At 42.0% G+C, this 57,671-nt stretch carries 60 protein-coding genes (2 of these 60 only partly in view); 40 read left to right on the forward strand and 20 right to left on the reverse strand.

The genetic code is table 11. The annotated features are described in order from the left end of the window. The 3 genes from BMW98_RS14810 to BMW98_RS14820 form a co-directional block, all read left to right on the forward strand. Nucleotides 1-536: the 3' portion of an MFS transporter gene (locus BMW98_RS14810; RefSeq protein WP_090259355.1), read on the forward strand. It extends 646 nt beyond the left edge of the window; 536 of the gene's 1,182 nt are visible here — the last part of the coding sequence; its start codon lies off the left edge, out of view; its stop codon occupies nt 534-536. A 4-nt stretch (nt 537-540) separates the two neighbouring features. After that, nucleotides 541-1,629: an aminotransferase class V-fold PLP-dependent enzyme gene (locus BMW98_RS14815; protein WP_090259356.1), complete on the forward strand. Its 1,089-nt coding sequence runs from the start codon at nt 541-543 to the stop codon at nt 1,627-1,629. A 100-nt stretch (nt 1,630-1,729) separates the two neighbouring features. Next, entirely contained in the window at nt 1,730-2,635 is a 906-nt protein-coding gene (locus BMW98_RS14820; protein ID WP_262501607.1) for a universal stress protein, read from the forward strand. A 45-nt stretch (nt 2,636-2,680) separates the two neighbouring features. Here the strand turns inward: BMW98_RS14820 and BMW98_RS14825 are convergent, their stop codons facing one another. The 3 genes from BMW98_RS14825 to BMW98_RS14835 all read right to left on the reverse strand — a co-directional run bounded on the left by BMW98_RS14825 (nt 2,681) and on the right by BMW98_RS14835 (nt 5,304). After that, a complete protein-coding gene (locus BMW98_RS14825; RefSeq protein WP_090259358.1) occupies nt 2,681-3,079 on the reverse strand; it encodes a heme-binding domain-containing protein in 399 nt (132 codons plus the stop codon). A gap of 46 nt (nt 3,080-3,125) precedes the next feature. Then, nucleotides 3,126-4,358, reverse strand: a complete 1,233-nt coding sequence (locus BMW98_RS14830) for an MFS transporter (protein WP_090259359.1) — start codon at nt 4,356-4,358, stop codon at nt 3,126-3,128. A 238-nt stretch (nt 4,359-4,596) separates the two neighbouring features. Further along, entirely contained in the window at nt 4,597-5,304 is a 708-nt protein-coding gene (locus BMW98_RS14835; protein ID WP_090259360.1) for a LolA-like protein, read from the reverse strand. 175 nt (nt 5,305-5,479) lie between these two features. On the opposite strand from BMW98_RS14835, the gene BMW98_RS14840 reads away from it, so the two are divergent. Next, the gene (locus BMW98_RS14840) at nt 5,480-6,559 is read left to right on the forward strand and encodes a DmpA family aminopeptidase (protein ID WP_245733605.1); all 1,080 of its coding nucleotides are present in this window, start codon (nt 5,480-5,482) and stop codon (nt 6,557-6,559) included. Here the strand turns inward: BMW98_RS14840 and BMW98_RS14845 are convergent. Continuing rightward, a complete protein-coding gene (locus BMW98_RS14845; RefSeq protein WP_090259362.1) occupies nt 6,552-7,010 on the reverse strand; it encodes a MarR family winged helix-turn-helix transcriptional regulator in 459 nt (152 codons plus the stop codon). The two genes, BMW98_RS14840 and BMW98_RS14845, sit on opposite strands and share 8 nt — an antisense overlap. Nucleotides 7,011-7,160: 150 nt before the next feature. On the opposite strand from BMW98_RS14845, the gene BMW98_RS14850 reads away from it, so the two are divergent. From BMW98_RS14850 to dapA, 8 genes are all read left to right on the forward strand, one after another. Continuing rightward, the gene (locus tag BMW98_RS14850; RefSeq protein ID WP_090259363.1) at nt 7,161-7,700 is read left to right on the forward strand and encodes an RNA polymerase sigma factor; all 540 of its coding nucleotides are present in this window, start codon (nt 7,161-7,163) and stop codon (nt 7,698-7,700) included. A 31-nt stretch (nt 7,701-7,731) separates the two neighbouring features. Then, the gene (locus tag BMW98_RS14855; RefSeq protein WP_090259364.1) at nt 7,732-8,268 is read left to right on the forward strand and encodes a hypothetical protein; all 537 of its coding nucleotides are present in this window, start codon (nt 7,732-7,734) and stop codon (nt 8,266-8,268) included. 3 nt (nt 8,269-8,271) lie between these two features. Then, entirely contained in the window at nt 8,272-8,772 is a 501-nt protein-coding gene (locus BMW98_RS14860) for a hypothetical protein (protein WP_090259365.1), read from the forward strand. Nucleotides 8,773-8,844: 72 nt separating this feature from the next. Beyond that, nucleotides 8,845-10,083 (forward strand): exodeoxyribonuclease VII large subunit, encoded by a 1,239-nt coding sequence (gene xseA / locus BMW98_RS14865; RefSeq protein ID WP_090259366.1) that lies wholly within the window; start codon nt 8,845-8,847, stop codon nt 10,081-10,083. Further along, nucleotides 10,076-10,270 carry an exodeoxyribonuclease VII small subunit gene (gene xseB, locus BMW98_RS14870; protein ID WP_090259367.1) on the forward strand — a complete coding sequence of 65 codons (195 nt, stop codon included), beginning with the start codon at nt 10,076-10,078 and terminating at the stop codon, nt 10,268-10,270. The genes xseA and xseB overlap by 8 nt, the downstream gene beginning before the upstream one ends. 2 nt (nt 10,271-10,272) lie before the next feature. Next, nucleotides 10,273-12,321 carry an NAD-dependent DNA ligase LigA gene (gene ligA, locus BMW98_RS14875; protein WP_090259368.1) on the forward strand — a complete coding sequence of 683 codons (2,049 nt, stop codon included), beginning with the start codon at nt 10,273-10,275 and terminating at the stop codon, nt 12,319-12,321. Further along, nucleotides 12,321-12,833, forward strand: coding sequence for a DUF6913 domain-containing protein (locus BMW98_RS14880; RefSeq protein WP_090259369.1), 513 nt, complete (start codon nt 12,321-12,323; stop codon nt 12,831-12,833). The genes ligA and BMW98_RS14880 overlap by 1 nt, the downstream gene beginning before the upstream one ends. Next, on the forward strand, nt 12,833-13,696 hold the full coding sequence (gene dapA, locus BMW98_RS14885) for a 4-hydroxy-tetrahydrodipicolinate synthase (protein WP_090259370.1): 864 nt from the start codon (nt 12,833-12,835) through the stop codon (nt 13,694-13,696). Before BMW98_RS14880 ends, dapA begins: the two co-directional genes overlap by 1 nt. A gap of 78 nt (nt 13,697-13,774) precedes the next feature. Here the strand turns inward: dapA and BMW98_RS14890 are convergent, their stop codons facing one another. Together BMW98_RS14890 and BMW98_RS14895 are read right to left on the reverse strand one after the other, a co-directional pair. Next, entirely contained in the window at nt 13,775-13,948 is a 174-nt protein-coding gene (locus BMW98_RS14890) for a histone H1 (protein ID WP_090259371.1), read from the reverse strand. A 98-nt stretch (nt 13,949-14,046) separates the two neighbouring features. Continuing rightward, the gene (locus tag BMW98_RS14895) at nt 14,047-15,297 is read right to left on the reverse strand and encodes an aminotransferase class I/II-fold pyridoxal phosphate-dependent enzyme (protein WP_090259372.1); all 1,251 of its coding nucleotides are present in this window, start codon (nt 15,295-15,297) and stop codon (nt 14,047-14,049) included. A gap of 158 nt (nt 15,298-15,455) precedes the next feature. On the opposite strand from BMW98_RS14895, the gene accC reads away from it, so the two are divergent. From accC to BMW98_RS14910, 3 genes are read left to right on the forward strand one after another with little or no spacing between them, the layout of a single operon-like run. After that, nucleotides 15,456-16,952 carry an acetyl-CoA carboxylase biotin carboxylase subunit gene (accC, locus tag BMW98_RS14900; RefSeq protein ID WP_090259373.1) on the forward strand — a complete coding sequence of 499 codons (1,497 nt, stop codon included), beginning with the start codon at nt 15,456-15,458 and terminating at the stop codon, nt 16,950-16,952. Nucleotide 16,953: 1 nt separating this feature from the next. After that, nucleotides 16,954-18,243: a DUF1015 domain-containing protein gene (locus BMW98_RS14905; protein ID WP_090259374.1), complete on the forward strand. Its 1,290-nt coding sequence runs from the start codon at nt 16,954-16,956 to the stop codon at nt 18,241-18,243. Continuing rightward, nucleotides 18,227-18,796: a Maf family nucleotide pyrophosphatase gene (locus tag BMW98_RS14910; protein ID WP_090259375.1), complete on the forward strand. Its 570-nt coding sequence runs from the start codon at nt 18,227-18,229 to the stop codon at nt 18,794-18,796. Before BMW98_RS14905 ends, BMW98_RS14910 begins: the two co-directional genes overlap by 17 nt. A gap of 115 nt (nt 18,797-18,911) precedes the next feature. Here the strand turns inward: BMW98_RS14910 and BMW98_RS14915 are convergent, their stop codons facing one another. The 3 genes from BMW98_RS14915 to sdaAB are packed head-to-tail and all read right to left on the reverse strand — an operon-like array spanning nt 18,912 to nt 22,425. Further along, nucleotides 18,912-20,273, reverse strand: a complete 1,362-nt coding sequence (locus tag BMW98_RS14915; protein ID WP_090259376.1) for an efflux RND transporter periplasmic adaptor subunit — start codon at nt 20,271-20,273, stop codon at nt 18,912-18,914. Between the two features lie 4 nt (nt 20,274-20,277). Continuing rightward, entirely contained in the window at nt 20,278-21,738 is a 1,461-nt protein-coding gene (locus BMW98_RS14920; RefSeq protein WP_090259377.1) for a TolC family protein, read from the reverse strand. A 9-nt stretch (nt 21,739-21,747) separates the two neighbouring features. Then, on the reverse strand, nt 21,748-22,425 hold the full coding sequence (sdaAB, locus tag BMW98_RS14925) for an L-serine ammonia-lyase, iron-sulfur-dependent subunit beta (RefSeq protein ID WP_090259378.1): 678 nt from the start codon (nt 22,423-22,425) through the stop codon (nt 21,748-21,750). An 83-nt stretch (nt 22,426-22,508) separates the two neighbouring features. Here sdaAB and BMW98_RS14930 point away from each other — a divergent pair, with 83 nt between their 5' ends. Further along, a complete protein-coding gene (locus tag BMW98_RS14930; protein WP_162844715.1) occupies nt 22,509-23,330 on the forward strand; it encodes an aminotransferase class IV in 822 nt (273 codons plus the stop codon). Here BMW98_RS14930 and BMW98_RS14935 read toward each other — a convergent pair. Then, the gene (locus BMW98_RS14935) at nt 23,308-24,102 is read right to left on the reverse strand and encodes a thymidylate synthase (RefSeq protein WP_090259380.1); all 795 of its coding nucleotides are present in this window, start codon (nt 24,100-24,102) and stop codon (nt 23,308-23,310) included. The genes BMW98_RS14930 and BMW98_RS14935 overlap by 23 nt on opposite strands. Nucleotides 24,103-24,132: 30 nt before the next feature. Here BMW98_RS14935 and BMW98_RS14940 point away from each other — a divergent pair, with 30 nt between their 5' ends. Continuing rightward, nucleotides 24,133-26,439 (forward strand): efflux RND transporter permease subunit, encoded by a 2,307-nt coding sequence (locus BMW98_RS14940; protein ID WP_090259381.1) that lies wholly within the window; start codon nt 24,133-24,135, stop codon nt 26,437-26,439. Here BMW98_RS14940 and BMW98_RS14945 read toward each other — a convergent pair. The 6 genes from BMW98_RS14945 to BMW98_RS14970 all read right to left on the reverse strand — a co-directional run bounded on the left by BMW98_RS14945 (nt 26,436) and on the right by BMW98_RS14970 (nt 34,395). Beyond that, the gene (locus tag BMW98_RS14945; protein ID WP_090259382.1) at nt 26,436-27,806 is read right to left on the reverse strand and encodes a DUF5723 family protein; all 1,371 of its coding nucleotides are present in this window, start codon (nt 27,804-27,806) and stop codon (nt 26,436-26,438) included. The genes BMW98_RS14940 and BMW98_RS14945 overlap by 4 nt on opposite strands. Before the next feature lies 1 nt (nt 27,807). Continuing rightward, nucleotides 27,808-29,430 (reverse strand): hypothetical protein, encoded by a 1,623-nt coding sequence (locus BMW98_RS14950; RefSeq protein ID WP_121505248.1) that lies wholly within the window; start codon nt 29,428-29,430, stop codon nt 27,808-27,810. A 10-nt stretch (nt 29,431-29,440) separates the two neighbouring features. Continuing rightward, nucleotides 29,441-29,632 (reverse strand): PspC domain-containing protein, encoded by a 192-nt coding sequence (locus BMW98_RS14955; RefSeq protein WP_090259384.1) that lies wholly within the window; start codon nt 29,630-29,632, stop codon nt 29,441-29,443. Between the two features lie 30 nt (nt 29,633-29,662). Beyond that, complete coding sequence (locus tag BMW98_RS14960) at nt 29,663-30,667, reverse strand: endonuclease/exonuclease/phosphatase family protein (RefSeq protein WP_090259385.1); 1,005 nt, start codon at nt 30,665-30,667, stop codon at nt 29,663-29,665. 124 nt (nt 30,668-30,791) lie between these two features. Then, a complete protein-coding gene (locus tag BMW98_RS14965) occupies nt 30,792-33,209 on the reverse strand; it encodes an ABC transporter permease (RefSeq protein ID WP_090259386.1) in 2,418 nt (805 codons plus the stop codon). 79 nt (nt 33,210-33,288) lie between these two features. Then, a complete protein-coding gene (locus BMW98_RS14970) occupies nt 33,289-34,395 on the reverse strand; it encodes an alanine racemase (RefSeq protein WP_162844714.1) in 1,107 nt (368 codons plus the stop codon). Between the two features lie 129 nt (nt 34,396-34,524). Between BMW98_RS14970 and BMW98_RS14975 the strand changes: the two genes are divergently transcribed. The 11 genes from BMW98_RS14975 to BMW98_RS15020 all read left to right on the forward strand — a co-directional run bounded on the left by BMW98_RS14975 (nt 34,525) and on the right by BMW98_RS15020 (nt 41,155). After that, nucleotides 34,525-35,376, forward strand: a complete 852-nt coding sequence (locus BMW98_RS14975) for an SPFH domain-containing protein (RefSeq protein WP_090259388.1) — start codon at nt 34,525-34,527, stop codon at nt 35,374-35,376. 3 nt (nt 35,377-35,379) lie between these two features. Beyond that, nucleotides 35,380-35,523: a hypothetical protein gene (locus tag BMW98_RS20505; RefSeq protein ID WP_162844713.1), complete on the forward strand. Its 144-nt coding sequence runs from the start codon at nt 35,380-35,382 to the stop codon at nt 35,521-35,523. 2 nt (nt 35,524-35,525) lie between these two features. After that, nucleotides 35,526-35,690, forward strand: coding sequence for a type II toxin-antitoxin system antitoxin (locus BMW98_RS14980; protein WP_090259389.1), 165 nt, complete (start codon nt 35,526-35,528; stop codon nt 35,688-35,690). Nucleotide 35,691: 1 nt separating this feature from the next. After that, nucleotides 35,692-35,904: a zinc ribbon domain-containing protein gene (locus BMW98_RS14985; RefSeq protein ID WP_090259390.1), complete on the forward strand. Its 213-nt coding sequence runs from the start codon at nt 35,692-35,694 to the stop codon at nt 35,902-35,904. Further along, complete coding sequence (locus BMW98_RS14990; protein WP_090259391.1) at nt 35,904-36,281, forward strand: SdpI family protein; 378 nt, start codon at nt 35,904-35,906, stop codon at nt 36,279-36,281. The genes BMW98_RS14985 and BMW98_RS14990 overlap by 1 nt, the downstream gene beginning before the upstream one ends. Nucleotides 36,282-36,395: 114 nt before the next feature. Continuing rightward, entirely contained in the window at nt 36,396-37,031 is a 636-nt protein-coding gene (locus BMW98_RS14995) for a peroxiredoxin (RefSeq protein WP_090259392.1), read from the forward strand. A gap of 237 nt (nt 37,032-37,268) precedes the next feature. Beyond that, nucleotides 37,269-37,649 (forward strand): hypothetical protein, encoded by a 381-nt coding sequence (locus BMW98_RS15000; protein ID WP_090259393.1) that lies wholly within the window; start codon nt 37,269-37,271, stop codon nt 37,647-37,649. After that, entirely contained in the window at nt 37,649-39,289 is a 1,641-nt protein-coding gene (locus BMW98_RS15005; protein ID WP_090259394.1) for a hypothetical protein, read from the forward strand. The genes BMW98_RS15000 and BMW98_RS15005 overlap by 1 nt, the downstream gene beginning before the upstream one ends. Nucleotides 39,290-39,300: 11 nt before the next feature. Next, complete coding sequence (locus BMW98_RS15010; protein WP_090259395.1) at nt 39,301-39,729, forward strand: hypothetical protein; 429 nt, start codon at nt 39,301-39,303, stop codon at nt 39,727-39,729. A gap of 9 nt (nt 39,730-39,738) precedes the next feature. Further along, nucleotides 39,739-40,635: a hypothetical protein gene (locus tag BMW98_RS15015; RefSeq protein ID WP_090259396.1), complete on the forward strand. Its 897-nt coding sequence runs from the start codon at nt 39,739-39,741 to the stop codon at nt 40,633-40,635. Beyond that, nucleotides 40,586-41,155 carry a hypothetical protein gene (locus tag BMW98_RS15020; RefSeq protein ID WP_090259397.1) on the forward strand — a complete coding sequence of 190 codons (570 nt, stop codon included), beginning with the start codon at nt 40,586-40,588 and terminating at the stop codon, nt 41,153-41,155. Before BMW98_RS15015 ends, BMW98_RS15020 begins: the two co-directional genes overlap by 50 nt. On the opposite strand, the gene BMW98_RS15025 is transcribed toward BMW98_RS15020, so the two are convergent. Continuing rightward, entirely contained in the window at nt 41,148-41,852 is a 705-nt protein-coding gene (locus BMW98_RS15025; RefSeq protein WP_090259398.1) for a DUF4197 domain-containing protein, read from the reverse strand. The genes BMW98_RS15020 and BMW98_RS15025 overlap by 8 nt on opposite strands. A 126-nt stretch (nt 41,853-41,978) precedes the next feature. Here BMW98_RS15025 and BMW98_RS15030 point away from each other — a divergent pair, with 126 nt between their 5' ends. Together BMW98_RS15030 and BMW98_RS15035 are read left to right on the forward strand one after the other, a co-directional pair. Continuing rightward, nucleotides 41,979-42,641: an outer membrane beta-barrel protein gene (locus tag BMW98_RS15030; protein ID WP_090259399.1), complete on the forward strand. Its 663-nt coding sequence runs from the start codon at nt 41,979-41,981 to the stop codon at nt 42,639-42,641. Nucleotides 42,642-42,753: 112 nt separating this feature from the next. After that, complete coding sequence (locus BMW98_RS15035) at nt 42,754-43,293, forward strand: hypothetical protein (RefSeq protein WP_090259400.1); 540 nt, start codon at nt 42,754-42,756, stop codon at nt 43,291-43,293. A gap of 14 nt (nt 43,294-43,307) precedes the next feature. On the opposite strand, the gene BMW98_RS15040 is transcribed toward BMW98_RS15035, so the two are convergent. After that, nucleotides 43,308-43,565 (reverse strand): hypothetical protein, encoded by a 258-nt coding sequence (locus BMW98_RS15040; RefSeq protein WP_090259401.1) that lies wholly within the window; start codon nt 43,563-43,565, stop codon nt 43,308-43,310. A gap of 294 nt (nt 43,566-43,859) precedes the next feature. On the opposite strand from BMW98_RS15040, the gene leuS reads away from it, so the two are divergent. The 10 genes from leuS (at nt 43,860) to BMW98_RS15090 (ending at nt 53,692) form a co-directional block, all read left to right on the forward strand. Continuing rightward, on the forward strand, nt 43,860-46,643 hold the full coding sequence (leuS, locus tag BMW98_RS15045) for a leucine--tRNA ligase (protein ID WP_090259402.1): 2,784 nt from the start codon (nt 43,860-43,862) through the stop codon (nt 46,641-46,643). Nucleotides 46,644-46,862: 219 nt separating this feature from the next. Further along, the gene (locus BMW98_RS15050) at nt 46,863-47,621 is read left to right on the forward strand and encodes a DUF6090 family protein (RefSeq protein WP_090259403.1); all 759 of its coding nucleotides are present in this window, start codon (nt 46,863-46,865) and stop codon (nt 47,619-47,621) included. A 30-nt stretch (nt 47,622-47,651) separates the two neighbouring features. Continuing rightward, a complete protein-coding gene (locus tag BMW98_RS15055) occupies nt 47,652-48,077 on the forward strand; it encodes a putative quinol monooxygenase (protein ID WP_090259404.1) in 426 nt (141 codons plus the stop codon). A gap of 200 nt (nt 48,078-48,277) precedes the next feature. Next, the gene (locus tag BMW98_RS15060; protein WP_170836520.1) at nt 48,278-48,706 is read left to right on the forward strand and encodes a MarR family winged helix-turn-helix transcriptional regulator; all 429 of its coding nucleotides are present in this window, start codon (nt 48,278-48,280) and stop codon (nt 48,704-48,706) included. A gap of 2 nt (nt 48,707-48,708) precedes the next feature. Then, a complete protein-coding gene (locus BMW98_RS15065; RefSeq protein ID WP_090259406.1) occupies nt 48,709-49,131 on the forward strand; it encodes an organic hydroperoxide resistance protein in 423 nt (140 codons plus the stop codon). A 12-nt stretch (nt 49,132-49,143) separates the two neighbouring features. Beyond that, the gene (locus BMW98_RS15070; protein ID WP_090259407.1) at nt 49,144-49,779 is read left to right on the forward strand and encodes a nitroreductase family protein; all 636 of its coding nucleotides are present in this window, start codon (nt 49,144-49,146) and stop codon (nt 49,777-49,779) included. A gap of 127 nt (nt 49,780-49,906) precedes the next feature. Continuing rightward, on the forward strand, nt 49,907-50,827 hold the full coding sequence (locus tag BMW98_RS15075; protein WP_090259408.1) for a sugar phosphate isomerase/epimerase family protein: 921 nt from the start codon (nt 49,907-49,909) through the stop codon (nt 50,825-50,827). A 103-nt stretch (nt 50,828-50,930) separates the two neighbouring features. Beyond that, a complete protein-coding gene (locus tag BMW98_RS15080) occupies nt 50,931-51,692 on the forward strand; it encodes an SDR family oxidoreductase (protein WP_090259409.1) in 762 nt (253 codons plus the stop codon). A gap of 136 nt (nt 51,693-51,828) precedes the next feature. Continuing rightward, a complete protein-coding gene (locus tag BMW98_RS15085; protein WP_090259410.1) occupies nt 51,829-52,755 on the forward strand; it encodes a helix-turn-helix domain-containing protein in 927 nt (308 codons plus the stop codon). Between the two features lie 70 nt (nt 52,756-52,825). After that, complete coding sequence (locus BMW98_RS15090; protein WP_090259411.1) at nt 52,826-53,692, forward strand: hypothetical protein; 867 nt, start codon at nt 52,826-52,828, stop codon at nt 53,690-53,692. Between the two features lie 83 nt (nt 53,693-53,775). Here the strand turns inward: BMW98_RS15090 and BMW98_RS15095 are convergent, their stop codons facing one another. Next, a complete protein-coding gene (locus tag BMW98_RS15095; protein ID WP_090259487.1) occupies nt 53,776-55,209 on the reverse strand; it encodes a TolC family protein in 1,434 nt (477 codons plus the stop codon). Then, on the reverse strand, nt 55,202-57,671 hold the 3' portion of the coding sequence (locus tag BMW98_RS15100) for an efflux RND transporter permease subunit (RefSeq protein ID WP_090259412.1). It continues 698 nt past the right edge of the window; 2,470 of the gene's 3,168 nt are visible here — the last part of the coding sequence; the start codon falls outside the window, past its right edge — the gene reads right to left on this strand; its stop codon occupies nt 55,202-55,204. Before BMW98_RS15100 ends, BMW98_RS15095 begins: the two co-directional genes overlap by 8 nt.

Here is a 57,671-nt window from a genome sequence, read left to right on the forward strand (position 1 = left end):
TCACAGGGGCGTTCCCTTATGCCGCAATTATTTCCTTTATCAGGATTTACAGCGATGAGCTAGGTATTAAGCAAGGCGCCCTATTCTTTATTTTCATGGCCATTGGCGTTGCAATTGTGCGCTTGGTTGTTGGCAAAATAATGGACAAAAAAGGACCTTCAGGGCTTGTTTTTGCTGGTTTGGCTGTAACGGTAATTGGCCTAATTTGGCTGAGCTACATCGATAGTTTTTGGCCATTAATGGCTATTGGCGTACTAGTGGGCATGGGCAACGGCATTATTATGCCAACTGTACAAACCATGGCACTCAACATGGTACCTATTGAGCGTAGAGGTGCAGCAAACGCCACCTTCTTTTCGGCAGTAGACTTAGGTATTGGTGCCGGCTCCATTGCATTAGGTTATGTGGCAGAATATTATGGCATCGACCGCATGTTTTTTATCTGCGGAATCATACTTTTGTTCCCGTTAGCGTTCTATTTCATGTTTGTGAGAAATCACTACCTGAAGCACGCAGCGATGTTGAACAAAGGTTAAAATTATGCCAAAGAAAATATTCTTTACCCCAGGCCCATCTGCACTATATTTCACAGTAGAAGAGCACTTAAAAAAAGCGCTCAAAGATCAGGTAATGGAAATAAACCACCGCAGCAAACAGGCTGAGGGTTATTTTCATGAGACAGTGCAAAACCTAAAAGCACTGATGAATATTCCAGAAGACTACGGCATATTCTTTCTTAGTTCGGCTACGGAAATTTGGGAGCGCCAAATTCAAAACCTGGTTACAGAAAAGTCTTTCCATTACTGCTATGGAGCTTTTTCAAATCGCTTTTACGATTTCGCCAAAAAGTGGGGCATCAATGCGCAGCAGGCTGCTTCAGAATTTGGGCAATTGCCCGACACTAACCCTGCAATTATACCTGCAGGTATGGAGCTAATTACCATGGCCATTAACGAAACCAGCACTGGTGTATCGTTTCCAGTAGAAGATATTTACGCCATTAGAAAGGCGCACCCAGATGCTTTAATAGCGGTGGATGGTGTTTCAGGTTTCCCTATAACCGACTTGGACTTCACACAAATAGACAGCGCATATTTCTCGGTTCAAAAATGCTTTGGCTTGCCGGCTGGACTCGGTGTTTGGATCGTAAGTCCGCGGGCTATCGAAAAAGCTAAGGCAAAAGCTGCACAAGGCCTACCTATTGGCACTTATAATTCCATTCCTAACCTTTTGAAGAACGCGGAGAAAGGTCAGACCACCTTCACCGCCAACGTGCTCAATATTTTCCTCTTGAGCAAAGTAACGGACGACATGCTTGAAAAAGGAATTGATGTAATTCGTAGAGAAGCTAATTACAAGGCCGCTTTGCTTCAACACATGGTAGAAGAGCACCCGCTGCTCGATCACTTTGTGGAAAACAAAGCGCACCGATCTAAAACTGTGGTTGTTGCCAACACCAGTGTAGACTCTACGGCAATCATCAATAAAATGGCAGAAAAAGGGCTGGTAATTGGCAATGGATACAGCGCTTACAAGGGCAAGCAAATACGCATTGCAACCTTCCCTACACATTCAAAAGAGCAAATAGAGCTTTTGGTGGACATGCTAAATGATGTACGGTCGGTCTAAATTAATTTTCGCATAGTATATTACCATATGCTTCGCGATTTATAGCGGAACCACTAATTTTGCACCGAATTTTGAGCATATGCCTACTAGAGAAAAAATAATGGTCCTAATGGATACTTCAGACGCAGACAAAACTTTGCTGAAGTATCTACAAAAGATTGCTACATCGAGCGAAACTAAGGAAATCCACCTATTCAACAGCATTAGTGAAATGCGCATTCCTGAAGAGGTTTTGAAGGATTTCCCTGAGATAAAAGAGCGTTCAATAGAAGACAGAAAAAACCAAATATGGACCTTGGTTCGAGAGGAGCTTTCTGAAGCTATTGTAAATGCTTGCCACGTTCATGTTAAAGAAGGAGCCCCTTCAAAAGCCATCCTGAAATTTGTTGAAAAGAACAACATAGACCTAATTATGATGGGTCGCCACAAACACTTTATTGGTGGTGGTATTCTTTCCAACCGACTGGCTAGAAGAGCTGCTTGTTCTCTATTTATAATTCCAGAGCAGGCGGAGCTTTCCATGAACATGCTCCACGTACCATGCGACTTCTCTCCTCACTCTAAAATTGCAATGGAAGAAGCCATTAAGGTGGCCAGAAAATACCCTGAAAGCAATGTTAAAATTGTTTGTCAGAATGTTTTCACTGTACCTGGCGGTTATCATTATTCGGGCAAAACCTACGATGAGTTTGCCGAGGTAATGAGGAATAATGCTCAAAAAGACTTTGAGCGTTTTATGGCAGACATTGACCATGAAGGCATCAATATAGAAGTGGTTTATTCACTGGACACCAATGACAATCCGGTTACGGACATTATGGACTTTGCTCGCGAGCACAACCCAAGCGCCATATTTATTGGGGTAAAAGGCAGAACAGCTACAACTGCACTATTTATTGGTAGCCGTGCAGAACAGCTTATTCAATACAACAGCGATATTCCTATGATGGTGGTTCGACCTAAAGGTAGAAATGCCGGTATAATGGACTTTATAAAAGAGCTTTAAACTTAAAAAGGCGGTTAATAGCCGCCTTTTTAATTATCAAGAGCGCTACTCTCCTTTCAGTCTTTTCTCTTCTTTTTCAAGCCAAGCAATAAAAGCTGCATTCTCTTCGGCAGTAAGCTTCATTTCTGGCCTACGCTCTACGGTTCTTTCTGGTGGCATTTCACCCTCTTCAATCACCTCAAACATTTCAGCGACAAAATCCTCTTGTTCTTCAAGGTTCATTTCGGGCACCTTAACCCATTGTAGCTTTTCGCGTGCCTTTTCATTCCTTGCATCAGGCTTATGGCAGCCCATACACTTAGCCTCGACAATGGCTTTAATATTATCAGGCAGCTCAATTTTATCATTGCTCCCCACACTATTTGTTGCAACTGGTTTTGGTGCAAAAGCCAGCGAAAGGCCAGAAACAGCAATAGCTCCGGCAATCAATTTAAATCGGTTCATTATACAAGTTGATGTTTACACTAAGACAAAAGATACGAAAAGTAGTTTAAGATGCTTTAGCAGCTTTTGCTTGAGCGGTAAGTCGTTTTAGAAAAAACAGCGCAACCAATAACAAAACCATTGGCACCACGGTATAGCTGAAGGCCGATTCAGCCCCTACATTTTTAAATAAGAGGCCGATAATACGAGAACCCAATGTACCGCCCAATGCAGAAAAAATAATGATTAAACCAGACATTGGAGAGTGTAGCTTTTTCGGTAAAGCACTGAGCACTGCGGAATTTAGCAATGGATAAATTGGCGCAATAAACAACCCCACAATTGGGAAAGCATAACCTATAAATGGTATATCTGCAATACTTTCTACCTCACCAATATTGGCAGTTACAGCCTTTGGCAAAACGAAGATCACAATGGCCATGGCACCAAAAATGCATACTACAAGTACCGATACCCAGGAGTATTTTTTGGCTAAATATCCTGCTCCTATTCTCCCTACACCAAGGCTAATTGCCAAAATACTCGACATGATAATGGCCAAGTTTTCAGGCAAATTGAGTACCCGGTTATTAAATGTTGGTAACCAGGTCATAATCCCTTGTTCCATCATCACAAATAGAAAGGCTGCAATCACAAAAACGATTACCAACAGTTTAGCCAATAGCTTGAACATTGCCTCAAAATCCTCCCCCACATTTGATCCAGGTACTTCTTCACCCTCATTAAATTGAGCCCTAGAAAGTAAGAGCAAGGCCAACAGCGAAAGTGCCGAAAGCAGCCAATAAACGTTTAACCAAGCATCGGGCTGACCTTCCAGATTAAATGCAGGAAACAGAAAATAAGCCAGTGCTATGCCGAACATAAAAATACCCTCAATATTACTCATTAGGCTATTATGTTGGCTCTCATTTTCAGTAACCAAACCAATAACAGAGTAAACAGAAACTTTAATTAAAGCGAAACTTACCCCAACAGCTGCAAATAGGATTTTGGCCGAAAGAAAGGAGTTGCCAAAATACATTGCGATACAGGCAGCAGCAACAATTCCTAAGCCGATCATCATGGCTTTTTTGTAGCCAATGCGCGGTAAAAAAGAAGCTATGACAAAAGAAACGATGGCTATGGGCATGTCTTTAAATAGCTCCAGCGTACTGGCAGCTACTTCATCTACCCCATAAACGTTTTGAGATTTTAGGATCACAATTCCGACACTATTGAGCAGAATTGCAAACACGAAGTAATTGATATAAAGCGAAAGCTTTATGGCCTTGTTATTCATAAGCGTGAGTTTCGGTTGAAACGGAAGATAGCTAAAAAGCTCAACATGAATAACATAGATTTTAACTGGGCATAAAAAAGAGGCTGTCTCAAAAGCAAAACGTCATTCCCGACACCGATCGGGAATCTCTTTAAACCAGGTGTAAAGCCTGAATGAGATTCCCAGTCAAGCTGAGAATGACGAAAATAGTTGGCTTCTGAGACAACCTCTTCTATCTTCTCCAGCGTCTGGCAATAGCCTAATTCTCTGGCATAGAAAAAATGCTTGGATCAATATCCACGCCATGTTCTACTTTAGTAAAAGTCAATTCTTGCACAGTCATTCCTCCGGTTTTAACCACCAAATGCGTTGGGTATTTAATGCCCTCAAACGCTTTATAATCAGAATAGAAGGTAGTGGACATTTGACCGTTGGCACCAGGCGTTTTCATAAAAGCAATCAGTTTGGTTTCCTTATCAAAGTAATACTCCTCAGTTGTTCCCGATTTCTTGGTCACATCCACATGCCAATAAGTTTTGCCATCGGCTTCTTCCTCTCCCTTATATTCAAGTTTTATCCCTCTAGATTCAGAATCGATAAACTCACCCAAAAACTCATACTCCTTAGCTGATTCAGCTTGTGGACCTGTCATTGCAGTGGGCTGTGTAATACCTTGAGGCGGGCTAACCACCCAAGCCACTTCACCATCAAATGCCTGAATGATTTGGACACCTTGTACGTTGATTTCGAGGCGTTGCTTGTTCCCTTTCGCTTCGTACATTACCGCAGGAAACTCAAAACCTTGCATTTTCATGCCCATTGTAATCCTTCTGTTCTGCAACGATTTCCATTGCTCCTTACCTCCAGTAGCTTTCAGATAATCGTCCGCAATTTGTCTTGCGCTTTGGCCATTCAGTGATATTCCTGACAGGAAAACTATAATTAGTAAAAACAGTGTCTTTTTCATCTTATCGGTGTTTTTCTCAACCTAATTCAAAATGAGGGCAATACATAATTATCGGATTGATTTATCGGCAGTAGCCACTCAAACATTCATTCATTTTGATTCCGAGTTCATTTAGTATTTTAGAAAAATGAAAAGCCTGCTGTCAATTACACTTCTTGCTTTAAACATAATTTCAATGCAAGCACAAAACCAACGCCCAAGAGATTTAGGAATCAAAATCGGTGTTTTACCGGTTGGTCAGTTCAATGCGATAACCGATGTTCCTGGCGTTACGGTAGGTCACACAACGCTGATCAATGGAGACCATGTGCGCACGGGCGTTACAGCCATTCTTCCACATCAGGGCAATATTTTTCAGCAGAAAACACCTGCCGCTATTTACATTGGCAATGGCTTTGGCAAACTAGCTGGTATTAGCCAGGTGCAAGAGCTTGGCAACTTAGAAACTCCAATTATTCTTACCAATACGCTTAGCGTTCCAATGGGTATTCAGGCTACGGTTCGCTATACTTTGGCACAAAGTGGAAACGAAGATGTACGATCGGTAAATGCTGTAGTTGGCGAGACTAACGATGGCTATTTGAATGATATACGCGGCATGCATGTTTCAGAAAACGATGTAGTCGCTGCAATCAACAATGCTTCTAATGGAAAGGTAGCTGAAGGCAATGTGGGTGCAGGCACAGGCACCATAGCTTTTGGTTACAAAGGCGGCATAGGCACCTCATCCAGAAAGTTGCCCGAAAGTTTGGGTGGTTATACGGTAGGTGTTTTGGTGCAAACCAACTTTGGAGGCGTACTCACCATTGCAGGAGCGCCCATCGGTCAAGACTTGGAACAATATCCATTTAAGTCGGCTATTGAAAAAAGTGATGGATCTTGTATGATTGTAGTGCTAACCGATGCGCCTTTAGACGCTCGGCAGTTAGAACGTGTGGCCAAACGCGCCATGATGGGCCTAGCACGAACAGGCGGCATTGCGTCAAACGGTAGTGGCGATTATGTAGTAGCGGCATCTACTGCCGAAAGCATGCGAATCCCTTACAATACGAAGGCAAAAACTGACAATGGAGATGTATTGAGAAATGATGAAATGTCTCCGCTATTTATGGCTACTATCGAAGCTACCGAAGAAGCCATTATTAATTCGCTATTTGCAGCAGAAGACATGGAGGGCCGCGATGGCCACCAAATAAAAGCGCTCCCAAAAGAGCGCGTATTGTCATTATTAAAGCAAAGGGGGTTACTTAAATAGCACTGCGGATTTCGTCTAAAAACTCATTGCAAGCGGCTACCTTTTCTTTATCAACCCCAGCAAACTGCTTAAACCAAAGCGCCATTTCTTCATCAATCGACTCAAGAACTTGAAGGCCCTTTTCGGTTATTACCACATCCTTCGCCCTTCTGTCAGAACGGCAAACCTTGCGCTCAACCAGCTCCTTGGCCTCTAGCCTATCAACTATTCGCGATGCATTCGACATTCTGTCTAGCATCCTGTCGATCAAAGTATTTATTGTACAAGGCTCGGGAAAAGCCCCGCGTAATATGCGCAAAACGTTGTACTGTGGAGTAGTTATTCCGTGGGGCTTAAAAAGAGCCGATTGCTTTTCAACCAACCAGCTATTGGTAAACATTATATTCACCAGTAGCTTTTCATAATCATTGGTAAATTTCTTACCCTGTTTTATATCTTCCTCTAAACCCATAAGATTCAATTCTAACCCTCGAATTTAACAAAATGCACCATATTTAGTTCACCCAAAATCATAAAGCATGTCACAACATATGCTTAACTTTATTCAAGGTAGATTAAACCTTGGAGGCAGGGCCACATCTAACCCCTGAAACCTTAGCAATTGGAAGACAAGGACATACTCATAGCATTTAAAGATCCAGACACTCGGCACATTGCGTTTAGAGAGTTGGTGGACAAATACAAAGAACGTGTGTATTGGCATGCGCGAAAGATTGTGATTGACCACGAGGATGCTGATGATGTTGCACAAGAGGCCTTCATTAAAGTCTACAAAAACCTTGAAGGATTTAGAGAAGCCTCTCAGCTGTTTACATGGATTTACCGCATTACAACTAATGAAGCTTTGAATCTTTTGAAAAAGAAACAGAAGAAACAAGGCATTTCGATAGACGAGGTAGCCCATGAACTTGAGCACTCCTTAACCAGTAGCAATTTGTTAAGTGGGGAAGAAATTCAGCTGAAGTTGCAAAAAGCACTTTTGCAGCTGCCGGAAAAGCAAAGACTGGTTTTTAACATGAAGTACTTTGACGATTTGAAGTACGATGAAATTTCAGAAATAACCGGAACAAGTGTGGGCGGCCTAAAGGCCAGCTATCACTTGGCAGTAAAGAAAATAGAAACCTATTTAACTGAAGGTTAAACCTTTAGAAACCAAATAAATCTAAAGAACGATGAAAAAGGACAAAGCAAATAAAGAAGGAATGGAAGGCGCCAAAAAGCAGCCCAGCTCCGACTACTTTAGCTCATTTACCGATAAGGTAATGAACAGAGTGGCGGCAGAAGAGGCTTCTTTCCTTAAAAACGATTTGCTTAGAGAGCTTCCTTTTACGGTACCTGAGGGATATTTTGAACAGTTTGGAAGTAACTTAGAGGCGAGCGGAAAGCTAAAGCAAGAGGCGAAAGTGATACAGCTCTTCCAACAAAACTGGTTGAAATACGCGGCAAGTATTGCCATTATTTTCACCTTAGGGTTTCTTTTAATTCAAAGCAACAGCACAGCCAACGATGCTTTTTTGAGCGATGTTTCTGATGAAAGCATTCTAGGCTACCTGAGCGAAGAGGGCACCTCTGTAGAAGAATTGATTATTCTAGACGAATCGATGCAGACCGTTTTAGACGATATGCTAGCAGATGTAGCCAGTAACTACGAAGATGTGATTGACTACGATCGTATTGACGTAACAGAGTTAGACTATTTAGAATATTAAATAATGAAAAGAGTAATATTTATCGCATTGTTTTTCACTACTGTTGGGCTTTTTGCACAAGACAGACGAGGCCCCAGCCCAGAAGAGATGGAACGTATAAAAGCTGCTAAAGTAGCTTTTGTAACTGAAAGGCTCGAACTGGACAGTAAAACAGCTCAAAAATTCTGGCCAATCTTCAATGAATATGAAGAGGCTAAAGAAAAGTTAGGCAAAGAATTCTTTGAGAAAATGGTCGATGATTTTGGAATTCACAGCCTGAGCAGAGAAGCGGAAAAGCTGAATGACGAGCAATCTGAAAAGCTTTTGGCACTGTTGCTCGATAAGCAAGAGCAGCAACTATCGCTTGAGAAAGACTACATGGCCAAGTTTGCCAAGGTACTTAGCCCAAAACAGGTGCTATTGGTACACAGGTTCGATTCGGACTTTAGAAGAAAGCTAATGAACCGCTTTTGGGACGACAAAGGCCGAGACAATAGAGGCAACCCGCGTGGCGGAGGCCAATAAAGAACAACCTGCTTCGGCAGGTTTTTTTATGCCCTTTGTTGGCAGCTTGCGCCCCTTCACCTAATTTGCGACATGGCTCATTTGTCGCTCTTTGCGTTTAACCAACTTATAAAAGATACCCTTACCGAAACCCTTGCTCCAAACTACTGGATAATAGCGGAAATTGGTGAAATGCGACTCAATCAGAAAGGCCATTGCTATATGGAGTTGGTGGAAAAAGAGGGCAACTTTATTCAGGCTAAAATACGAGCCAACATTTGGGCATATACCTATCGCAATTTATCTAGCGAGTTTTTGCGGGCAACAGGTACCCCCTTAAAACCGGGCATTAAGGTACTCCTCAATGTAGCGATCAATTTTCACGAAGTGTACGGCATGAGCCTAACTGTCAATAATATTGACCCGAACTTTACCCTTGGTGAAAGGTCACGACTGCGCGAAGAAACACTTCAAAAACTAAAAGCAGAAGGAGCACTTGAAACTAACAAGGAATTCAGGCTTCCGCTAGCTCCTCAAAAGCTGGCAGTAATCAGTTCTGAAACTGCTGCTGGGTATCAGGATTTTACCGAGCAACTAAAAGCGAACCCGCGAGGTTTTGACATTGATGTCACCCTTTTTCCAGCCCTAATGCAGGGCAACGATGCACCAGCATCAATTCAGCAGGCGCTCAATGCCATTGGCACCAAACCAGAGCACTTTGACCTAATAGTGCTGATAAGAGGCGGTGGTGCACAAACCGACTTAGATTGCTTTGACACCTACGAACTGGGCAAAGCAATAAGCCAAGCTCCCCTACCCTTACTTACTGGCATAGGCCACGAACGCGATCAAACAATAGCCGATTTGGTAGCACATACAGCGCTTAAAACCCCTACAGCTGTTGCCGAATTCATATTAAACGGACTTTATCTGTTTGACGACCAACTGAACGACCTGGCCTACAGAATGGAACGCCAGCTGCATCAGCGAATTCAACAAGAACACTTTCAGCTCAGCCAGTACCAAAAGCAACTGAGCAGCCAAGTTAACTACCTGCTCAACCGACATACCGAAAAGGTTGAGCGCCTAGGTAAAAACCTAAAGCACGAAACTGAATATGCATTGAAAATGCATCGTGTTCGCTTGGAAAATTTTGAGAAAGAAATCAACCTTAGCGACCCTATTCAAATACTAAAAAAAGGTTATTCCATAACCCTGAAAAACGGGCACCCAATTCAAACAGAAAACGTAATTTCAGGAGACGAAATAGAAACGCGCACACACAACAAAACCATTGTAAGTAAAGTAATCAAATCGACTGACGATGTCTGAAGCAAAAAGCTACAAAGAGGCGCTAGAGCGCATTGAATCCATAGTATCGACTATTGAAAACGATCAACCCGGTGTTGATGAACTCACCAAGTTAGTGCAGGAAGCAACCGATTTGATTTTGGCTTGCAAAGAAAAGCTTAGCAATGCAGAAACCAACCTTTCGGCAACCTTAGAAAAACTGAATTAAGCATGACATCGGAAGAAGCATTAAAGGAAATAAAAAGGCTTTCAGAAGTAATAGATCACCACAATTACCTTTATTACCAAGAAAGCAAATCGGAAATAAGCGATTATGAGTTCGACCAACTTTTACAGCAACTCATTGCGCTAGAAGCAGACTTTCCAGAGCATAAATCGGAAGACTCTCCGAGCCAACGTGTAGGCGGCACTATTACCAAAAACTTCGATACGGTTGTTCACACCTACCCCATGCTTTCTTTGGGTAACACCTATTCCAAAGAAGAGTTAATGGAATGGGATGAGCGTGTAAAAAAAGGCCTTGGCACAGATGATTACAGCTACTTCTGTGAGATGAAATTCGATGGTGTGGCACTTAGCTTAACTTACGAAAACGGACTACTTAAACGCGCTGTAACACGTGGAGATGGCACGCAAGGCGATGATGTTACTGCCAATGCAAAAACCATTAGAAGTATTCCGCTAAGATTGAAAAAGGAAGTACCTGAAAAGTTTGAAGTACGTGGCGAGGTGTTTTTCCCAAAACATGAGTTCGAAAGAGTGAATGCTGAACGAGAGGACCTTGGAGAAGAGCGATTGGCTAACCCTAGAAATGCAGCTTCGGGAACCCTGAAAATGCAAAACTCAAGCATTGTCGCTTCGCGTAAACTCGATTGCTACTTGTATTATTTATTGGGCGAAAACTTGAATGTTTCTTCACACTCTGAGTCCATTCACAGGCTTGAAGATTGGGGCTTTCACATTTCTCAAACTTATAAGAAATGCAGCTCCATTGAAGCAGTTTTAGAATACATTAACTACTGGGAAACCAAGCGCCATGAGTTGCCTTCTGAAACCGATGGCGTAGTTATAAAAGTAGATAGCATCCATCAGCAAAACGAGCTCGGTTTTACGGCCAAAAACCCTCGCTGGGCTATCTCTTACAAGTACAAAGCAGAAAGTGCATCAACCGTGCTTGAAAGCGTGAGTTACCAGGTGGGAAGAACCGGCTCGGTAACCCCCGTTGCCAATCTTAAACCAGTGCTTTTGGCGGGCACTACCGTTAAGCGCGCCTCATTACACAATGCCAATGAAATTGCCCGCTTAGATCTACATTTGGGCGATACAGTTTTTGTAGAAAAAGGTGGAGAAATTATCCCTAAAATCACTGGGGTAGACACCGCACAAAGGCTTGCAGTTAGCGCTCCCATTGAATACATAAACCATTGCCCCGAATGCGGCACAGAGCTAGTGAGAAAGGAAGGCGAAGCCAATCACTACTGCCCAAACACAGACGGCTGTCCACCGCAAATTCAAGGGAAAATTGAGCACTTTATTCAGCGCAAAGCAATGGATATTGATAGCCTAGGCTCCGAAACAATTCGAGGGCTTTTGGATCATGGCTTAATCCATAACTATGCTGATATATATGATCTTAGCTTCGAGCAACTGAATGGACTGGAGTTCAAAACCTTTAGTGAAAAGAAAGGCGACTTTTCAGTAAGAAGCATCCGAGAAAAGTCGGCAAATAACATCATCAAGGCCATCGAAATTTCAAAAGAAACCCCATTCGAAAGAGTGCTTTTCGCCCTTGGAATAAGATATGTCGGCCAAACTGTGGCAGAAAAGCTCGCACAGCACTTCGGCAATATTGAAGCACTTGCCTCAGCCGATTTTGAAGCACTGATAGCCGTTCCCGAAATAGGTGAGCGAATTGCGCAAAGTGTGTTGGCGTTTTTCGAAGACAGTAGAAATAGAGCGATAATTGATAAGCTAAACAGGGCTGGGCTTCGTTTCGAAGTTGAGCAAATAGCAGAAGCTGCCTCAGATGTGTTGACAGACAAAACCTTTGTAATTAGCGGGGTATTCACCGAGTATTCTCGCGATGATTTGAAGGAAGCTATAAAAGCTAATGGCGGCAAAGTGGTTTCGTCTATTAGCGCAAAGCTAGACTACCTTGTAGCTGGCGATAAAATGGGGCCAGCCAAACTAGAAAAAGCCAATAAGCTTGGCATTAATATTATTTCCGAAGCGGAATTCATCCAAATGATAAACGGCTAATGTCAATTATTGGAAAAAAATTTTTAAACCTATTCAACAAACCTGCAAAGCGCAAGGTTAAAGGCAAAGCAGCCAAACCATTTGATGAAGCCGCTCATATTGGCATTTTCTACACTTGGGAAGACAAAGCCAAAGAAGAGGCAGTTGAAAAAATGGCCGACTTTTTCAGGCAAACCAAGCAAACAGAACTGCTGTGCTTCAACCCTAGCAAAGAACCTGTTGAAACTGAGCATGAGACCGTTAGCTACAACGAACTTTCTAGCTTGGGCAAATTCAACTCAGATGCACTAAATGCATTTTTAAAGAAACCATTCGATTACTTTTTCGTGTTTGACTTTGACTTGAATGAAGTATCGCGATATACATTAATTCATACGGCAGCCAATTTTAGAGTTGGCATTCACTCCGAAGCAGAAATGGAGTATTTTGAATTGATGATCGGTATTCATAAAAGTGCAGGCTTTCATAACTTTGCAGAGCAAACGGTTAAATACATAAAGGAAATAAGATAATGAAGGAATTACATGGAACTGGTGTTGCTTTAGTCACCCCATTTTCAACCTCAGGTGCAGTGGATTACGAAGGGTTAAAAAATCTTTTAGACTTTACAGCTAAGCATGTCGATTATTGGGTAGTAATGGGCACAACAGGCGAAACCGCCACTTGCACAGCAGAAGAAAAAGCACAGATTCTTAGCTTCTGCAAAGAAAACAACCCTAGCAATTTACCAATAGTTTACGGTATTGGTGGCAACAACACACAGGGCGTTATCGACACCATTAAGCATACTGATTTAGAAGGTGTTGAGGCAATTCTTTCGGTAAGCCCTTATTACAACAAACCGAGCCAGGCAGGTATTATTGCTCACTTTACGACCATTGCCGATGCCTCACCGGTTCCGGTAATTTTGTACAACGTACCAGGGCGAACAGGCTCAAATATGCTAGCCTCCACCACCTTAACACTTGCCAAACACCCAAACATAATTGGCATTAAAGAAGCTGTTGGAGAAATTGCCCAGTGCGAAGCAATTGCCAAAGACAAACCAGCCAACTTTATGTTGATCTCTGGTGAAGATCCACTTACACCAGCCATGATTAAACTAGGCGCGGTAGGTGCTATTTCTGTATTGGCGAACGGATTTCCTGCAGAGTTTTGTCAAAGCATTAATGAAGGCTTGGCTGGAAACCACGAAGAAAGCCAAAGGCTGATGGATGCTTTTGAAAAAATAAACCCACTGATGTATGCAGAAAGCAATCCGGTTGGGGTAAAAGAAGTACTACGACTGAAGGACGTTTGCGGCAACCAGGTAAGGCTTCCGCTTTTGCCAGCTTCCGCTAAACTTTCAGAAGCTATTGAGGCTGAAATGCTCTAAATCAGCATTTTAAAAAGTATTGAACACAAAAAAAGCCAATCTTACGATTGGCTTTTTTATATAACTTGAGTATATCTCTTAGCTATTTTTGATGTTTTGAACATCAAGACGGATTTCTTGAGCCAAGTTCTTAAGCTCTTGCATACCTTTTCTTACTCTGGTACCAGCAGCTTGGTTACCTTTATCATAGAACTTTTCGAAATCTCCTTCTAAAGAATCTACCAATTCTTTTACTCTGCTAAATTGACTCATATTTACTGTTTTTTAAGGTTGTTGAAAATGTACTTAACCTGAGCAAGATAAATCAAAATGTTGTATTATCAACAGGAAACGCACTTTTTTTTAACTTTTTACTCTCCGAAAGCCATCGCAAGTTCGCCCTCTCTGTATTCACCAGATTCAAGCTTCCCTTTTATAGCTTCAAACGCTGCAATCGTTTCACTTACGTCTTCCAGAGAATGCGCAGCAGTAGGTATCAACCTCAAAATAATCGTTCCTTTAGGAACAACAGGATAGATTACTACCGAACAGAAGATATTGAAGTTCTCTCTAAGATCTTTGCTCAATGCCGCAGCTTCACCTACTGTTCCGTTCAGAACTACCGGAGTTACAGGAGATTGAGTAGTTCCAATATCGAAACCTTTATCTCTCAAACCGTTTTGTAAAGCATTAACAATTGTCCAAAGCTTTTCTTTATGCTCAGGGTTGTCTCTTAACATTTGCAGTCTTTTCAATGCACCAATAGTAATTGGCATTGGTAGCGACTTAGCAAAGATCTGAGACCTCATATTGTATTTCAAAAACTTGATGATATCCTTATTACCTGCAACAAAAGCACCAATTGCTGCCATAGATTTTGCGAAGGTAGAGAAGTAAATATCAATTTCGTTTTGGCAACCTAGCGCCTCACCAGCGCCTGCACCAGTTGGGCCAACAGTACCAAAACCATGAGCATCATCAACCAATAAGCGGAAGTTGAACTTCTTTTTTAGCTCAGCAATTTCTTTTAGCGCACCTAGGTTACCCGACATTCCGAATACACCTTCAGTAATTACCAAAATACCACCGCCAGTTTCGTTTGTAAGCTTAGTAGCACGCTCAAGCTGCTTTTCTAAGTTTTCAATGTCGTTGTGAGGGAAAACAAAACGCTTACCCATGTGCAACCTCACACCATCAATAATACATGCATGAGATTCCGCATCGTAAACGATTACGTCTTTTCTATCAACTACCGCATCGATAATTGAAAGCACACCTTGGTATCCGAAGTTTAATAGAAGACCAGCTTCTTTATGAACAAAAGCAGCTAATTCTTGTTCTAACTGCTCATGATATTTAGTGTTCCCAGACATCATGCGGGCACCCATTGGGTAGGCAAGCCCCCACTCTGCCGCAGCATCGGCATCTGCTTTTCTTACTTCAGGGTGGTTACCCAAACCCAAGTAGTTGTTCAAGCTCCATGTCAAAACTTCTTTGCCCATGAACTTCATTCTAGGGGCAATTTCTCCTTCTAACTTAGGGAACATGAAATAACCTTCAGATACATCTGAGTGCTTTCCTAAAGGCCCCTGATTACTCAATAATTTTTCAAATAGATCCAACTGCGTTATGATTTAATGTCGTCAATCTGCACAAAATGAAGTGGCAAAGGTAACATTATAATTGCCATTTATCAAAAATTGCCAAGCCTTATAAGTATAGCGAATCGTTCACATTTTTAATTTAATTAATTAGCATTGCAAGACGAAAACAATAACCTATGACTGAAAAATCTATCCAAAAAATCCTTGTGGCCAACCGGGGAGAAATTGCCGTTAGGGTAATGCGAACGGCCAAAGCAATGGGCATTAAGACAGTGGCAGTGTATAGCGAAGCCGACAGTGGTTCACCACATGTAATGATGGCCGATGAAGCCGTAAATATTGGCCCTGCACCTTCTGCACAGTCTTATTTAAAAATGGATAAGATTATAGAAGTATGTAAAGATTTAGGCGTTGATGCCATCCATCCGGGCTATGGTTTCCTTTCGGAAAATGCAGCATTCGCCAAAAAAGTAGCCGAAAACGGCATCATTTTCATTGGTCCTTCGGAGCACGCCATAGAGGTAATGGGCGACAAACTTGCTGCTAAAAACACGGTGGCAAAATACGATGTACCTATGGTACCCGGGGTAGATCATGCCGTGGAAGATGTAGAAGAAGCAAAGAAAATCGCCAAAGAAATTGGCTACCCAGTGCTAATCAAGGCAAGCGCTGGTGGTGGCGGAAAAGGTATGCGCGTGGTTGATCGCGAAGAAGACCTGGGCGAACAAATGCAGCGTGCTATGAGTGAGGCTGCTTCCGCTTTTGGTAATCCGGCAGTGTTCGTGGAGAAATTCATTACCTCTCCCCGACATATCGAAATTCAGGTAATTGGCGACCAACATGGTAATTTGGTCTACCTTTTTGAGCGCGAGTGTTCTATTCAAAGAAGGCATCAAAAAGTAATTGAAGAGGCGCCTTCGGCCATTCTTACACCTGAAAAGAGAAAGGCAATGGGCGAAGCAGCCATAGGTGTGGCCAAATCATGTGGCTATTATGGCGCTGGTACAGTAGAATTTATTGTTGACGAGCAACTCAACTTCTACTTTTTAGAAATGAACACCAGGCTTCAAGTAGAGCACCCTGTAACGGAAGAAATTACGGGAATAGATTTGGTAAAAGAGCAAATAAGGGTGGCTGAAGGTAAAAAGCTTTCTTTTACCCAAGACCAACTTAAAATTAACGGACACTCACTAGAAGTACGTGTTTATGCAGAAAATCCAAGGGAAAACTTTTTGCCCGATACAGGAATGCTAAACACCTATAGAATACCAAAAGGAGAAGGTGTAAGAGTGGACGATGGTTTTACAGAAGGCATGGACATCCCTATCTATTACGACCCTATGATCGCCAAATTGGTAACGCATGGAAAAGATAGAGAAGAGGCTATTCAGCGTATGCTAAAAGCGATTGACGATTACCATATCTCTGGCATTAACACCACCCTGGATTTCTGTCATTTTGTATTGGAGCACGAAGCTTTCGTATCGGGAAAATTCAACACCAAGTTTGTGGAAGAGCACTACAAACCAGAAATGCTAGATAAGTACGATGCAGAGCATGAAAAAATGGCTATTGCGCTAGCCGTTTTAGTAGCTACCGAAGAAGATAGAAAAGCCAACAATGCCAATGCAAATAAAGAAGAAAGCAAGTGGCAATTAAGAGCACGGGACTAATATGGCCAACATACGACCATTTAAAGCATGGCGATACAATAACAAGCTTGGGCAGCAAATTGGGGAGTTAACCTCTCCCCTTTTCGATGTAATTAATGAGCGGCAGCGCGATGAACTTTATCAAAACGAGATAAACAGCATTCATTTAAGTGTGCCGCTACAGGCCGACACGCCCGAAAAAGCTAATGAGACCATTGCCAAATGGAAGGCTGAGGGAATTATAAAGCAAGATCCGCTGCCTGCTATTTATGTCTACTATCAGCACTTTACACTGCCTGGTAGCACAAAACCGCTTACCCGCAAGGGCTTTATCTGCATGATAGAAGCCACTGATTGGGGCAAGCCAGACTCTGACATTTTAAGGCACGAAAATACCATTCCCCACTCTGTTAAAGACCGTGTAGATGTACTGCGGGCTACAGAATTGAATGTGAGCCCTACGCATGGGCTTTACAGAGATGAGGATTTTGAGTTGGAGCAATATATGGACGAGAGCATGCGCTCACCTATTTATGATAGCGAAGACTACCAAGGCGTGCGCGATGTATTGGCGGTAATTCACGATTACAAGGTAATTCAGAAGTTTGCTAACAAAGTAAAGCAGCAAAAAATCATACTGGCCGATGGCCATCACAGGCTAGAAAGCTCCATTCAGTATAGAGAAGAGTGCATGGCTAACAACGCCAATCATACTGGTGCTGAAGGCTATAACTTTCATATGATGTACCTAACCAACGGGGCTTCCGATGATTTGCGCATTCTGCCAACCCATCGCCTGATCCATAGAATAGAAGACTTTAGCCAAGAAGAATTGCTGGAAAAGCTAGGTGAATTTTTCCATATAAAACCACTGGCCGATCCATATGACATTCACGAAATCATATTGGGTAAAAAGTGGGCATTTGGACTGCTTTTTGGCGATGACGCGTACAAAATTCGTCTAAAGCCAGAAGTTCATGAAAAGTTGAACTGGAAATTCCCACAGCTTTTAAAAGACTTGGACCTAACGGTAATGCACTACTTTGTAATTGAAAAGTGTTTGGGAATACCGGGTAAAGACCAACGAAAAAGCCCACATATTTCGTTTGAGCGAAACTTTGCCGTATGCGTAAAGAAAACCCTCAAAGGAGAAGCGCAATGCGCTCTAATCACCAAAGAATTGGACATGGAGACCGTAGAAAAAGTGTGTGCTTCAGGCCACACCTTGCCACAAAAGTCTACCTACTTCTACCCTAAGGTTATTTGTGGTTATCTTTTCGGATCAATCAAAGAAGATGAATTTACCTTATAAAGTAATACTAGCCTCAAAATCTCCGCGAAGGCAAGAACTGCTGAAATCATTGGAGTTAGATTTCAGTATTAAAGTGCGTTCAATTGACGAGTCGTTTCCTTCAGCATTAGACGCAAACAAAGTGGCGGAATACATTGCCATTAAAAAATCTGAAGCTTTTAACGACCTAGCCGAAGATGAGCTTTTGCTCACTTCAGACACCGTTGTAAAAGTCGGAGATCAAATACTCGGTAAGGCCGAAAGCGTTGAAGAAGCAGCTGAAATGCTCTCGCTTATTTCTGGCAAAAGCCATGAGGTTATGACGGGTGTTTGCTTAAAAACCAAGGCAAAAACGATCTCCTTCAGCGAAACTACCATTGTGCACTTTAAGCAGCTTAGCAAAGCTGAGATTGATCACTACATCACCACTTACCAGCCTTTTGACAAGGCTGGTGCTTATGGCATTCAGGAATGGATAGGGATGATTGGTATTACTAAAATTGAGGGTGATTATTACAATGTAATGGGCCTACCATTGCAGAAACTTTACACGGTGCTTTTAGAAAGCTTCTAAACCAGAGGTGACAACACCTCTTGGAGAAAGGCTCCAGACTAACCTTAGGCAAAGATCCACAAAAAAGCCTTTTCCGATTGCTCAGAAAAGGCTTTGAATAGCATTAATGCTTTACTTACTCTTCGGTAGAGGTTGTAGCTACAGAAGTTTTTCCTGCTTGTTTCTCTACTACATCACCATCTTTAATTCTTTTAGAAACCACAAAGAACGGCCCCGAAATCACTTCTTGCCCCTCTTCAATTCCTGAAAGAATTTCAATATTGTCAAAGTCAGAAATACCGGTTTTTACTTCAACCATTTTTGCTTTTCCACCATCGTTAACGAATACTACTTCTTTAATATCCTCATCTTTAACACGTGCTTTCTCCTCGTCAGACAGCTCAGCTGTTGGAGTATTCAACTTAGGGTTACGCGTGGTTACAGCAGCCAAAGGCACAGAAAGTATATTCTCCTTTGTTGTTGTAATAATCTCAACAGAGGCTGTCATACCCGGACGGAAAGGTGAAGGGCCTTGAATCTCAGAAAGCAAATCGCTAAAGCTTTCATTCAAAATTCTGATCTCCACTTTAAATTCTGTTACAGCATCGGCCGAAGTTTTAGCATTCGCAGTATTGGCAATAGAAGTAACAATCCCTTTAAAGGTTTTCTCCATGCTGGTGTAAGAGTCCACATCGATAATCGCTGTATCTCCTAAACCTACACGAATAATGTCGTTCTCGTTCACATCAACTTCCACCTGCATTTTATTAAGGTCTGCCAAGCGCATCATTTCTGTACCAGCCATTTGCGAAGTACCAACCACACGCTCACCTTGCTCAACATCCAGCTTAGAGATTGTACCAGAAGAAGGAGCACGAACCGTGGTTAAACGTACGTTCTCAGCAGCTTCGTCTACAGTTGCTTGGCTCGACTGCACAATGTATTCGGCAGCTTTTACACTTTCTACAGATGCATCCAAGTTATATTTAGCTACCTCGTAGTTGGCCTTGGCAGTTTCAAAGTCCGACTCAGACATTACCTTTTCTTTGTAAAGCTTTTCTGCTCTTTCAAAGGCCAATTTTGTCTGCGTTAATTGAGCTTCGTTTCTCAACTTGTTGGCTTTAGCAGATGCCAAGTTTGCACGCTGCTGGTTTAAGTTTGCTCTGGCTCTATCCAATGCCGACTGCAATTGATCAGGGCGGATTTTCACCAAAATCATATCCTGCACCACATCGTCACCCTCTTTTACGTTGAGTTCTACAATCTCACCGGCAACATCTGGGCTAATGATGATTTCGGTAACTGGTTGAACAACCCCTGAGGCTGTTACTTTTTCAACTATAGTTGTTCTTTTGGCCTCAGCCATTTCAACCTTTAGGGTTGGTGCTTTACCAATAACCCCAGCCTGCTTGCCAACAATAGCTACAATCAGAATTGCGCCAATTGCAATAAGCAATATCCAGACTAAGCGGTTCGATCCTTTTTTCTTTTTTGCCATGACCTTATTTTAATGTAATCGGTTTTCCTAAATAAAAATCTAAAATCTTAACCCTGAAAATGTATTCGTACTTAGATCGGGTTAAATCTGTACGGGCTGCAAATAGGTTATTACTCGCAATTTGGTAATCTACAAAGTTGGCGTTACCTACATTGTATCTCTGCTCAGTCGCTCTAAAAGTTTCTTCCAAAGAAGTAACCCTTTTTTCAGAAGCCTCATAAGATTTGTGGCTTGCCAATGCGTTTGTATAAGCAGTTTCTACATTTTGTCTAAGCGTGTTTCTAACATTCTGAGAGTTAATTTCTGCTCTTTGCTTAGAAATTTTAGCACGCTGTAGGTTCGAACTGTTTTGCAGTCTTGTGAAAATCGGCACGTTTAAGTTCACCCTGAAAGACTGACCCAAGTTGTCGTTAAACTGATCTCCTACACTATAGCTATCGCTGTAAACAGGCACGGTTTGTACAGATCCATTTGAAAATACTTGTTCATTCGTTCCTTGAACAAACCCAATATTCGCTGATGGAATTGTAACGTCTCTAGTTCCGTTAATCTGTCTTGCCTGGTCAGAGTAGTTGGTAGATAGACTACCGCTAACGCTCAAAGAAGGCAGAAATGCGCCTTTGCGTATTTTAATTCCCATATCGCTGCTTTCTATACCTAAATCAGCACTTTGGATTTCAGGCTGAGTTTCTAGTGCCACTTGAAAAACTTGGTCCGAAGTTTCAGAAACCATAGGCACTTGCTCAATTTCAATTTCCGGTGCTACAATGTTTAGCGGCTCGCTTGCAGGCATTTGCATAGATTGCTTAAGATTAAGCAACGCAATATTGAGTGCATTTTCTGCATTGATTAACTGCACCTCGCTTGTGGCTACCTGAGACTCAAGGTCTAACTTATCGGTTAAAGGACTTGACCCAGCCTCAACCAACTTAGATGTGCGCTCTAGTTGAGTTTGAACGATCTCAAGCTGAAACTTAGCATTATCATACTGCTCTCTGTTCAACAGCACATTTAGAAAGTTAGTCGCTACGGTTAGGCCAATATCGTTTTTCGCTTTTACTAAATCGAAGGTACTAGCCTCTAAATTCAGTTCGTTCTGTTTGATGGTATTTCGAAGAATTCCGCCCTGATAGAGCGTAACATTGGCGTTTGCTGAAATACCTCCACTGGTAAAGTCTTGGCTAACGAAGTTGTTGGTTACAGGGTCGATAGAACGACCGTATGATTTACCAACACTACCACCAGCACTAAGGTTTGGCAACAAACTGTGCTTTGATTGCTTGAGTAGAATCTCGTTATCGAGCTGAGAAAGCTCGGAAGACTTCACATTTAGGTTGTTCTCCCAAGCATAATTAATACACTGTTCGAGGGTCCAAGGAGTGGTTGTAAACAGCGAGTCTTGTGCATAGGCTGTAGCCCCCAGAAACGCCAACATACAACTCCCTACAAATCGTTTTAAGTTCATGTCCTTTTGTTAAAAATCTATATCCGGAATAAATGTTACTTCTTTTATCCAGCTCAGGTGCTTCAAATAATCGAGTGTTACCTGTGGTGGTTTAGAGTCAATTTCTATAATGTGACAAGCCCGGTCGTTCTTGCCCTTACGCGTAACCGACATGGAGGCAATGTTGCAATCGTCATTAGCTAAAACCGTGGCTATAAATGCAATTGCTCCTTTTTTATCATCTGCTAACAAAATGAGCGTTGAAAGGTTGGCATTAAAACCCACTCCAAACCCGTTCACTTCAGAAATTTTGATCACGCCTCCTCCACGGCTTTCCCCAACAACCGAAATTGTTTTCGATGCACTCGACACGCTTACCTTTACCGTATTTGGGTGCATGGTACTGGCATTGCCAACAGAGCGGAACTTAAACTCGAAGTTTGCCTTCTCCGCTTCGTCAAAAGCGGTTTTAATGCGCACATCATCTGTTTTAAAGTCTAACAACCCAGCAATAATCGCTCTATCGCTGCCGTGCCCTTCATAAGTTCTCGCAAAGGAGTTATAGAATGTAATTTCGGCACTAACGGCTGGCGCTCCTAAAAGCTTTCTTGCCACCCTACCAATACGTACCACACCAGCGGTATGCGAACTAGACGGACCGATCATTACCGGGCCAATCATATCAAATACACTACTTTGTTCTGCCATAATACGCGTGAAATTACAAGTTCAATGTTAGATAAATATTAGTTTCCCAATTTCTCTTTATGTTTGAAAGGTTGATACCCTCCATGAAAGTAATATTTAACTCGCGAACATTTGATACCTCAGCTGTGCCCTTGGATTTAGCCAACAGAGCATTTTGCTATGGAGACGGCCTCTTTGAAACAATTGTTACAGGCCCCGAAAGATTTAACTTAATCGATTTTCATTTAGCCAGACTCCAACGCGCTTGCCATGTTCTGAACATTAAATTCCCTAGCGAACTTACGGTTACTTTTATCGAAGCATCCATTAAACAACTTCAGGCCGAAAACGAATTGAGCCAGACGGTTAGAACCAAAATAATGCTTTGGCGCAACACTGGCGGCTTATATAGCCCGAGTTCAACAGATGCCAGCTATCTTATTGAGGTTAAGCATGCTGAAAAACCTTTCTTTAGAAATGGTGGAAAGCTTGGATTAAGTGAAAGCGTACATACCAACTTCTCTCCTATTTCCTTTGCAAAAACTATGAGTGCCATGCCCTATGTGTTGGCCGGAATTGAAAAAGACAAAAAGGCGCTAGACGAAATTATACTTACCGATGTTTACGGGAACATTGCCGAAACACATTTAGCTAACGTGTTTTGGATAAATGGCAACAATGTTTTCACCCCTGACTTAACAACTGGATGTATTGAAGGTGTAATGCGAAAGCAGCTCATAGCGCTTTTCGCTCAAAATGCACATAAAGTAAACACAGGAAAATTCACTGTAGATGCATTGCAACATGCCGACAGCATATTTGCAAGCAACGCAAGTGGCATTAGCTACTTCAGTAGTTTCTTAGGCCTTGAAAAAAGTAGCCCGAAGGAAACCCTTAAAGAACTTATACCGCAACTACCCCTTTAATGTGCGGGTGTGGATCGTAACCTACCAACTCAAAGTCTTCAAACTTAAAGTCGAATAAATCCTTTACATCAGGATTTAACTTCATTGTTGGCAGTGGCCTAAAGTCCCTAGATAGCTGCAGTTCAGCTTGTTCAAAATGGTTGGAGTACAAATGAACATCACCAAATGTGTGTACAAACTCACCTGGTTCAAGTCCGCAAACTTGCGCAATCATAAGCACCAATAAAGCATATGAGGCTATATTAAACGGAACGCCCAAAAAGACATCTGCACTTCTCTGGTACAACTGGCAGCTAAGCTTGCCATTGGCTACATAAAACTGAAAAAGTGCATGACATGGAGGCAGCGCCATATGGTCAACATCGGATACATTCCAAGCACTAACAATGAGTCTGCGGCTATCGGGGTTGTTTTTAATATTGTCAACCACCTTGGTAATTTGGTCGATGGTGCCACCATCTCGTGCTGGCCAATTTCTCCATTGGTATCCGTATACAGGCCCAAGGTTACCATCTTCATCTGCCCATTCGTCCCAAATGCGCACCCCATTATCTTTTAGGTACTTAATGTTGGTATCGCCCTGTAGAAACCACAATAGCTCATGAATAATGGAACGCAAGTGAAGTTTTTTTGTAGTAACTACAGGAAAGCCCTCAGCCAAATCAAATCGCATTTGATAACCAAAAACGCTACGTGTACCCGTACCTGTTCTGTCACTTTTATCTACTCCATTTTCTAAAATGTGCTTCATCAGGTCGTGATACTGTCTCATAATTTGATTGGTATTTATAGATTTGAATTAATGAACAAATTAACGCAAAAAGTCAGTAAAGGGAAGGCAGAAGACAAAGTTTTTAGACTACGAACCCTCTGGCGTTTCTATGAATCTTTTAACGCCAAAAAAGCTACTTTTTGCCTATTGCTACTTGCACTACTTACCGCAGTGTTTGCCAGCCAATTACCAAAGCTCAGATTCAGCTATAGCTTTGATAGCTTTTTCCCGGAAGGAGATGCCGACCTAGAACGTTACAATAAACTCACTGAGGAATTTGGCCTGTATAACGACTTCCTGTTTGTGGTTCTACCTTCCAAAGAAGCCTATACCACAACATTTATCGAAAGGGTAAATACACTTAAAAAGTCGATGGAAGACTGGCCTGAAGTAACCGAAGTCCGCAGTCCCTTCGAGCTAGCTAAATTTCAAATCAATCCGTTTGGTGTAAACAAGGTGCCATTATTGCCCAAAACCGAACTGAACGAAACAATCATTGAGGAGTCTGGCTTAATGGGCAACTTTTTTGGCCGAGAGCAAAAGTCCATCATGCTATTCTTAGAGCACATCAAATTTGCCGATAAAGAGGCATCAGATGTGTTTTTAGCCAAGCTAACCGACCATTTGGAAAACGAAGGATTCGAGAATCACAACGTTTCTGGCAAAACTCAAATACAACTGGCGTTTACCGAACTACTGGAAACGGAGCTTGGCAGGCTACTCATATTGGGTTTTGTAACCGTGTTACTCGTTCTCATACTTCTCTTTAGGAGTTTTAAAGGGCTCTTACTCCCACTTTCTGTTTTGCTTTTAACCATTATTTGGACTCTCGGATTTATGGTATTAACAGGCAAGCAAGTAGATGCCATGGTGGTAATGATTCCCGCGATACTCCTAATTGTCGCACTTTCCGATGTGGTGCACTTTGCCCATAAGTTTGATGACTTTCTAAAAAAAGGCAACACAGTACAAGGCGCCATAAATGCTACGGTTAAAACCATAGGTAAGGCCACTTTCCTTACTTCCATAACTACAGCCATTGGCTTCCTAAGCCTGTTGTTCATCCCAATCAAACCCATTAGGGAATTCGGCATGTATACTGCCTCAGGTGTGGTTTTTGCCTTTTTAATCACCTTTATTTTTCTACCCGCCTTGCTATACTTTTTACCAAAGCCCATAGAACGCAGCGACAAAAGTGCTGACAGATGGAATGCACTTCTAAGTTCACTTTACCTGCTTATTGCTAAATACCAAAAAGGGTTTGTAGCGGTAACAGCCTTGGCTTCAATAGCTATTATGCTAGGCACACCCCTGCTTAGAATTAACACCGGCCTTAATGTAGGCTTGCAAAAAGACGAGCCCATTTTGGAAACCGTAGCTTACTTCGATAAGAACTTTGATGGTTTTCGCCCCTTTGAAATGGTTGCAACCCTATCTACTCCTGACGATTTATTCGACCTAGAAACATTGCAGCAACTAGAGCGGCTCGAAAGCTATCTGGAGGAAAATTATGGAGTAAAACACATTCAATCTCCACTCAACATTATTAAAGGATTGAATTCAGGAATTTACGGAGCATCCACAAGCAAATATGCAATACCAGAAACAAAGGACTTAAGGAAAATAAAACGCTATTTCTTTAGCCCTAGCTTGAATGAGGAACGGAGTTATCTTTTCACCGAAGATCAACTTCAGTTTAGAATATTAGGTAGAACGGAAGACTTGGGAAGCCATCATTTCAATACACTCAACAAAGACTTGAATGCTTTCTTAGAGAAAGAAATTAATTCCGAAAAACTCAGCGTTTCGCTTACCGGTTCTTCTTTTCTAATAGATAAAACCGACCGCTATGTGGCTGGCTCGTTGGCCAAAGGACTTGGCTTTGCCATAATCATGGTTTTTGTTTTCATTTTAGCCTTTTTCAGAAGCCTAAAAATTGGACTGCTTACATTGTTGGTAAACGCATTGCCCGTATTGCTACTATTCGGCTTAATGGGGCTTTTAGGCATAGATTTGAATATTTCTACAGCCATTGTGTTTACCGTGGCTTTTGGCATTGCGGTAGACGATAGCATTCATTTTATTGCCAGATACCAGATAGAAAAAGAACGCAAGCTTGAGGCTAATTCGGCAGTAGAAAGAACATTCTTCTCAACAGGAAAAAGCATATTGATCACCACGCTTATTATAGCGATTGGCTTTTCGCTATTGCTAACTTCAGTCTTTTCGGGGGCATACTATCTAGGCTTTTTTATTGTAATAGCAGCCGTAATCGCCTTGGTACTGGATATAATAATACTCCCCATACTGTTGGGCATGGGGAGTAAAAAATCTTAGAGTTTATCTAAATCAACTATATCGGGTGATTTACGCCACTTTTTGTAGCCGAACATAAGGTTTATACCAAACCTAAAGTCGGCTTTGGAGTATTGCTCGGGCTTGTTAATTACCAAAGCATTGTCGAGCGCCATATACAACTGCACTGGGCCAATATCCGAACCAATACTTGCTCCTAAGTTCATTTCGTGATTAGCACCACGGTACGAGCCAACCACAGCAAACACAAACTTCTCTAGCCTATGATTGAATGAAAGCGCATAACTGGCCGGAATTTCTTCCAAGGCATTGCTCTTAAAGTATGTAAGGGAGAATCTATTCTTGGGAGTAATATTGGCCGTGGCCGTAAAATACAGCCTAGAACCAATTGCGCTTGAAAACTCCTTCTCCGTTTCATTAGAGTTGAATTTATTCAATAAGCTATCTTTTACCACACTCTCCAAATCATCAAGCCCTCTTAGGTTTACACCTGAAAACTCAACGGTTCCGTCAGCAGTATTGTAGTTTCTTACTTCTTCCTTCCAATTAATCTTACCGATGTCATTCCATGCAGCCTCTACCCTTAGCCAATCCAATACATCGAACTTGGCACCAATATCGAAACCCACGCCTGTGTTCTCATTTGAAATAGCGTATGGAAGTAACTCCTTGTCTCCGGCATCATTATTATCAGTTAAATAATCGAACCCGGCAGTATTTATGCTGCCATTTCGAGTTGTAACGCTCCAGGCATAAGTATCCTGATGAGTAGTTAAGCTGCCACTAAAATTATCAGAAATGGAACCATGGAATACACCATTCAAGAGTTTTACACGAGCCCCTACAACCAACCTATCTTTCAGAAACTTACGCGTATGGCCCACCCCGTACTCTGTAATTCCGTTTAGCTTCAGCCTTGTTCCGCTAAAGTCAATAGTTTCGCCAATTCTATTGCCGTTGCCATTGGCTAAAAAGTCCATAAACTCTTCTTTGTACACCACATTAACCACGGTGCGCATGTTCACAAAGAATGAAAAACCACCTTTTTTCGTCTTTAAACCAATATGCATTAAGTTATTGGTAATGTCGGTGTTAAGGTGGTTGTTTTCTTGAGCAGCAGCCCTCAGCACATTAAAGTTTACGGTAAAATCATTCTCGCCCGGCTCCCTGTAGAAAAACTCTTCCAGTTTAAAATCTCCTTGAAAACTTGTTCCGAAGTTTAAAGCTGGCAAGCTCACCGTAAGCGAGTTGTTTGGAATGAAAGCAGGCTGTAATGTTTGTGTTTGATGCACCACATCGCGCAATTCGTAAAATGCGAAGTAAGACTGTGCATTTAGCCCTAAACAGGTCACAGTCACCAAAACGATAGTTATTATTAGCTTTCTCATTTTAGTTACCGCTTGAGTTTAGTTTAACATCTGCTTGAATAGCCAAAGCTATATTGAGCAGGTAATCTTCGAAAAACCTAACGGCAGTTCCCTGATCGGCATTGGTAGTAGTTAAAGTAGCCAATACCCTAATTTGAGTCGACTCTTTAATCTTATCTATCGCATCGGCATCTATTTCCACATCGGTAGTTGAAGATACCGATTGAGTAGTTCTCCCATCTGTTCCAACTGGCGCGCCTGCAAAAGCTGGACGCTCATCCACTACATAGAGTACATTCTCATTATCATCAAGAAACTGTAGTTCAACAGAACCACCAATTGGCATATCATTCTCAGACATTACACGCAACAGCAACCTTTTGGCATTATCAAGCGCATCGGCATTACTAAAAGACAAAAGCTCTGAAGCCACTACTTGATTAAAACTCATATTGAATGGAATTTCAATATCAACGTTCACTTCAAGTTCACTGGCCTCTTCTATAAAATTGTACTGATCTGGCCCATACCAAGGGTTGGATACTGCCCCCATTTCTACATTAATCCTTTGTGGTTTAATGGACAGCAAATCAACTATATTAGAGTTGGTGTTATCTATAACCACACTAGTCGTCTCTGCATTTCCAATGTTTTGTAAAGTAGGACCAACAACCAAACTTGGATCATCAATAACATCTCCTTCCAAATGCACTAGATTACCGTCTTGGTCAACGGCCACAAAATCATTGAAATCAACACCTATAGGAAATCCAAAGCTGTTAGTGAAATTGAGGTGTACTTTTGGGTTTGCAAAAACCAAGTCTCCTTCTCCCAAGGTCGCAAAAAAGTCCAGTTCAAACTGGTGAGAATCTGTATCCAAGGTCTTCGATCCGATATCGCCAAAAACCTGTGAGAACTCAGCGTCAAGAATTGATAACTCAAAATCTACTGCATCAGTTGGCTCCATACTACCACCTTGCGGCACACTTACGGTATAGTCAACTTCTAGTACTAGTTTATTGCGAGATGGATTTCCATCCGCATCTAAATGAAAGTAACCCATATAGCCTGCAAGACTGAACTGCCATTGCTGTGAAGAGTTGGGCGGCAATTGACCGGATTCCACAACCACACTTGTTCCGTCATACAAAGAGCGAATTGTCACCGTGTAATCTACCGGATTGTCAAAGGTTGAGTTTAACCCCATAGCCAAACTTCCCTCGCTAAACTGTAGGCTATCGTACTCCTCTCCTTGATTTACAGAAATATCGTACTCAAAAACCTCCACTACATTCTCTGTGGTTGCTACCGGAGCATTTACAATAGTGGTGTTTGAAGGTGCCGAGCCGCCAAAGTTCTGATCTAGTATCTGCAGGAATTCAGCTGCATCTTGCGCTTGCAGGGTCTGCTGGTAAATTACAGTCACTACATCGTTTTCGTTGGTGCCAATTTGCGCACCTCCATCGTTCAAAGACTCAAAGAGTTGGTCGATGGTATAGTCAATCTCTCCTAGAGAAACGGCTATTGTGGGATCCCAAGTCACAACATCATCCGCAAACGATGGATCCTCGAAGTAACTGATATTACATGCCCATGTGCTTAGCATAATGGCTAGCAACACCAGTAGTTGTCGTAAATTTTTCATGGTTGAAGGGTTAATCAGAAGGCATTACTACCCATAAGATGATGTACACGATAAGCCCCGGAAATGCTGCGCTAAACAAAGAGATAAGTACGTAGAGAATTCTAACGGTTGTGCTGCTCCAGCCAAGCCAATTGGCCAAACCACCGCAAACCCCAGCTATCATTTTATCACCTCGAGAACGATGGAGTTTATCGCTATTCATACACCTTATTTTACTGATTGAAACCCGAATTTAACGAGATATCTCATAAATTCCGATTACAGGAAAGTGGTCAGAGAAATAAACGTTGTTGATAGTCCTGAAAGCTTTGGGCTTGAAACTATCGCTAAAGAACTGATTATCAATCCTCAAATACGGGATCTTCCCGTTATATGTAACCCCTAACCCTTTTCCTTTCTTCTCGAAAGCATTGCTATACTTTCGTCTGATTTTAAAATAGTTGTAGCTAAAGGGTACATCGTTAAAATCACCTGCAATAAACACTGGGTAAGGCGAGTTCTCTGCATGAACCAGCATTCGGTCTATCTGCTCAGTGCGCGAATTACTAGCCCTCAAAAACTTCATTTTAACCGACTCATATTCATGCCTAATTCCATCTGGGTTCTGAATCTTATCAGGATTGATCCCCATAGACTCCAAATGCGCACTATACACCCTTATGGTGTCTCCGTTAACATTTATATCGGCATAAAGTATGTTATTAAGTTCCGAATCTTTCAAGAGTAAGCCCTTGTCTAGAATGGGGTATTTTGAATAAATAACCAAGTTAGACCTATCCTTAAAAATAGCTTCTTCATAATTACCATTCTTCCTAATTCTTTCCACCAGACTTGTTTGTGGCTGAAATTCTTGAAAACAGATTATATCCGGGTCTTCCGCATTTATCCAACTAATGATCCCAGAATAATTATCCTTTCTAGCATCCACAAAGAACTTCACATTGTAGTTAAGAATTTTCAATCCGTCTTCTTCAAGGTCGTCATTCCCAGAAAAACTTATCCCCACATTAATAAATGGTATGGCAATAAGTAGTAAAACCAAAAAGTAGAAGGCTTTGGTGGTTTTCATTATAGCTGCAGCAATGAGCAGCAACAAGTTGGCCACCACAATTATTGGCACCCCAACCGAAACCAAGGCAGAATAAGCCACCCACTTGGGAGAAACCAAAACACTGCCATAAACCAATAATGACAGAACAAACCAGCTAGTAAGGGCAAAGCGCGTTAAGGATTTCATGAAGTTGGGCAATTCACTGTACTAACAAGTTTAAGGTGCTTTTCTTGTATTATCAAAACGAAAAAAGGTGATTGTATTACAACCACCTCTCTTTCTTTACTTTAATTTTTAAAATTTCTTTCACCTATTCATTACGCAAAGCCTTAACAGGGTTTGCCACGGCCACTTTTATAGACTGATAACTCATGGTAAGGAGTGCTATTACAAAGGCTCCTGCACCCGCCAACAAAAACACCATAACACTTACAGGCGGTCGGTATGCAAAACCTTGCAACCATTGATTCACTCCATACCAGCCTGCAGCCGATGCCACCACAAATGAGATCAACACTAAAACAGAAACTTCTCTACTCATAATGTAAATAAGTTGCGAAATCGATGCGCCTAGTACTTTTCTAATACCCACCTCTTTAGTCTTCTGCTGTGCTGTAAATGCGGCCAGACCAAAAAGACCAAGGCAAGCAATCACAATTGCTAGCACCGCAAAAATCAAGAATATATCACCAAGCTGCGTTTCGGCAGTGTACATATTGGTAAACCTGTCATCTAAAAATGTATACTCAAACGGCTGTCCTGGTGCCATTTCATCCCATGAATTTCGAGCCTCATCTATCACCTGCTGATAATTGCTAGCATTTAACTTAATGCCCATATAACCATTTGATTGACCCAATCGCAAAATCATTGGCCCAATCTCTTCACGTAAGGATTCGTAGTGGAAATCCTCAAAAATGCCGACCACTTTATATCTATCTAAAGCGGATCCATCTTCATTAAAATCGCCAATTATGGCATCATCAAGGCTTTCAATACCAAAGGATTTGGCGGCCGTTTGGTTTATTACCATAGCCATAGAATCAGTCGGCATATCTTCTGAGAAGAATCGGCCTTCGACCATTTTTAAGCCAAATACTTCCGCATAATCGTGGTCTACATTCCAATTCTGCGAAACCACACCTTTGTCTTGATCAATAACGGCATCGGGAAAGAACACCGTAGAAGATCGGCTACTTGATGTAGGCAAATACCAAGTTTTTGACGTTTGAGAAACGTTTGGGTTTGCCTCAATTTTATTTTCAAATACCGCAATATTATCGCCCAACAAATAGCTATTATGAATGAGCAGTACTTGGTCTTTTTCAAAACCAAGGTTCTTATTCTGAATGTATTGCAGCTGATTGAGGATACTGAAAGTACCGATGATCAAAAGTATGGAAATCGAAAACTGAAAGGTTACCAATACTTTTCTCAAACCACCACTTTTCATCCCCATGCTAAGGTTACCCTTTAATACCTTTACAGGACTAAAAGCCGAAAGGAAAAACGCAGGGTATAAGCCTGCTAAAAAACCAACCAACAATGCACCAGTCAATAATGCTGGCAAAGTCTGCATTGGTTCTATCACCATTTCTCTACTTGCGAAATTGTTAAAGAAAGGCAATATCAGCATGGCCAAGCCCAAGCCTATTAACCCAGAAATAAGGGTTATGAGTACCGACTCTGAGATAAATTGACCGATAAGCTGCGATCGTACTGAGCCCAGAACCTTTCTAATACCTACTTCCTTAGCCCTATTGGCAGAGCGTGCGGTAGAAAGATTCATAAAGTTAATGCAAGCAATAACCAGAATGAATGCCGCAATAGCCGAAAATATATACACATAAGTAATGTCACTGCCCGGCTCAAAACCACCTCCATAGCCTGCTGACTTTAGGTGCACATCGGCCAAAGGCTGAAGGAAATACCTAAAATTGTTTCCGGCCGCCTTAAACTGATCGAAAGTCATGTCGAGGTACATTTTCAATTCTGCCCCCATATGCTCAATCGCTATGTCATTCATCTGTGTTTCAACATCAGCTGTTGTGGCGTTTGGATTTAGCACCAAATAGGTCTCGTAATTCTGATTTAGCCATTGCTGGCCGTTGTATTCATTTTCGCGGGTAATAAAAGAAAGCAGGAAGTCGAAATGAAAGTGCGTGTTATCAGGAATATCCTCATAAACACCGGCCACCGTCCAATCAGCTGCATTATCCAGTTTTAGCGTTTTGCCTAAAGGATCTTCATCGCCAAAATACTTTTTAGCCATGGTTTCACTCATGGCCAAATGGTTCTTTCTAGTAAGCGCCTCCTCTGGGTTTCCTTCTATCATGTTCACTTTGAATACATCAAAGAATGTCTCATCAGTGAAAACTAAGTCCCCCTCATTGAACACCTTTTCCTGGTATTCAACAATCCAATCGCCAGTACCACGAAAACGAAGTTTTTGTTCTACCGCGGGAATTTGATCAAGAAACGTTGGCCCCGCTGGTGCTGGGTTTTGTACACCTGTAAAATCTCTGCCGTTAAAGCGACCTTCAATAACGACCCGATAGATGTTTTCTTGATTTTCAAAATGCTTGTCGAAGCTCAATTCGTAACGCACATAGGTTACAATAAGCAAACAGCAAGCAATACCAATTGCAAGCCCTGTAACATTCAGGAATGAAAAGAATTTGTCCTTCAGCAAACTGCGGAAGGCAATTTTGAGGTAATTTTTTAACATAGTGTTGTTGGTTTTTGACCTAGGCACAAAGTGCCCATATAGCGACAAGACGCTCTACACTATGTTAAAGTTGCATGGGTTAAAAAACTTTCTCCATATGCTCGAACACCTGACCATCAAGGGTTTGATACGCTTTCATTAGGTTCGCAGTAAGGCACGAATGAATCGGTAAAAAGCCCAAAACATCGCCTACTTCTATCTCTTCAAAAACCTCGTTGCTAACTTTCAGCACACCATGTTCTTGAGAAAGCGAGACCAGCTTGGCATCAGGAATAATAGCGGACCAACCATCATCTTCAAGCACTACCAGTTCACCAAAAAACTTCTGCTCCTGTTCATCGAATAGGTGGTCTTTAGAAAAATGAACACCACCGCCATGCACAATCACCTGATTGGTTTTAGCATTTTTTGCCACCACAGGGCAAGCAACGCAAACGGCTATGTCCGATTCATCACAAACATCGAGGTAATTCATTACCAAATCGAAGAAAATAAAGTTACCTGGGCCGATTTCATCTACACCATTCATATCCTCTACCACAGAACAACCGGGCGTATCTCCCATCCGCACTTTTAGGCTGCTATTGATAGATTGTAGGTTATGGCGCACAAAATTTACCTTCTTAATTGCTGCAGCCCATATCTGTCTGATTTCTTCAATTGCATTGGTATGATAGGTGTTTCCGGGGTGGCAGTACAATCCGTAAAAATTTACTTTTTCAAGGCGTTCAATGGTTTCAGCCACTTCTTTTATAGCCTCACCATCTTCGGTAGAAATGCCCGACCGACCATAGCCTGCATCTAGTTCAATCATTAGGTTCACATTCCCTTTCAGCTGCTTGTTAATTACCCGAACAGTATCAACATCGGTCACCAAAAGCGTCAGCGCTACTCCTGCCGAAACCATTTCATTTATCGCTGCTATCTCCAAACGGTTGAAAGGAAAAGCCACTGTGATGTCCTTCCAGCCGCATTGGGCAAAATACTGCGCCATTTTCACTGAAGAAACAGTACATCGCTCAACTCCCTTAGCCTTTACCATTTCACCAATCTCTTTGGATTGATGCGTTTTGAAGTGCGGAACCAATTCAACATTCAACCTGCTGGCGCGCGTAAGCATCCTGTCCAGGTTATTTATCATTTTGTTGGTATCCAGTAAAAGCGTAGGGCGGGTAATGTTTGTCATAAGCGCCAATTTAGCGAACCCCAGCACCATTTCATGCTACATTTTCAACTTTCATAACCTTTTCAAAAACACTCCGTATATTTGATTACTTATTGATATTATTTTGATATCACTTTAAATCAAAACACTATGAACTCAGAAAAAACTTTTAAGCCTTCTTCCGGTTTCGGCATGCTGCTGATAGCCTTTATCGTATTAGGCATAGGCATTGCAGGTATTGCCATGTTCAAAAACCCATTATTCGGGCTATGCTTTATTCTATTTTTGTTTTCACTGCCCGGGTTCTTTGTCATTCAACCTAACCAATCGCGCGTTTTAGTATTCTTTGGAGACTACCGCGGCACGGTTAAGAAAAACGGTTTCTACTGGGTAAACCCATTTTATTCTAAAAGAAAAGTATCGTTGCGAGCTCACAACTTTGACAGCGAACGCGTAAAGGTGAACGACAAGCTGGGTAACCCCATTCTAATTAGTGTTATTCTGGTTTGGCAGGTAGAAGAAACCTACAAAGCTGCTTTTGAAGTAAACGACTACAGCCACTTTGTGCGCGTTCAAAGTGACGCAGCGGTAAGAAAATTAGCCGGTTCTTTTGCTTATGACGATTTTGAGGACGAAACGGAAATTACCTTGCGTTCGGGCATGGAAGAAGTAAATCATGACTTGGAAAAAGAGCTTGCAGAACGCTTGGCCATTGCGGGTATCAAAGTAATTGAAGCCAGAATTGGCTACTTGGCTTATGCAGAAGAAATTGCCAGCGCCATGTTACAACGCCAGCAAGCCACAGCTATAGTAGCAGCTCGTTACAAAATTGTGGAAGGTGCCGTAGGAATGGTAGAGTCGGCCTTGGAAGAATTGAACAAAAAGGACATTGTTCACCTTGATGAGGAAAAGAAAGCAGCCATGGTGAGTAACCTTATGGTTGTACTATGCTCGGATAAATCGGCATCGCCAGTAGTAAACACAGGAACTTTAAATCACTAAATTATGCAGTATAAAATCATTCAAAAAGGACCTTTTGAAAAGGTAGAGAAGTTTGAAAAAAAGCTGAATGAAATGGCCATGTCTGGCTGGAGAATTGTGGCATCGCTGGGTGACTTTTACTTAGTACTCGGCAAAGACAAGCATTAATTATGGCTAAGAAAAAACCATTTGTACTCCGCCTGGATCCTGACTTATTAGCAGCCGTTGAAAAATGGGCTGCTGACGAGTTTAGGAGTACTAATGGACAAATGGAATGGATTGTAAACAAGGCTTTGAAAGAAGCCAATAGATTGAAAAAAAGTAAAGAAGAGTAATATGCAACATCAGAACTATACATGTACTAAATGCGGAAATCGCGCTTTCGATACAGACACCATCTCTACTACCGGAACGGGACTAAGCAGGTTCTTCGACTTACAAAACAGAAGATTCACGGCAGTGTCGTGCCGCAACTGTGGCTACACAGAGTTTTACAAAGGAGACAAAGCCTCCACCATATCAACAATTTTCGACTTTTTCACTTCGTAATGAATACTGGAATGCTCATTGGCGTGCATGTAATGTTCGCCTTTTCATCGATTCTACCAGCCGTTTTAATGCGCCTAGTAGACACTGAAGAGCCCAACAAGTTATTGGGCTACCGAACCAAATGGTCTTTCAAGTCGAAAGAAACATGGGCATTCGCCAATAAATACAGTGCTAAACTCATGGCATATAGCACCATTGTAAGTCTAACTTTTCAAGTCTTTGCCTTTTTTATGTTGCCAAATGAAACTGGCATACTACTTATGGCAGGTGTACTTACATTAGGCATAACTGTAGTGCTGGCTGCCACTGAAATACAACTTAGAAAACGCTTTAATAAGGATGGTTCTCCGAAACCAGGGTTCGACCCCATTGACTGAACCCAGCACTAAATGTTAACAAAGATTAAATACCCTATAATTTCGATAGGGCAATTGAACTATATAATCTAACTTTCGTTCTCAACACATAGTAAACTTAAAAACGATAACGACATGGCAATTAGATTAGGTGATATAGCACCAGATTTTACAGCAGAAACCACAGAGGGAACCATAAACTTTCATGAATGGCTAGGCGATGGCTGGGGCTTGCTGTTTTCGCACCCAGCAGACTATACGCCAGTTTGTACCACAGAACTTGGCAGAACAGCGCAACTGAAGTCTGAATTCGAAAAAAGAGGCGTTAAGGCTATTGCGGTATCTGTAGACGGGCTAGAGTCGCACAAGGGCTGGATTAACGACATTAATGAAACACAAAACACCTCGGTGAACTTTCCGATTATTGCCGATGAGGATAAAAAGGTAGCCAACCTTTACGATATGATTCACCCAAATGCCAACGATACGCTAACCGTTCGTTCGGTATTTGTAATTGGGCCGGATAAAAAAGTGAAGTTAACACTCACCTACCCTGCTTCTACAGGTAGAAATTTTTTGGAAATTTTAAGGGTGATTGACTCACTACAACTTACTGCCAATTACAGCGTAGCAACTCCTGCCGACTGGAAAGATGGTGAAGACGTAGTTGTATCTCCAGCAATTGCTACCGAAGATATTCCGGCAAAATTTCCAAAAGGGCACAAAGTGGTTAAACCTTATTTAAGAACAACTCCGCAGCCTAACAAATAAAACATCAGCTGATGTTTTAGGTAAAAGGGGCTGTCTCAAATGCTATTAGTTTCGTCATTCTCAGCTTGACTGGGAATCTCCATCAGGCTTAAGAGCCAATTTAAAGGGATTCCCGATCGGAGTCGGGATTGACGGCCAGCATTTAAGACAGCCTCTTTTTCGTGTTTAAACTTTTCTCTTTTTAAAATGTAGCCGATTACTTAACTTTCATATCCATTAATATTAACAACACACACCATGTCAAAATTAGGAGACGGACTTAAAAACTTGGCTGACAAAATCGGAGATGCAATTGACGATTTAGCCTCATTAGAAGTAACCACTTACACAGGAGATTTCACCCTCACATTTAGCGACTTTAAAGAACAAGGCGATTCACCATTTAAAGTGAAATCGTTACTCGATAGCACATCGGCCACTTTAGAATCTAAATTAGACCTTGTGGCTTACTCACGCTTCGAGATTGATTCGGATGCTTCCAATATTGTAAAATCGAACCTAACTAGCCAAGATCAGACACTGATTCAGGCGCATCAGGCTATGGTACAATCGGCCATGGAAGCCAGAAAAGCCACATTTGAGATGATAACCAACATGGTTGGCCTTAAATTGGATTGATGTCCGGCATTCAGGACATAGTAGACACACTCCATCAAGAATACCTTCCTAAGGCAAGCAGCCAACTTACAGACCTAGCACAACAACTGGGCGACTTGGGCTATCTCGAAGCATTTGATGACCAGACTTCTCTCATTAATGAGCAAGAAGTGAACACTGCCATGCAACAGTTTAGTACCGAATTCAAAAGTGCACAGCTCATAAGCAGTAAAGAACTCTCACAACTCACCCAAATTTATGGAAGCGAGCTAAATAATAGACTTTTGCAGCTTTGCCTTGATGTAGATGAGGGCCTAACATTCAAGGCATTACCCAACTTTGGTGATCAGGACTTAAAAGTTAGAATTATACACTATAGACTAAAACTGCTTGGTGTTTATACCAACCCTGTTAGCACGTACTACAATGCCACCTCCTACCATGGTTTGACCCAACTAGCCGATATGATCGGAAAGTCACTGTTAACAACCTGTAACCTACTGGCCGACCTGCAACAGTTCACTGTTAAATACATTCAGCACAAAGGCTATAGCAACCCAGTTTCTATTTTTAAGATTAACCCAGCTACGCTAAGTCAGCTAAAGGGCACAGATGGTAAGCCACACAAATTGGAGAATTACACTGGTGCCTTTAAACGTTCAGTAAAAAGGGAGCTCACCCGATACCCCGAAGTATTCGAACAACTAAAGCAAACCATATTTAAAAGAAACGATGACCGAGTAGACATGGATTCGGTCAACGAATTGGCACAAAATTCAGACAACGGTTTTGTTATTCGACTGATTCAAATCCATCAATGGATGGCTGGTTTTTATCATGGAAAGCTTGATGGAGACCTTGGACCTGTCACCATTCAGAGTTTACTGCAGGTAATTGATAGCTACAATGAAGCCGGTGATGACATTAATGAGAAAAAAGCGCTGGTTGTATTGGTTGAAAAAGAAGGCATTGTTGCCTTCAACACCATTTTCTTTTTGAATAAATACAAAGTAGAACAGTCACAATCCGACAAAACCATTCAAACGCTAGAATCCATTAATGCGAGCTATCAAGGAGCAAGCCCTGAGCAACAAGCCGCATTCAACACCAACTTTCATCAAGGAATAGCAAATGTGAGAGACGGCAAGTCTGCCGCTGTCAAGCAAGGTTTTTTGGGTAGAATATTTAGTGGAATCAAGGGCTTTTTCAAGAAAATATTCCGCTTTGCCAAAAGGATATTTGGTTGGATAGCCAAAGCTGTTGGCAAGGTGGCATCCTTTATAGGTAACTTCCTTAAAAAGATTTACGAGGTTATTAAAGAAGCCGCCAAGCACTTTATAGAAGGGGTGAAATTCTTACTAGGCAAAACGGTGGTTCTCTCTGGAAATCCAAACCAGAATATTTTAACGCAGTTTAGCTCAGATTCCGATGTATTCAACCTGGCTAAAAACCTAGATTCAACCATACTAAACACACATAAATCGAAAGTAAATGAGAAGGTACAATCGCTTAAGTTCAGTCTTTTGCTCATTGCCATGCTCTTTAAAACCATAAGACTTTTACTACTTGGAGCAGCAGTGGCTTGGCCTATTTTTCTGCTCAAACTGGCAAAGTCTTTCAAACAATTAATAGATCAGTATAAACAAATTCAAACCACATAAAAACGTAAAAAATGGCACGGACAAGTTTCTTTACCAACATTCTTAACGGGGTTGACAAACTCGTTAAACTAGAGGTTTCAACCATTATTGGAACATTTAAACCTAACAGTACACTCACTGCGCAAGATTTAGCAAATGGCAATGCGCAAGACGCCATGATGGAGCAAATTGACCTAAACGATGCAATGCTATCGAAGGTAAACATGCTTACTGGCGATATTACCACCACTATGACGCAGCGCTTTACAAACGACCAACAGCTGCGCGAGTACCACAGCATTCGTGAAAATCAAGCGCATGAAATTGTGCTCAGAAATGTAAAAGTGTTGGAGTCTGTAGGTAAGATGATCATTGACTTTGCTGAAAAAGAAGTAGACCCAAGAATTGCTGGTGGCAACGCCCCTACCCCGCCTCCTGCAAATGGTGATGCTAACTCATAAGTTTCAGCAATGAGCACCAACTGGAAGTCGCAAATAGAGTCGGCTGCGTACGACCTCATGCATATGGAGATAAACACCATTATCTCCTCGGATGTGACTGCGGCAAAAACACCTTCTCGCCCGCGAGAATTGCTGCATAAACTGGCCATTAAATACGATGAAAAGCTCAACGACCTCATCAATGAATACGAGTTGGTGAGTGAGCTTTCCGTTAATGGCACACTAGCGAGAGATGTAAACATTCAAATGAATGGATTGATAAAAGAATCCGGCTTCTACTCTTTTCAAGAGTTGATAGATCGGGTGAATTTTATCGAAAAGCAAGTGCGTAAACAGGCGCCTACTTTAGATAAACTCGATGAAGATGTGGATAGCGACCTCTCCATGCTTAACCGTATAAGGAGGAATTCACAAGAAATAATGGACATCCTCTATCAGAAAGACACCTTTGTCTACTTAGACAGCAAGGAGTTTTTAGGTAATCGAGTATGTAAAAAAGTGGGACAATGCACCGACTTACCACCGGCAGAAGCGGCCTTAATTGAGCCCCTATTACAACAGCATAAGCTTGTGAGCATGGGAGACCTATCCATTGGACTTGAGCACTCTCGAGACAGCAAAGGGCAAAACACCATGGACGCCAAAGACTTAAAACTCGATTTAAGACAATTGACATTACTAAAGAAGGCCTTTGATATTGGCACTTCAAAAGTGGTGTTACAAACCATAATCGGGCTCGATGGTGATGTAACCACACGCATAGCAAAGTCTTTTGCCGATAACCAAATACCCTTGGTGAACGACTTGCATCAAGACGGCATCCGCCTGTCTGTTAACTATTGGAATAACCTGATAAATGCAATTACTAAATTCGGTGAATTCATTATTGGCAAGCTTTCAAAGTAGTGTTATCCGAGCAAGTGCCAACGCTGTTGTCGTCTATTGGCAGCTTTTAACTAAGGGGTTCATCACCGAAACATCTACTGGCCAACACTTTAAACTAATCTCAGAACTTAGCCTTACCGGAGATTGGAGCAACCTCATTATTTACCAGGGTAATGACAAACCAACAGACAGACAAATGCTCGATCTATTGAGTGAGGATGAACTACTGCTGACCAACTTTCAAGTCGTAACCAAAAGCCTCAAACAAAAACTAAAGGGCATTCATACTTTTCCACTGGTTTTTAGCTCATCTTTAAGTGTCTTAACCATAGCCGCCACGTGGAATATGCTGGCTGACGACTACTACAACATTATACACTGGCAAACCGATGAGTTCAGCTGGCAAACCTTAGGTGCTTTGGCCCACATGGTTGGAGCCCCACTCTTTTCATGGAAAAGATACCTGCTCCCTAAATTCATTACTAAGATTGCCAGCTACGTACTAAGCGGCTATAGAACTGTAAAAGGCTGGTTTAGTTAAAAACCTTCTTCAACAACTCGGTAGTTCTTGCCCCTGGATTCTCGCGAATATTGAGTTCCTCTTTGGCTATCATAACAAATAAACCGTCAATTGCCTTTTGAGTTACATAAGCCGTTAAATCGGTATCCACTTTCTTTACAAATGGAATTTTATTGTAGCTCCCCATTACATCTCCCCAATATTTAGTGGCGTCAACTTTCTTCAAACTGGCATCAATAATAGGGCTGAATTTGGCAGTCAACTCTGAAGTAGTATTTCGCTCCAAATATTGCGTAGCAGCACCTTCTTCTCCCTTTACAATGTTTATGGCGTCCTGAATTGTCAGCCCTTTAATAGCTGCCACAAAAATATCTTTTGCCTCAGAAGCAGCATCTTCAGCAGCACGGTTAAGGGATTCTACCGCCTTATCCACCTCGCTGCCTAAACCGAGCGCCCTCAATTTATCTTCTACGTTTTTAGCCTCTTGCGGAAAAGGAATCTTTATCTCAGGATTCTTATAATAGCCATCGAGTTGAGAAATAACGTCTACCCCCTTCACAGTGCCTTGTTCCAAGGCTTGTTTTAGAGCATTGGCGGCCTCCTCTTTGGTAAAAGCCGCATTTCCACCAAGCAGATCTTGCGCTTTCTTAAATATCTGTGCTTCCCCAGCGCACGAAAAGAAAACAAGCAAGGTGAGTAGGTATGTGTATCGTTTCATAAATAGTGTTTTTAGCGTTAACGAAAAGTCGTGGCTTAAATGATTAACCGGAAGAGGTTTTGTTAGCCTTTTATTTCCAACTAACCATTAACTACCTGTGTCTAAACCAATAACAAACACCAAGCCATGAAAAACACAATCACATTTCTACTACTGCTAATCTCTACACTAGCATTTAGTCAACAAGGTCAAATACAGTTTGGTATTAATTATTCTGAAGACAACATTGCCGGCAGCGACTATTTAATCACGGATGGAAACGCTAACGGATACAGCCTTTCGAACCGTGAGCACAACTATACCTTGGGCTTGAGCTTTCAATATGGTTTTACTGAAAATTTCAGCCTAATTACCGGAGTCAGCTATAATAGTAAAGATGTTAAAGGTGGCTACAATTGTGCCACCTGTTATTATAACGATTTAGCCATCACCAACTACTTCGTAATTCCAGTAGGCATGAAGCAGCGGTATTTAGCCATTCCAATAATCGTTCAATTCGCACCTTTACATACGAGGCTTTACCCTACCATACATGCAGGTATTGTGAACAACTTTTCTGTTGAAAATGAATTTGAAAACGAACAAAGCTATTTGCAGGAAGGACAATTTGGTTTAGGGGTAGGTTACAAAATTACTAAGCACTTAAATGTAGAATTACAGTATGCCTACCGAACAGCTTTCACCAAGGTTTACCAAGACCTTGACGTGCAACCAGCGTACACCTATTATGAGCCAAACAAACTGAACACAAACAGTGTTGGCTTGCGCGTAAATTATATTTTAAAGTAGTTATTCTTTTGCATCACCCACCAAAAGCACTTTTTGGTTTTCGGTAATACAACACCCTAACTATCAGGTAATATTTCTTGATTTTTTTTAACTAAATCTGTAACATACAACAATGAAGACACGCGCACTTTTTACGCTATTTATTTTTCTTTATGTAATTACTTCATGCGACAATAAGGAGGCAGAACCTGAAGAAACACTAAATCTAAGTGAGGAAACGTTTAATGTAAATGAAGTTTTGAAGGATTACATTGCGGCATATGATGTTACAGCCAACTATTATTATATCAATGAAAACCCTCAAAATGGTGTTTATGATACTTCCGAAGTCCATAGTAAATCTTATACCATTGAAATCGACACAATACCAATGGAAGAGTTAAAGCAGCTTTTTTATCATCCGGATGGATTAGACACATTCGTAATGAAAATTAAGGGACTATATTATTCCGAAACATCTCTACTTCACTTCGAAAAAGAAATGCAAGACACTATCAAAATAAAAAGCTTCTATGAGTCTTATGGTTCGCCTCTCTCTGGAACAATTGTAGTTAAGGATGATTCTATCTTTTTTGATTACGGTCGCTTTTCCAGTGGAAGTTTAAAGCTTTTTAATAAGATCAAGTATACGGGAAAAGGAAGTAAGAAGTAAGAGCTGCATTTAGGTTACTCCTTGTTATCCTCACCCACCAAAAGCACTTTTTGGTTTTCGGTAATGGCATCTACCATTTTGGTGTAGCTAATGCGCTGCCCCGAATCTTTTGAAACATAAAAGTATTCCAAACCCTCCAATTCAACGGTGCAAACACCCAGCTCATAACGAAGCGATTTTACCACTGAGCCTTCAACAATCGGGTTATTATTTAAATCGAGCAGCTTGGGTGGCTGCTTCTCTTTTGGCTTCTTTTTAAAAAGACCGAACATAGATGCATTTTATTTGATGCTAAATATAGTAGGTGTTTTGGAAATTCTACCACGTCATTCAGAGCGAGACCCCGATAGCTATCGGGAGAAGCGAAGACTCCCCCAAAAGATCAGGAGATTCTTCGGTCGGCTTGCAGCATTCCTCTGAATAACGTAAAAGATTAAAGTCTCTCATTATCTCCTTCGTAGGAAGAACAACTTTAGTGGTTAGGCTTTTATTCCCAAAAACCATTTTCTAAGCATTGAAAAACACTATTTTTGCACACTTATTTGAGAACAATCGGTTAAACGGCAATGGCTGACTATAATCACAAACAAATTGAGCCTAAATGGCAGCAGTACTGGAAGTCAAACGAAACTTTCAAAGCAACGGTAGACAAGAGTAAACCTAAGTTTTACTCGCTCGACATGTTCCCCTACCCTTCTGGTGCGGGTCTTCACGTGGGGCATCCACTCGGCTACATTGCTTCGGATATTGTTTCGCGACACAAACGCAACAAAGGTTTTAATGTGTTGCACCCTATGGGCTTCGATGCCTTTGGGTTACCCGCAGAACAGTACGCTATTCAGACAGGTCAGCACCCAGCCATAACCACTAAAGAAAATATTGAGCGCTACAAAGAGCAGCTTGAAAACATCGGTTTTGCCTTCGATTGGGACAAAGAGGTGCAAACCTGTGACCCGCAGTACTACAAATGGACGCAGTGGATTTTCATGCAGATATTCAACAGCTGGTACGATTACGATGCTGCTAAAGCCAGAACAATCGATGAACTCACTGCTATCTTCAGCGAGTCTGGTAATGCCACCGTAAACGCTGCTTGCGATGAAGACGTACCGAGCTTTACTGCCGAAGAATGGAACGCCATGAGCGAAGAAGACCAGCAAAGTATGTTGCTGAAATATCGCTTGACCTACCTTTCGGAAACCGCTGTAAACTGGTGCCCAGAGTTAGGAACCGTACTTTCTAACGATGAAGTGAAAGACGGCTTTTCTGAAAGAGGCGGCTTCCCTGTTATTCGTAAAAACATGAAGCAGTGGAGCATGCGCATTACTGCCTATGCTGAGCGTCTGTTAGAAGGTTTAGACACTATCGATTGGCCAGAACCGCTGAAAGAGATGCAGCGCAACTGGATCGGAAAATCTAAAGGTGCTGAAGTACGTTTTCAGGTAGAAAACTCTGATCTGGAGATCGAAGTATTCACCACTAGAATTGATACCATTTTTGGCGTGACATTCTTGTCATTGGCTCCAGAAAGTGATTTGACCGCCCAGTTGACAACACCGGAGCAGAAAGAAGCAGTTGAAGCCTATGTGGCGCAAGCCGCTACACGTTCTGAGCGCGATAGAATGGCCGATGTAAAAACCATTTCAGGTGTGTTTACAGGTAGTTATGCTATCAATCCGTACAACGGTGAAAAAGTACCAGTTTGGGTAGCCGATTATGTATTGGCAGGTTACGGAACAGGTGCCGTAATGGCCGTACCTTGTGGCGACCAAAGAGATTACGACTTCGCGAAGCACTTCGATTTGCCGATTGTTCCTGTAATCAAAGATGCTGACATCAGTGAGCAAGCTGACCCAACTAAAGAAGGTGAAATGATCAATTCTGGCTTCTTAGACGGCTTGACTTGCTTAGAAGCCATAGACAAAGCCATTGCTTTTGCTGAAGAAAAAGGCGTAGGAAAAGGCAAAATCAACTACCGAATTCGTGATGCGATTTTTGCGCGCCAGCGCTATTGGGGCGAGCCAGTGCCAGTGTACTTCAAAAACGACACGCCTTACTTGGTAGCTGAGAAAGATTTGCCAATCATTCTGCCAGAAGTAGATAAATACTTGCCTACTGAAGATGGCGATCCGCCTTTGGGTAGGGCTGAAAACTTCACTTACACCCCTGAAGGTGAAAGCGAAGCATATCCGCTTGAAATGAGTACCATGCCGGGTTGGGCAGGCTCTAGCTGGTATTGGTACCGCTACATGGACGCGCACAACGAAAATGCGTTTATCGATAAAGATGTGCAGGAATACTGGGAAAATGTAGACTTGTACATTGGTGGTTCTGAACACGCTACAGGTCACCTACTCTACTCACGTTTCTGGAATAAGACCTTGTTCGACCTTGGTCACGTAAACCAAGAAGAACCTTTCAAAAAACTGATCAACCAAGGGATGATTCAGGGAAGGTCGAACTTTGTTTATCGCGTTAAAGGCGAGAATAAGTTCGTTTCGTTTGGCTTGAGAAAAGAATATGACACTACTGCCATGCACGTGGATGTTAGTCTCTGCCGAAATGATGAATTGGACCTTGAAGGCTTCAAAAACTGGAGACCAGATTTGGCCGATGCTGAATTCATATTGGAGGAAGGCAAATACATCTGTGGCTGGGAAGTAGAAAAAATGTCTAAGTCGAAGTACAATGTGGTAAATCCAGATGATATCATTGAGCGTTACGGTGCGGATACCCTTCGTTTGTATGAGATGTTTCTTGGGCCTTTGGAGCAATTCAAGCCATGGAACACCAACGGAATTGATGGTGTGCGCAAGTTCTTAGGCAAGCTTTGGAGATTGTTCCACAATGGCCAAGGCGAGTTTGAAGTATCAGATGCTGCTCCAAGCAAAGATGAATTGAAGTCGCTACACAAAACCATTAAGAAGGCAGAAGAAGATATTGAGCGCTACTCGTTCAATACATCGGTTTCTACTTTTATGATCTGTGTAAATGAGCTTTCAGCATTAAAGTGCAACAACCGCGCAGTGCTGCAAGACTTGTTGGTGGTCATTTCTCCTTATGCTCCGCATATCACGGAAGAGCTTTGGTCACTGCTTGGTCACGAAACCAGCATTGTAGATGCAACTTATCCTGAGTTCAAAGAGGAATACTTGAAAGAGGACGACATTGAGTATCCGGTAATGATTAACGGGAAAATGCGCACCAAACTTCAGCTCTCTGCCGATATGAGTAAAGCCGAAATTGAAGCCGCGGCACTAGCCGATGAAACCGTTCAAAAATGGCTGGAAGGCAAACCTCCGAAGAAGGTGATTGTTGTACCGAAGAAGATTGTTAACCTCGTGGTGTAGTTAACAGTTAATCGGAAAACAGAAATCAGGAAACCCCAAGTTGTAAAATAGCTTGGGGTTTTGTTTTACTTTACAAAGTTAAAGGCCACAGTATCTTTCAAACCGTCATTGTAACCTTTGGAACGTACAACTTCTACAAGTATATTCACTTTCGAGGCTTCAATGTTTTGGCCAACACGAACTCGGCCCTTTAAATAACACTTGGCAAGCACCACAACTATGATTAAGTTCTTCAGAAACAAGCGTAAGTCTATCATTAAGCAAGGCAAAACTCAAGAGTACATTAAGTATGCGCTTGGTGAAATTGTGCTTGTTGTTATTGGCATTCTAATCGCGCTAAAAATCAGCAATTGGAACGAATCTATCCAGATAAAAAAAGAAGAGGTTAAAACCTTAAAGAGCTTATCAGAGGAGTTAAATGGTAACCTTACCGAGTTCAATTCAATTTTTAATGCACAACTTACTCGAAACGAAAGCTTACAGACCGTTCTTTTTATCGATATAAAAAACCAACCTATTAGCTACCTGGACTCACTGATAACCAACAATGTAGAGAGCTATTCTTATAACCCATCTACTGGAATATACAATTCCATGATCAACTCGGGTAAGATTGAATTGATATCGAACGATGAGCTTAAGAAACGGGTTGCCAAGCTAAACGATGAAGTAAAAGACTACCAAGAACATGAGGACGAAATTACCGAATTCACCAAGGCACATTTGGAAACGTATTTCATCGAAAACTTCAACATCCCTCCTGCCGTCTTGTCCAAACTAAGAGCAAGAACCAAACAAGAAGAGCGAGTAGACATGGCTACTTATGTTAAAACCTTCAGCTCCTCTGAGATCAATAGCATGTATATACTGTTGCTTAAAAAAATGGGAAGGCTCATAGAAGAAGGTCAAAACCTTAGAAAAGAATACACCGGTTTAATCGAAGCGCTAGAAGCTGAAATAGCTTTACACCGAAACTAAATTCAATAAAAAACTATAAAGCAATAAGCGATGAGGTACTTAAAATCATTAGTGGGTATGCTTACAATTGCCACAGCCATGGCTTGTAGCAATAAGCCAGAAGAAGCCGGTATTATCAACACGGATAACCTCATGATTCGTATAGCCGAAATAGAAATTGATTCCGCATACTTATCCGAGTACTTGGCCATTCTAAAGGAAGAGTCGGCTGCCTCCGTAGCACTAGAGCCAGGTGTAATTTCTATCTACCCAATGTTTCAAAAGGAAAACCCTACACAAATAAGGCTATTGGAAATTTATGCAGACAAGGCTGCTTATGAGGCACACTTAGAAACACCACATTTTAAAAAATACAAAACGGAAACTATGCATATGGTCAAATCTCTTGCGCTAATCGATATGGCTGCAATTGATCCTGAATCTATGCCACGATTATTCAGCAAGCTGCCAAATTGAGCTACCTCCTTCCTTCCACAGCGAACCAAACAATGAGTATAGTCTGTCCATTAAGCTTTAATTAGTATTTAGCATAGAAGCAAAACTCTAACAAGAGCTCGCCTCTTTTTCAATAAACCTTCAGCAAGGAGGAACTATTCGTAATTAAGTTGTGTACAATATAATAGCACACAATATTAAATTGTAAAATGCTTGGGCTTATGTCAGAAAATCTAAAACTATCGAACCAAGTTTGCTTCCCAATCTATTCATTGGCGAAGGAAGTAGTGAGTCTCTACAGACCAATTCTACAACGGCTAGATCTTACATACCCACAGTATTTAGTAATGCTGGTACTTTGGGAAGAAGGCACACAAAACGTTTCTGAGATAGGCACTAAGCTCAACCTAGACAGTGGCACACTAACACCGCTGTTAAAGCGATTAGCAGAGAAAAACCTGATTGAGCGTAACAGAAGTACTCATGACGAACGCATCGTTCAGGTTAAGCTAACAGCTAGCGGACAAGCCATAAAGACAACCGCAGCCGAAGTTCCTGAACAGATCCTGAATTCCTTAAATGTTTCTATTGAGCAGTTAGAAGCACTAAAGGCAGGCATCGACAATATTTTAAATCAAATAAAAAAGTAATAATGAAAACTATCTATACCATTGGCGCAACAGCCACAGGAGGACGAAACGGTCATGTAAAAAGTGAAAACGGCATTTTAGACCTTGAAGTAAGACACCCAAAAGCATTAGGCGGAGCAAATGACGACTATGCCAACCCTGAGATGCTCTTTGCAGCAGGTTATGCCGCTTGTTTTGATAGCGCATTGAACTTGGTCATTCAAAAGTCGAAAGCGAAAACAGGAACAACCTCGGTAAAAGCGAATGTAAGCATAGGTCAAATAGAAAATGGTGGTTTTGGCTTAGCCGTAACACTAGACATCAACATTCCGGAAGTAGACATGGAAGAGGCAAAATCCCTAGCTGAAAAGGCACATCAGGTATGCCCTTACTCTAACGCTACCCGAGGAAATATCGAAGTGGAATTAAACGTAACCAACAATTAAATATTTAGAAAATTGGCATTAATTGAAGATTTAAACTGGCGACACGCGGTTAAGGCGTTCAACCCAGACAAGAAAGTAAGCGAGGAAAATGTGGAGAAGATTATTGAGGCGGCAAGGCTTGCTCCTACTTCTTCGGGCCTGCAGCAATTCAGGGTTTTAAAGGTTTCTAACCAAGAAATTAAAGAGAAATTGGTACAAGGAGCCCTCAACCCAGATAGCATGAAGGATTGTTCGCATGTATTGGTTTTTGCAGCTTGGGATAGGTACACTGCCGAACGCATAGATAAAGTATTTGACTATACAACGGAAGAAAGAGGCTTACCAAAAGGCAGATTTAATAGCTACACCGACCAGCTAAAGGCCATTTATTTAAACCAACCAGCAGAAGAGAATTTCGCCCATACTTCTCGTCAAAGCTATATCGCACTAGGTTTGGCTATGGCACAGGCAGCTGAGCTAAAAGTAGACACTTGCCCTGCCGAAGGCTTTAGCACCAAAGTGGTTGATGAAGTACTCGGATTAGAAAAGCATGGACTGAAGAGTGTTTCGCTACTATATATTGGCTACGGAAACGATGAAAAAGATTGGATAAAGCCAATGAAAAAAGTGAGAATCCCTCGCGATGAGTTTGTAATAGATGTTGAGTGATCTTTCTCAAGGTTCACATCCAACGCCTCTCTTGACATCGATCAGGGAGGCTTTGTTCGTTTAGGGCTTCCTTCCTATAGAAAGTAGAATTATCTTCTTACTTTGTTAAACTCACTACTTTTTTACTATGGAAAACAGAAGATCATTTTTAAAGAAAGCCGCACTTGCCGGAGCAGGTTTTAGCTTTCTACCAAAAACCCTAAACCTATTAACTCCTGCCAAGCCTTTATTCTCGTTGGCACAATGGTCGCTGCATCGGGCATTTCATTCAGGAGAATTAGCCGCAGTAGACTTCCCCTTAATCAGCAAAAACCAGTTCGACATTGATGCTGTGGAGTATGTAAACTCCTTTTATGCGGATAAAAAGAAAGACAGTGCTTTTTGGAATGAAATGCTCAACAAAACCAAAAGTGAAGGTGTAAAAAACCTTTTGATAATGGTAGATGCTGAAGGAGAATTGGGCAATGCCAATAGTACAGCACGTAAGCAAGCCGTGCAAAATCACTTTGGCTGGGTCGATATTGCCGCTAAGCTCGGCTGCCACTCTATTCGCGTGAATGCCTTTGGCGATGAAAATAGAACGGCCATTAAAAGTGCACTCGTAGATGGACTAGGAAGCCTGTGTGAATACAGCGAAAAAGCGAAGATCAATGTAGTGATTGAAAATCACGGGCTTTACAGTTCCGATGCTGATTTCGTGGTAGAGGTAATTAAGGCAGTGGACAATCCTTATATGGGCACCCTACCCGACTTTGGCAACTGGTGCACCTCTGAACTTTGGGGCTCTACCAATGGCGACAGCTGCAAAACAGCCTATGATCATTTACAGGGCGTGAAAAAGTTCATGCCGTATGCCAAGGGAGTAAGTGCCAAAACCTACGACTTCGATGCGCAAGGCAATCAACCCAAACTAGATTACAAAACCATGCTACAAGCCGTGAAAGACGCAGGTTACAGCGGGCATATTGGCATTGAATATGAAGGAGGAAACCTGAGCGAAGCAGAAGGAATAAAGGCCAGCAAAAGACTTATTGAAAGACTTTGGTAAAAGTCTCTTCAAACGGCTCAATTTCGGCTACAACATGAATGGATTTGGCTACTCCTGTGTTTAAAAAACGCTTCACCTTTGTATAAACAAAAACACAAAAGAGATGACAAATACCAAAATAGCATTAGTAACAGGCGGTAGCCGTGGCCTAGGCAGAGACATGGCCATTAACATAGCCAAAAAGGGAATTGATGTGGTTTTCACCTATCATTCAAACGAAAAAGCTGCTATGGAAGTAGAAGCAGCAATTGAAGCGTTGGGCCGGAAGGCCGCAGCCTTTCAATTAGACACCAGCGATGTAAGCTCCTTCGATGCGTTTTTCACTAAGGTTTCCGCCTATCTTAGTGAGAATTACGGCAAACCAAACTTCGACTATATAGTGAACAATGCTGGCACTGGCATATACAAACCGTTTGTAGACACTACCGAAGCGGATTTTGACGAGATGATGAACATCCATTTAAAAGGTGTCTATTTCCTCACTCAAAAAGCAGTGGCATTGATGAATGATGGCGGAGGCATCATCAATATCTCATCAGGCTTGGCCCGATTCACCTTCCCTAACTCTTCGGCTTATGCAGCAATGAAGGGCGCCATCGATGTATTTACCCGCTACTTGGCAAAGGAACTTGGCGGCAGAGGCATTCGCGCCAATGTGGTTGCGCCTGGTGCCATTGCCACTGAATTTGGCGGTGGAGAAAACAAGACAAACGAACAAAAACGTAAAGTTGTAGCCAGCGTAACTGCCTTAGGCCGTGTAGGCGAGCCAGAGGACATTGGCGGTATCGTGGCCTTTTTATGCACAGAAGATGCCCGTTGGGTCAATGGCCAGCGCATTGAAGCCTCTGGAGGAACAATGCTTTAATATTGAGACTTAACACCCACACTACAAACCCTTTAGTAAATCAAAGGGTTTGTATTTTTTGATTTCAACTACCATTAGGTTTAAGCCAAAAACAGCATTAGCTTATATGGACCATTAGCCGATTCTTCCTCAAAACATGAAAAACCAAACCATACAAACAGTAAGTACCATTAGCGATTTCCACAAGTTTAGAGGGCTAAAACCTCCTGAACACCCGCTAATTAGTTTGGTAGATTATAAGCTGGTAAAGCACTTTCCCGAACACGACAAAATCGGCTGGCTACAGAAGTATTATTCCATCTCTCTCAAGAAAGACGTGCCAGGCAAATTCCGGTATGGTCAAATGGAGTATGATTTTGATGGAGGACTGATGTCTTTCTTCGCACCAAACCAAATACTTAGCATTGAATATGTTGCGCCTGATAGGACAAAACGAGCGCCCTCAGGTTGGATTCTACTCATCCACCCCGACTTTCTGTGGAACACCCAGCTAGCCAAAAACATTAAGCAGTACGACTTTTTTAATTACGCATTGACAGAAGCGCTCTTTCTTTCGGAAAAAGAAGAAAAAACTGTCGAAGGTATTTTAAAGAATATCCAGCAAGAGTATCAATCTAATATTGACAAATTCAGTCAAGACATAATTGTGTCGCAAGTAGAGCTGCTGCTGAACTATGCAAAACGCTTTTACGAGCGACAGTTTATTACCCGAAAGATTAACAATCACGCCTTGCTTGGGCAGCTAGAGGAGGTTTTGGAACAGTATTTTGAACAAGGAAATATGGCAGATTTTGGCTTGCCTTCAGTACAATTTGTAGCTGACAGCCTCAATGTAACTCCAAACTACCTAAGCAGTTCGCTCAAGAATATTTCGGGGCTTAACACCCAACAGCACATACACGAAAAGCTGATTGAAAAGGCCAAAGAGAAGCTTTCAACAACCCAACTGACAGTAAGTGAAATTGCCTATGAATTAGGTTTTGAGCACCCGCAGTCTTTCAGTAAACTCTTCAAAGCCAAGACCAATCAGTCGCCATTAAAGTTTAGAGAGTCGTTTTCTTAAACCTCTCGGTTTGTCAAAACTGAATTTTAATGCCGTTGGTTTTTTTATAGTTTAGAATAAATTCAACCTTGTGGCCAAACTTCTAAAATTCTCCCTCATCTTTTTGACAACCGTTCTCTTTTGGAATTACCAAGACCGGAAAGACTTTAATGAGGTTTTTGATGAAGTGGAGGGCAAGCTAGTTGGCCCAGTTGCGGCTACTGATGTTCAAGATCATTTATACATTAACGATCAACCTTGGGGCGAATTCAAAGAGGAACTTCCTACAGCTAGTTTAAAGTCCGAATTGGATAGTATTCTCAAACCAATTCATGCCAATCAATTAAAGCTGTTGAACGATACTATAGCCCCTATAACACAATCCAAATGGAACCGTACGGTAAACATGTTTAAAGCAAAAGCACTCAGTATCGACACCTTCTTAATTAATAAGAACCCATACGAATGGGATACTATAAACATCAAGGTTAGACAAACCCCTGTTTTTGATGTAGACTATAAGTTTGGAGTAGAAGGCCATCCCTATGTGTTTTGGATAAGCAAGTATGACTTGGAGGGTTTTGATGCTCCACTTGACGAAGACACTATTACCTACGAAACATTTAAAGCCTATCAGACCGGTGTTGATGCACTTATTGGTAATGAGGAACGACTTAAAATCACTTATAAAAAGGAGATGAGTGCTTTGGCAAAACGCCTGAATGCTAAAAGAACCGACTTTAGAGCACCCTATATTATTGAAAATGCTAGAGGAAAGGAGGTCTTCAGAGATGAGTCTGGCTTTGAATTGTTAGCATGGAATGAAACGTATATGACATGGTGGGACAGCCTCTTTCACCAAATCATTTTTTGGTTTTTCGTATTAGTTTGGGTGATCTTGGCATTGGCTGCTTTAGGTCGATCGAGCAATTCTCATGAAGACACTGCTACGGAATGATAGCCTAACTTTTTAAACAAAAACCCACACCGCAGAGCAGCGTGGGTTTTCTAAACACGAAATCAACTAACAGACTATGAATATTAGTTCCAGCCCCCACCAAGGGCCTGGTACATATTCACTACCGCATTCATCTGTTTCATCTTCGTTTCAACCAACTCGAATTTCGATTCCAGTGCATCGCGCTGAGTAAGCAGCACCTCCATGTAATCGGCTCGAGCAGACTTAAAGAGGTTATTCGATATCTCGATTGATTGCGTAAGCGCTTCTACCTGCTGCGACTTTAAGTCGTAGCTTTGCGCCAAATTATCAATATTAGAAAGCTGATTCGCCACTTCTATATAAGCACTCAAAAGCGTTTGCTCATATTCATATACAGCCTGAATTTGTCTAGCATTCGCGTTCTTGAACTGCGCCTTTATTTCACGCTTGTTAAAGAGCGGTGCGGTTAGATCTCCCGCTAATGAGTACAGTAGCGACTCAGGGAAGAGCACCAGCTTAGCTGGGTTGAAAGCCTGAAAACCTAAACCGGCATTAATGCCCAAGGAAGGATAAAACCTTGCTCTGGCCACACTGATGTCGATTTTGGCTGCGGCCATCTCCAACTCTGCTTGCCTAATATCTGGTCGGTTTTCCAACAATTGAGAAGGAATACCCGCCTGAATGCTTTTAGGCACCATATCTACAAAAGTTTTGGAACTACGAACCACGGGCTGCGGAAATCGGCCAACCAAGAAGTTAATCTTGTTCTCCGTTTCAACAATTTGCTGCTGAATATCGAACTGCAAGCTTCGGGTATTGAGTACTTCCGCCTGAAACTTTCGAACGGCCAGCTCTGTCACCCGAGCAGCCTCTTTCTGCAACTTCACTATATTCAGGGCGTTTTGCTGAATCTCAATGTTCTGATTCACAATTTCCAACTGATTATCGAGCGCCAATAGCTCATAGTACGAGTTGGCTATCTCTGCAATCAGGTTGGTTACCATAAAGTTTTTACCCTCTACTGTAGCCAAATACCTAGTTAAGGCAGATTTCTTGGCATTGCGCAACTTATGCCAGATATCCACCTCCCAGGTTGCAAAAGCCCCAACCATAAAGTCGCCTAAGGGTTCTGGAAATTCTTTGCCAGGCTCAATTTCGGTATTGGCATCGTTGGCTCCTTGGCTGGTATATCTACCCACCTTTTCAACTCCGGCAGCCGCTCCTAAATTTACTTTAGGTAGGTACTCCCCCTTCTTTGCCCCTACTTCATTTCGCGAAATCTCAATTTCTTGCAGCGTTATATTCAACTCTTGGTTGTGCTGCAAGGCCGTGTCTATCAATGCTACCAAATACTGATCAGAGAAATAATTCCTCCATTGCACATTGGCCACATTTGTGGTATCCTGATTGCCATTATAACTCTCAGGCACATTTTTATTTGCTGTTTTCTCAATAAGTGGCGGTGTACTACATGACGAAATAGCCAGTATTATCGCACCTGAAACAAGCAGTTGATATATAAGTTTCTTACTCATTTTCTCTTCCGTAAAGTTCTTCAGATAATGGTTCATCGTATTCGTCTTTAATTAGCGAGCGCCCGCTCGCCAACGAGCCAAAAATGTAGTATAGGCCCGGCACTATAATCACCCCGAAAATGGTACCGAATAGCATTCCGCCTAATGCCGAAGCACCAATTGTTCTGTTACCAATTGCGCCTGCACCATGGGCAAGAATCAACGGAATCAATCCGGCAATAAAAGCAAAGGAAGTCATCAGAATTGGTCTGAAACGTACCTTGGCTCCATCAATAGCGGCTTCCAGAATAGTAGCTCCCTCTCGGTGTTTCTGTACCGCGAACTCTACAATTAGCACGGCATTTTTGCCTAGCAAACCAACCAACATGATCAAACCGATTTGCGCATAGATGTCGTTATCGAGCCCCATCATTTTTAGCAATAAGAATGAACCAAAGACCCCGACCGGCAGCGAAATAATTACCGCCAATGGAATGATGAAGCTTTCGTACTGAGCAGCCAAAACCAGGTATACAAAAGCCAGCACCACAATGAATACATAGAGCGCTTCATTACCACGGTTCGACTCATCGTAAGAAAGTCCTTCCCACGCAATGTCGTAACCCTGCGGTAGTGTTTCTGCAGCCACTTCGCGAATAGCCGCAATAGCATCGGCAGTGGTATAACCTTTGGCCGGTAAACCTCGAATAGCGGCCGAGTTGTACATATTGTATCGGGTCACCTCATTCGGTCCTTGCTTCTTCTCTATTTTCATAAAAGAAGAGTACGGCACCATTTCTCCTTCTTCATTCTTCACAAACAAGTTCAACACATCTGAAGGAAGCTTTCTAAACTCAGGAGCCGACTGAACATACACCTTGAAGAAACGGCCAAAGCGGATAAAGCCTTGTTCGTACGTACTACCTATCAGAATGTTGAGATTTTCCATCGCATCGCCAATAGACACCCCTTTCTGCATGGCCAAGTCATTATCAATCACCAATTCATATTGCGGATAGTTGGCAGCAAAGAAGGTGAACAGACCAGTAAGCTCTTTTCGCTCACGCAAATCGTCCATAAACTGCTGGTTGATCTTGTCAAACTCCTGATAATCCGTATCAGTGGTTTTATCGAGTAAGCGCATGGAGAAACCACCAGACGAACCGAAACCTGGAATTGCTGGCGGTTCGAAGAATTCAACCACTGCACCAAGCCCTTTAGATTTCTCCTCCAGCTCTTCCATAATTTCGGTTACAGAATGCTCTCGCTCTGACCATGTTTTTAAGTTGATCAAAAGTGTTCCAGCATTCGATCCACGCCCTTCTGTCATAATCTCGTAACCGGCAAGTGAAGAAACAGACTCTATACCGTCAATCTTTTCACAAATCTGCTGAAGCGCTTGCGAAACCTTGTTGGTTCGTTCCAAAGTAGCCCCTGGAGGGGTTTGGATAATGGCATAAATTGTTCCCTGATCCTCACTAGGAATAAAGCCAGAAGGCAGCACCTGACTTTGGTAGAAAATACCAAAACCGAAGGCCAAAAGTATTCCGAAAGTGAGTACCCTTCTGTGTACAATCACCTTCAACAACTTGGCATACTTGCCCGTAAGCTTATCGAAACCTCTGTTAAAACTATCCAAACCTCGGTTTAGCAAATGTTTCTTTCTCGCCTGCCCATGGTTGTTTTTTAGAATCATGGCACATAGAACTGGTGTGAGCGTAAGCGCAACAACAGCAGAAATTACAATAGCACTAGCCATGGTAATAGAGAACTGGCGGTAGAAAGTACCTACTGGTCCAGACATAAAGGAAATAGGCAAGAACACCGACACCATTACAGCGGTAATCGCAATGATAGCCCCACTGATTTCACCCATAACTTGCCGTACAGCCTTATATGGCCCAATATGCTTTTCTTCCATTTTTGCGTGAACGGCCTCCACTACCACAATGGCATCATCTACCACAATACCAATGGCGAGCACAAGGGCAAACAGCGTTACTAGGTTAATGGAAAGGCCAAATAGCTGCATGGCAAAGAAGGCACCAATAAGCGACACTGGTACGGCCAGAATTGGGATAAGCGTAGAACGCCAGTCGCCTAAAAAGATAAATACAACAACAGCCACCAAAATGAAGGCATCGCGCAGGGTATGTGTTACTTGCTCAATCGAAGCATCGAGGAATTGTGAAACATCATAACTGATCTTATAATCAACTCCTGGAGGGAAATCTGCCCTCATTTCTTCGAGTTTGCTCTTTACCTCGGCAATTACATCGCTGGCATTACTACCATAGTTTTGCTTTAGCACAATGGCGGCAGAAGGATGCCCATCGAGGTTGGAATAGATGTCGAAAAACTCACTCCCTAATTCAACCTTCGCTATATCTCTTAAGTGAACGCTTTGCCCTTCAGAATTTGCCCTAACCACTATGCTTTCATACTCCTCGGGCTTGTTATAGCGACCTTTGTAAGTAAGCACA

It is taken from the genome of Roseivirga pacifica (genome assembly GCF_900111145.1).
Lineage (GTDB): Bacteria > Bacteroidota > Bacteroidia > Cytophagales > Cyclobacteriaceae > Roseivirga > Roseivirga pacifica.

Bases quoted from the DNA above. Each gene is read 5' to 3' on its own strand.
- BMW98_RS14815 (WP_090259356.1), top strand. From the start codon at position 541: ATGCCAAAGAAAATATTCTTTACCCCAGGCCCATCTGCACTATATTTC.
- BMW98_RS14820 (WP_262501607.1), top strand. From the start codon at position 1,730: ATGGTCCTAATGGATACTTCAGACGCAGACAAAACTTTGCTGAAGTAT.
- BMW98_RS14825 (WP_090259358.1), bottom strand. From the start codon at position 3,079: ATGAACCGATTTAAATTGATTGCCGGAGCTATTGCTGTTTCTGGCCTT.
- BMW98_RS14830 (WP_090259359.1), bottom strand. From the start codon at position 4,358: ATGAATAACAAGGCCATAAAGCTTTCGCTTTATATCAATTACTTCGTG.
- BMW98_RS14835 (WP_090259360.1), bottom strand. From the start codon at position 5,304: ATGAAAAAGACACTGTTTTTACTAATTATAGTTTTCCTGTCAGGAATA.
- BMW98_RS14840 (WP_245733605.1), top strand. From the start codon at position 5,480: ATGCAAGCACAAAACCAACGCCCAAGAGATTTAGGAATCAAAATCGGT.
- BMW98_RS14845 (WP_090259362.1), bottom strand. From the start codon at position 7,010: ATGGGTTTAGAGGAAGATATAAAACAGGGTAAGAAATTTACCAATGAT.
- BMW98_RS14855 (WP_090259364.1), top strand. From the start codon at position 7,732: ATGAAAAAGGACAAAGCAAATAAAGAAGGAATGGAAGGCGCCAAAAAG.
- BMW98_RS14860 (WP_090259365.1), top strand. From the start codon at position 8,272: ATGAAAAGAGTAATATTTATCGCATTGTTTTTCACTACTGTTGGGCTT.
- xseA (WP_090259366.1), top strand. From the start codon at position 8,845: ATGGCTCATTTGTCGCTCTTTGCGTTTAACCAACTTATAAAAGATACC.
- xseB (WP_090259367.1), top strand. From the start codon at position 10,076: ATGTCTGAAGCAAAAAGCTACAAAGAGGCGCTAGAGCGCATTGAATCC.
- ligA (WP_090259368.1), top strand. From the start codon at position 10,273: ATGACATCGGAAGAAGCATTAAAGGAAATAAAAAGGCTTTCAGAAGTA.
- BMW98_RS14880 (WP_090259369.1), top strand. From the start codon at position 12,321: ATGTCAATTATTGGAAAAAAATTTTTAAACCTATTCAACAAACCTGCA.
- dapA (WP_090259370.1), top strand. From the start codon at position 12,833: ATGAAGGAATTACATGGAACTGGTGTTGCTTTAGTCACCCCATTTTCA.
- BMW98_RS14890 (WP_090259371.1), bottom strand. From the start codon at position 13,948: ATGAGTCAATTTAGCAGAGTAAAAGAATTGGTAGATTCTTTAGAAGGA.
- accC (WP_090259373.1), top strand. From the start codon at position 15,456: ATGACTGAAAAATCTATCCAAAAAATCCTTGTGGCCAACCGGGGAGAA.
- BMW98_RS14905 (WP_090259374.1), top strand. From the start codon at position 16,954: ATGGCCAACATACGACCATTTAAAGCATGGCGATACAATAACAAGCTT.
- BMW98_RS14910 (WP_090259375.1), top strand. From the start codon at position 18,227: ATGAATTTACCTTATAAAGTAATACTAGCCTCAAAATCTCCGCGAAGG.
- BMW98_RS14915 (WP_090259376.1), bottom strand. From the start codon at position 20,273: ATGGCAAAAAAGAAAAAAGGATCGAACCGCTTAGTCTGGATATTGCTT.
- BMW98_RS14920 (WP_090259377.1), bottom strand. From the start codon at position 21,738: ATGAACTTAAAACGATTTGTAGGGAGTTGTATGTTGGCGTTTCTGGGG.
- sdaAB (WP_090259378.1), bottom strand. From the start codon at position 22,425: ATGGCAGAACAAAGTAGTGTATTTGATATGATTGGCCCGGTAATGATC.
- BMW98_RS14930 (WP_162844715.1), top strand. From the start codon at position 22,509: ATGAAAGTAATATTTAACTCGCGAACATTTGATACCTCAGCTGTGCCC.
- BMW98_RS14935 (WP_090259380.1), bottom strand. From the start codon at position 24,102: ATGAGACAGTATCACGACCTGATGAAGCACATTTTAGAAAATGGAGTA.
- BMW98_RS14940 (WP_090259381.1), top strand. From the start codon at position 24,133: ATGAACAAATTAACGCAAAAAGTCAGTAAAGGGAAGGCAGAAGACAAA.
- BMW98_RS14945 (WP_090259382.1), bottom strand. From the start codon at position 27,806: ATGAGAAAGCTAATAATAACTATCGTTTTGGTGACTGTGACCTGTTTA.
- BMW98_RS14950 (WP_121505248.1), bottom strand. From the start codon at position 29,430: ATGAAAAATTTACGACAACTACTGGTGTTGCTAGCCATTATGCTAAGC.
- BMW98_RS14955 (WP_090259384.1), bottom strand. From the start codon at position 29,632: ATGAATAGCGATAAACTCCATCGTTCTCGAGGTGATAAAATGATAGCT.
- BMW98_RS14960 (WP_090259385.1), bottom strand. From the start codon at position 30,667: ATGAAATCCTTAACGCGCTTTGCCCTTACTAGCTGGTTTGTTCTGTCA.
- BMW98_RS14965 (WP_090259386.1), bottom strand. From the start codon at position 33,209: ATGTTAAAAAATTACCTCAAAATTGCCTTCCGCAGTTTGCTGAAGGAC.
- BMW98_RS14970 (WP_162844714.1), bottom strand. From the start codon at position 34,395: ATGACAAACATTACCCGCCCTACGCTTTTACTGGATACCAACAAAATG.
- BMW98_RS14975 (WP_090259388.1), top strand. From the start codon at position 34,525: ATGAACTCAGAAAAAACTTTTAAGCCTTCTTCCGGTTTCGGCATGCTG.
- BMW98_RS20505 (WP_162844713.1), top strand. From the start codon at position 35,380: ATGCAGTATAAAATCATTCAAAAAGGACCTTTTGAAAAGGTAGAGAAG.
- BMW98_RS14980 (WP_090259389.1), top strand. From the start codon at position 35,526: ATGGCTAAGAAAAAACCATTTGTACTCCGCCTGGATCCTGACTTATTA.
- BMW98_RS14985 (WP_090259390.1), top strand. From the start codon at position 35,692: ATGCAACATCAGAACTATACATGTACTAAATGCGGAAATCGCGCTTTC.
- BMW98_RS14990 (WP_090259391.1), top strand. From the start codon at position 35,904: ATGAATACTGGAATGCTCATTGGCGTGCATGTAATGTTCGCCTTTTCA.
- BMW98_RS14995 (WP_090259392.1), top strand. From the start codon at position 36,396: ATGGCAATTAGATTAGGTGATATAGCACCAGATTTTACAGCAGAAACC.
- BMW98_RS15000 (WP_090259393.1), top strand. From the start codon at position 37,269: ATGTCAAAATTAGGAGACGGACTTAAAAACTTGGCTGACAAAATCGGA.
- BMW98_RS15005 (WP_090259394.1), top strand. From the start codon at position 37,649: ATGTCCGGCATTCAGGACATAGTAGACACACTCCATCAAGAATACCTT.
- BMW98_RS15010 (WP_090259395.1), top strand. From the start codon at position 39,301: ATGGCACGGACAAGTTTCTTTACCAACATTCTTAACGGGGTTGACAAA.
- BMW98_RS15015 (WP_090259396.1), top strand. From the start codon at position 39,739: ATGAGCACCAACTGGAAGTCGCAAATAGAGTCGGCTGCGTACGACCTC.
- BMW98_RS15020 (WP_090259397.1), top strand. From the start codon at position 40,586: ATGCAATTACTAAATTCGGTGAATTCATTATTGGCAAGCTTTCAAAGT.
- BMW98_RS15025 (WP_090259398.1), bottom strand. From the start codon at position 41,852: ATGAAACGATACACATACCTACTCACCTTGCTTGTTTTCTTTTCGTGC.
- BMW98_RS15030 (WP_090259399.1), top strand. From the start codon at position 41,979: ATGAAAAACACAATCACATTTCTACTACTGCTAATCTCTACACTAGCA.
- BMW98_RS15035 (WP_090259400.1), top strand. From the start codon at position 42,754: ATGAAGACACGCGCACTTTTTACGCTATTTATTTTTCTTTATGTAATT.
- BMW98_RS15040 (WP_090259401.1), bottom strand. From the start codon at position 43,565: ATGTTCGGTCTTTTTAAAAAGAAGCCAAAAGAGAAGCAGCCACCCAAG.
- leuS (WP_090259402.1), top strand. From the start codon at position 43,860: ATGGCTGACTATAATCACAAACAAATTGAGCCTAAATGGCAGCAGTAC.
- BMW98_RS15050 (WP_090259403.1), top strand. From the start codon at position 46,863: ATGATTAAGTTCTTCAGAAACAAGCGTAAGTCTATCATTAAGCAAGGC.
- BMW98_RS15055 (WP_090259404.1), top strand. From the start codon at position 47,652: ATGAGGTACTTAAAATCATTAGTGGGTATGCTTACAATTGCCACAGCC.
- BMW98_RS15060 (WP_170836520.1), top strand. From the start codon at position 48,278: ATGTCAGAAAATCTAAAACTATCGAACCAAGTTTGCTTCCCAATCTAT.
- BMW98_RS15065 (WP_090259406.1), top strand. From the start codon at position 48,709: ATGAAAACTATCTATACCATTGGCGCAACAGCCACAGGAGGACGAAAC.
- BMW98_RS15075 (WP_090259408.1), top strand. From the start codon at position 49,907: ATGGAAAACAGAAGATCATTTTTAAAGAAAGCCGCACTTGCCGGAGCA.
- BMW98_RS15080 (WP_090259409.1), top strand. From the start codon at position 50,931: ATGACAAATACCAAAATAGCATTAGTAACAGGCGGTAGCCGTGGCCTA.
- BMW98_RS15085 (WP_090259410.1), top strand. From the start codon at position 51,829: ATGAAAAACCAAACCATACAAACAGTAAGTACCATTAGCGATTTCCAC.
- BMW98_RS15095 (WP_090259487.1), bottom strand. From the start codon at position 55,209: ATGAGTAAGAAACTTATATATCAACTGCTTGTTTCAGGTGCGATAATA.